Here is a 56987-nt window from a genome sequence, read left to right on the forward strand (position 1 = left end):
AGTCCCTGTACTCCATGGAGGGCGACTTCTCCCCGATCCGGGAGATCGTGGACATCGCCGAGGAGTTCGGCGCCCTGACCTACCTGGACGAGATCCACTCGGTCGGCATCTACGGCGAGGAGGGCTCCGGCTACGCGGAGGAGCAGGGCGTCCGCGACCGGATCACCGTCTTCCAGGGCGGTTTCGGCAAGGGACTCGGCGGGGCCGGCGGTTACATCGCCGGGCCGGCCCCGGTCATCGACAGCGTGCGGACCTTCGCGGCCCCGTTCGTCTTCAGCACGTCCGCCCCGGCGCCGCTGGTGGCCGGCGCGCTGTCCGCGCTGCGTCTGGTCCGCCACGACTCCACCCAGCGGGAGCTGCTGCGGGCGCGTGCGTCGGAGCTGAAGGAGGGACTGGCCGCGCGGGGCATCCCGGTCATCTCGCGGGACAGCCACGTGGTCCCGGTGTTCGTCGGCGACCCGCACCGCAACAAGGAGGTCAGCGCGCTGCTCCTGGGCGACCACGACATCTACGTCCAGCCGGTGAACGCGCCGACCGTGCCCGAGGGCACCGAGCGGCTGCGCGTCACGCCCACCTCCCGCCACACGGCCGAGGACGTCCAGGCGTTCGTCGAGGCGCTCGACACCGTGTGGTCGGCGGCCGGTCTTCCCCGCAGCCGCTGATCGCACCGGCCGACAGCCGTCGCCCCGGCACGAGCACCGTTCCGGAACCCGTGCCGGGGCCGCGGCCGAACCTGAACACACGATTTCGAGGATTCCCGTGAAAGACGCCACCCCACCCGTGCTCTGGCTGCTCGCGGTGGGCGCCTTCGCCATCGGAACGGACGCGTTCGTGATCGCCGGTGTGCTGCCGGAGATCGCGGACGACCTCCGTGTCTCCCCTGGTGCCGCCGGTCAGCTGATCACCGTGTTCTCCCTCACGTACGCGCTGTTCGCCCCGGTCAGCGCCACGATCACCGGCTCGCTGTCACGCCGGACCGTACTGGCCTGCGGGCTGGGGATGTTCGTCGCCGGCAACGTGATCTCCACGCTGGGCGACTCCTACGGATGGGTCGCTGCGGGCCGGTTCGTCGCCGCGCTCGGCGCCGCCTCGTACACGCCACAGGCTTCCGCCGCCGCCGCGTCCCTGGTCCCCGAGGAGCGCAGGGGCCGGGCACTGGGCATCGTCATCGGCGGCCTGACCATGGCCACCGCGCTGGGGGTGCCGATCGGCACCTGGATCGGCGGCCTGACGGGCTGGCGGGCCACGCTGTGGGCGGTCGCCGCGCTGGGCACGGTCGCGCTGCTGGGCGTCCTGGTGCTGCCGAAGCTGGCGCCCGCGGGCAGGCACCCGCTGGCCGAACGGCTCTCGGGCCTGCGCAACCCGGCCGTCCTGATCACCCTGTCGGTCACCCTGCTCGCCGTCACCTCCGAGCACGTGGTCTACACGTACATCGGCCCGGTGCTCCAGGACGCCACCCACGGCGGGCGGGCGCTGTCGGTGCTGCTGTTCGTCTTCGGTGTCGGCGCCGTCGCGGGCAACGCCGTCGCCGGGATCGCCACCGACCGGCTGGGCAACCGGGCGGTGCTCCTGCTCGCCGTCGGCGGCATGGCGGTGGACCTGGCCCTGCTGCCGCTGTGGTCCGGGTCCCTGATCGGGGCGGGCGTCGCGCTCTTCGTCTGGGGCGCCACGGGGTGGATGTACCTCGTGCCCCAGCAGCACCGGCTGCTTTCGCTCAGCGAGGCGAGCGGCCCCTTCACCGTGGCGCTCAACAGCTCCGCCCTGTACCTGGGCATCGCCATCGGCGGCGCGGTCGGCGGCCTCCTCGTCGACACCTGGGGCCCCGAGTCGACCGCCGTGCCCGCCTTCGTCCTCGCGGCCGTCGCCGTCGCCGTCGCGGCCCTCACCTACGGACGTCCCACCCCCACCGGTCCGGCGCGGGAGACACGCCGTGATCCCGCGCGGCAAGGAGTTTCCGACGATGACTGACCGACCTGCTGACGACCCCGTCGTCATCACCGGGATAGGCACCCTGCTGCCCGGTACCGGATCGGCCGCGCAATTCTGGCAGCACGTCTCGGGCGGGCGGTCCCAGATCGGGACCCTCACCCGGTTCGACGGCCCCGCCGAGGGGCTGCCCGTGTACGCGGCGGCCGAGATACGCGACTTCGACCACACCGCCCACCTGCCCGGCCTCCACCCCTCCCACGCCCGCAAGTACAGCCGGGAGATCTTGATCGCGATGTCCGCGCTCGTCCAGGCCCGCGACGACGCGGGCCTGGGCCAGGGGGACGTCGATCCCCGGCGGCTCAGCGTGGTCTTCTCCTCGTCGCGCGGCCCGCTCTCCTGGTGGCAGCCGGTGCTGCGCGGCGAGGACCCGACGGCGTACGACGACAAGGGCGCCATGTTCCGCGGGCTGCCCGGCACCCCGGCCAGCCTGGCCGCCATCCACATCGGGGCGCAGGGCCTCGTCACGACCGTCAGCAACGCCTGCGTCGGCGGCCACCAGGCGATCGGCCTGGCCCTGCGGGAGCTGCGGGCGGGCAGCAGCGACGCCGTCCTGGTCGGCGGCCACGAGTTCCCCATCCTGCCCGAGGTGGCGCGCTGCTACCGGGCGCTGGGCAACGGTGTGCTCTCCGCGGAGTCCGAGGACCCGTCCCGCGCGGTGCGCCCCTACAGCGCCGACCGCGAGGGGTTCGCCCTCGGCGAGGGTTCCGTGGTGCTGTGCCTGGAGCGGGAGTCGACCGCTCTGCGGCGCGGGGCCCGGGTGTACGCCCGTGTCCTCGCCCACGCCTCGATGAACGAGGCCGACCACCCCACCACCATGGACCTGACCGGCAAGGTCACCGCCGGTCTGGTGGTGGAGGCCCTGGAGGAGGCCGGGCGCCGCCCGGACGAGGTGGGCTACTTCTGCGCCCACGGGACCGCGACCCGCTACAACGACCTCGCCGAGAGCCGGGCCCTGCGGGCGCTGTATCCCGGCCGCGGGCTCGGGGCGCTGCCCCCGATCAGCTCCAACAAGCCGATCTACGGGCACACCTTCGGCCTGGCCGGGATCATCAACGCGGCCTCCACCGCTTTGATGCTGCACCACCAGCGGCTGGCGCCGACCATCAATCTGACGACGCCCGACCCGGAGTGCGACCACGACCACGTTGCGGAGGGCGCCCGCGACACCTCGTTCGATCTCGCGGTGTCCATGTCGTTCGCCTTCGGGAGCCAGACGTCGGTGTTGGCGATGGGGGCGGCGGCCTGAGGTCGCACCCGGCCACCCCGGTGCGACACGCTAGGCCCTGTCGTCGAATGATCCTGGCTGGTAGATCATGGGTCGGGTGATACGTCGCCATGAACTGACCGATGGCGAGCGGGAGTCCGTTCGGCTGCTGCCGCCGGTCTCGTCGGCGGGGCCGGAAGCGGTTGGACGACCGAACGGTCCTGAACGGGATCGTGTGGAAGTTCCGTACCGGGGTGGGCCTGGCGGGACAGTGGCTGGTGTCACGGTCCCCGAGCGGGCCGCCCCAGTGCGCAACCGCCTCCGCCGCGGCGGCCGGCCCCCGTCCTTCGGCCCGCAGCCCGGCAAGCCGCGCGACGCGGACGGCCGAGCCCTGCCGGGCGGCCGCCGCCCCGCATCCCTGCTGATGCGGGCGCGGCATCGGACGTCACCCCCTAGCCGTCGGCCGACTTAAGTCCCCGTACCAGCAGGTCCACCACCGCGGTGAAGTCCTCGTCGATGCCGGGGCCGGTCCATTCCCGGGCGTAGCAGGGGTCGTGGAAGCGGCCGGTGGCCTGGAAGACGGCGCGGGCGGCGGCGGCCGGGGCGGAGACGCGGAAGGCGCCCTCCTCGGCGCCCGCGGCGATGATCCGGGTCAGCTGGCCGGTGAGGTCGGCCAGGTGCTCGGCGACGACGCCCCCGAGTTCGCCGGTCAGCACCGTGTACGTGGCGAACAGCTCGGGGTCGTCGCCCGCCTTGTGCCGCTTGGCCTCGAACAGGGCGGCCAGCCAGGCCCGGAGCCGGTCCTCGGCGGCGCCGTCCCCGGCGACGATCCCGGCGAGCCGCTCCGAGGTGCGGTCCAGCCACCGCTTGGTCACCGCCTCGCGCAGCGCCGCCTTGGTCCGGAAGTGCCGGTAGACGCTGCCGTGGCTGACGCCGAGCGCGCGGGCCACGTCGACCACGGTGGCCTTGGCCGGGCCGTGGCGGCGCAGCACCTCCTCGGTGGCTTCGAGGATGCGCTCGGCGGTCAGGGTCTCGGTCGTCGGTGCCATGCCTAGACGGTACCCGGCGGTGTGTTCATCGTTCGCTGTCGAGCATGGCCATCTGGGCGGGGGCGTACCGCTCGCCGGCCACCGCGTCCGCGGGGACGGCGGCCTCGACGGCGGCGAGGTCGGCCGCGTCCAGGGTCACCTCGAGGGCGCCCAGCGCCTCGCCGAGCCGTTCCCGGGTGCGCGCGCCGATCAGCGGGACGATGTCCTCCCCGCGGGAGAGCACCCAGGCGATGGCGATCTGGGCGACCGTGACGCCCTTGTCCGCGGCGATCGCGCGGAGGGACTCGACCAGGGCCAGGTTGCGCCGGTAGTTGTCGCCCTGGAAGCGGGGCGAGTGGGCGCGGAAGTCGTTCGCCGCGAACTGCCGGTCGTGCGTGAAGTGTCCGGAGATCAGGCCGCGGGAGAGCACGCCGTACGCGGTGACGGCGATGCCGAGCTCGCGGAGGGTGGGCAGGATCTCCCGCTCGGGCCCGCGGGAGACGAGCGCGTACTCGATCTGCAGGTCGGCGATCGGGGCGGTGGCGGCGGCGCGGCGGATGGTGTCGGCGCCGACCTCGCTGAGCCCGATGTGCCGGACCCAGCCCTTCTCGACCAGTTCGGCGATGGCGCCGACGGTCTCCTCGATCGGCACGTCCGGGTCGAGCCGGGAGGGGCGGTAGACGTCGATGTGGTCGACGCCGAGGCGCTGCAGGGAGTACGCGGCGAAGTTCTTCACGGCGGCGGGGCGGCCGTCGAAGCCGGACCAGCCGCCGTCCGGGTCGCGCAGGGCGCCGAACTTCACGCTGACCAGCGCGTTCTCGCGCAGCGAGGCCGGCGCCGCGCGCAGGGCCTCGCCTATCAGCATCTCGTTGTGGCCCATGCCGTAGAAGTCGCCGGTGTCGAGGAGGGTGACCCCCGCCTCGAGGGCGGCGTGGAGGGTGGCGATCGATTCGGCGCGGTCCGCGGCGCCGTACATGCCGGACATGCCCATGCAGCCGAGGCCGAGGGCGGAGACCTGGGGGCCGGTGGAACCGAGCTTTCGGGTGTGCATCGTCATGCCCTCACCCTGCCACTACAGATGACAGATTTCAATATCTGTCATTCCAAAGATGTCAGTCACGCCGCGGCCCGCACCGGGAACCGAAAAAAGCCCGCCCACCCGGCCGGCGTCGCGGCGGGTGGGCGGGCGTGGGGCGGCTCGGGCGCCGCGGGCGTCAGCAGCCCAGCAGGCGGCCGGCCAGGTACCCCTCGATCTGGTCGAGGGAGACGCGCTCCTGCTTCATGGAGTCGCGCTCCCGGACGGTCACCGCGTTGTCCTCGAGCGTGTCGAAGTCCACGGTCACGCAGTACGGCGTGCCGATCTCGTCCTGGCGGCGGTAGCGGCGGCCGATGGCGCCCGCGTCGTCGAACTCGATGTTCCAGTGCCGGCGCAGCGCCTGCGCGAGGCCCTTGGCCTTCGGGGACAGCTCCGGGTTGCGGGACAGCGGCAGCACGGCGACCTTCACCGGGGCCAGGCGGTGGTCGAGGCGCAGGACGGTCCGCTTCTCCATCTTGCCCTTGGCGTTCGGCGCCTCGTCCTCGACGTAGGCGTCGAGCAGGAAGGCCAGCATGGTGCGGCCGACACCGGCCGCCGGCTCGATGACGTACGGGGTCCAGCGCTCGCCGGCCTCCTGGTCGAAGTAGGAGAGGTCCTGGCCGGAGGCCTTGGCGTGCGCGCTGAGGTCGTAGTCCGTGCGGTTGGCGACGCCCTCCAGCTCGCCCCACTCGCTGCCGCCGAACTGGAAGCGGTACTCGATGTCCGCGGTGCGCTTGGAGTAGTGGGAGAGCTTCTCCTTCGGGTGCTCGTACCAGCGCATGTTCTCCTCACGGAGACCCAGGCCGGTGTACCAGTTCCAGCGCTGCTCCATCCAGTACTCCTGCCACTGCTCGTCCTCGCCCGGCTTGACGAAGAACTCCATCTCCATCTGCTCGAACTCGCGGGTGCGGAAGATGAAGTTGCCCGGCGTGATCTCGTTGCGGAAGGACTTGCCCATCTGGGCGATGCCGAACGGCGGCTTGCGGCGCGAAGTGGTCTGCACCTGGGCGAAGTTGGTGAAGATGCCCTGGGCGGTCTCGGGGCGCAGGTAGGCGACGGAGCCGGAGTCCTGGGTGGGGCCGAGGTGGGTGGACAGCAGGCCCGAGAACTGCTTGGGCTCGGTGAACTGGCCCTTGTTGCCGCAGTTCGGGCAGTTGACGTCCGCGAGGCCGTTCGCCGGGGCGTGGCCCTTCTTCTCCTCGTACGCCTCCTCCAGGTGGTCGGCGCGGAACCGCTTGTGGCACGAGGTGCACTCGGTCAGCGGGTCGGTGAAGGTGGCGACGTGACCGGAGGCGACCCAGACCTCGGGGGCCAGGATGACGGACGAGTCGATACCGACGACGTCCTCGCGCGACGTCACCATGTAGCGCCACCACTGGCGCTTGATGTTCTCCTTGAGCTCGACACCCAGCGGTCCGTAGTCCCAGGCGGCACGCTGACCGCCGTAGATCTCACTGCAGGGGAAAACGAAGCCACGGCGCTTGCTCAGGCTGACGATGGTGTCGATCTTGTCGGCGGCCACGGTGCTCTCTTCATTACGACGACGGGCGTTGAAGCGAGATGCTTCCAGCGAATGATTCAGGTTACCGGCGCGGACTCCCCCACGACCAAATCGGCCCCCGTCCAGATCGTATGACGAGCGTTGTTGACAACGGTTTCCATTCTTGTTGAAAATGACTGTCATGAACGTACGACGACGCGCCCGGTCCGGCGCGCACCGCCTCATACCCGCCGCGGTCGCCGCGGTCACCGCCCTCGGGATCGGCACGCTGTCCGCCTGCTCCGGCGGCAAGGCGGTCGCCGCCAACACGGACAAGCTCGATGTCGTCGCGTCGTTCTACCCGATGGCGTTCCTCGCCGAGCGCATCGGCGGCAGCCACGTCCACGTCGTCACCCTCACCACCCCCGGCCAGGAGCCGCACGACCTGGAGATCAGCCCGCGGCAGATCGCCCAGCTCGAGGAGTTCGACGCCGTCCTGTACCTGAAGCACCTCCAGCCGTCCGTCGACGAGGCCGTGGCCCAGTCGCCGGTCGGGACGAAGATCGACGCGGCCGCCCTCACCACGCTGGAGCACCACGGCGACGAGGTCGGGGGCCACGCGCCCGGACACGACGCCCACGAGCACGACGGCGACGCGCACGAGGGCGACGCGCACGACGGCCACGAGCACGGGGACGAGGCGGGCGAGGACCCGCACATCTGGCTCGACCCGGTGCGCTACGCGCAGGTCGCCGAGGGCGTCGGCAAGGCCTTCGCGAAGGCCGACCCCGAGCACGCGGCCGACTACCGGAAGAACACCGCGGCCCTGGTGAAGCGGCTGAACGACCTGGACACGCGGTTCCGGGACGGCCTCGCGCACAGCAGGGGCAAGGTGTTCATCACCACGCACGCCGCCTTCGGCTACCTCGCCGAGCGCTACGGCCTCACCGAGGAGGCCGTCAGCGGCCTCGACCCCGAGTCCGAGCCGAGCGCCGCCCGGGTCCGGGACCTGGAGCGGATGGCCAGGGCCGACGGCGTCACCACCGTCTTCTACGAGACGCTGGTCAGCGACCGGACCGCCAAGACCATCGCGAAGGACACGGGCCTGAAGACCGACGTCCTGGACCCGATCGAGGGCATCACCGACCGCTCCCGCGGCCGGGACTACTTCGCGGTCCAGGAGGCCAACCTCGAGGCGCTGCAGAAGGCACTGGGCGCCAGGTGACGGGAGACGAGATGACCAGCGAGCCTGTCATATCCCTGCGCGGGGTGACCGCCCGACTCGGCGCGCGTCCCGTGCTCCGGGGCGTCGATCTCACCGTCGGCCGGGGCGAGGTCGTCGCGCTGCTCGGCGCGAACGGCTCCGGCAAGTCGACGGCGATCCGCGCGATCATCGGCCAGGTGCCCGTGGCCTCGGGCACGATCGAGCTGTTCGGCACCCCGCGCCGGTCCTTCCGGGACTGGGCGCGGGTGGGCTACGTACCGCAGCGCACCACGGCCGCGGGCGGCGTCCCGGCGACCGTCACCGAGATCGTCTCCTCGGGCCGGCTCTCGCGCAGCCGCTTCGGCGTCTTCCGCAGGGCCGACCGGGAGGCCGTGCGGCGGGCCCTGGAGCTGGTCGGCATGGCGGACCGCGCCAAGGACCCCGTCGACGCCCTCTCCGGCGGCCAGCACCAGCGGGTGCTGATCGCCCGGGCGCTGGCCGCCGAGCCGGAACTGCTGATCATGGACGAGCCGATGGCGGGCGTCGACCTGGCCAGCCAGGAGGTGCTCGCGCGGACGCTGCGCCGGCAGGTCGAGGCCGGTGCGACGGTGCTGCTCGTGCTGCACGAACTGGGCCCGCTGGAGCCCCTGATCGACCGGGCGGTCGTCCTGCGCGACGGCTGCGTGCTGCACGACGGCCCGCCGCCGCGCGCGGTCGGCCAGCACGCCCTGCCCGGCCACGACCACGTACACCCGCACGCGCCGGCGGGCGCCGAACCGATCCGCACGGGACTGCTGAGCTGATGGACTTCCTGAACTACGCCTTCATGCAGCGGGCGCTGCTGGCCGCCGTGCTGGTCGGCGTCACGGCGCCCGCGGTCGGCATCTACCTGGTCCAGCGCCGCCAGGCGCTGATGGGCGACGGCATCGGGCACGTGGCCATGACGGGCGTCGGCCTCGGCTTCCTGCTGTCCACCTCGCCGGTGTGGATGGCCACGGCCGTCTCCGTGCTCGGCGCGGTGCTGATGGAGCTGATCCGCTGGTACGGCCGGACCCGCGGCGACATCGCCCTCGCCATGCTCTTCTACGGCGGCATGGCCGGCGGGGTGATGCTGATCAACCTCGCGCCGGGCGGCTCCAACGCCAACCTCACGTCGTACCTGTTCGGCTCGCTGTCGACGGTGTCGCCGTCCGACGTGACCGCGATCTGCCTGCTCGCGGCGTTCGTGCTGCTGGTCACGCTGGGCCTGCGCCGCCAGTTGTTCGCGGTCAGCCAGGACGAGGAGTTCGCGCGGGTCACCGGGCTGCCGGTGCGCGCCCTGAACCTGCTGACGGCGGTCACCGCGGCGGTCACCGTGACGGTGGCCATGCGCGTGGTGGGCCTGCTGCTGGTGTCCGCGCTGATGGTGGTGCCGGTGGCCGCGGCGCAGCAGCTCAGCCGCAGCTTCACCGTGACGTTCGCGGTCGCGGTGGCGATCGGGGTGGCCGTCACCGTCAGCGGCACGGTCACCTCGTACTACCAGGACGTGCCGCCCGGCGCCACGATCGTCCTGCTGACCATCGCCGCGTTCGTCGCGCTGACCGCGCTGGCCGCTCCGCTCGCCCGGCGGCGCGCCCGCGCGGCGGCCGCCGCGCACCCCGCGGGCGACCCGGCGGAGTGCTCCATCCCCGCCACGCGGGAAGCCGGGGACGAGGTCGGCGTCTGACCGCCGGGTGCCCGGGCTGGCACAATGGCCCGGGCATACGGCAGATGTGACAGGAGGAACCGGTGACGACCGCTGGACCGCCCGTGAAGGGCCGCGCCACACGCCAGCGTGCAGCCGTGGCGGCGGCGCTGGACGAGGTCGACGAGTTCCGCAGCGCGCAGGAACTGCACGACATGCTCAAGCACAAGGGCGATTCGGTCGGGCTCACCACCGTCTACCGCACGCTGCAGTCCCTCGCCGAGGCCGGCGAGGTGGACGTCCTGCGCACCTCCGACGGCGAGTCCGTCTACCGCCGCTGCTCCACCGGCGAGCACCACCACCACCTGGTCTGCCGCGCCTGCGGCAGGGCGGTGGAGGTCGAGGGTCCGGCCGTGGAGACCTGGGCGGAGGCGATCGCCGCCGAGCACGGGTACGTCAACGTCGCCCACACCGTGGAGATCTTCGGCACCTGCGCCGACTGCGCGCAGCGCCCGGCGGGCTGAACCGGCGCCCGGCGCCGGCGGGCGCCCGCCGGGCGGCCCCTCAGCCGTCCTGCCCGCCCTCCGCCGCGAGCAGCTGCTCGTTCGGGACGGCGCCGCCGAAGCGGCGGTCGCGGGAGGCGAACTCGACGCAGGCCCGCCACAGGTCGCGGCGGTCGAAGTCGGGCCACAGCACGTCCTGGAAGACCAGCTCGGCGTAGGCGCTCTGCCAGAGCAGGTAGTTGGAGGTGCGCTGCTCGCCGCTCGGACGCAGGAACAGGTCGACGTCCGGCATGTCCGGGTAGTACAGGTACTTCTGGATCGTCTTCTCGCTGACCTTGGACGGATCGAGGCGGCCCGCCCTCACGTCCTCCGCCATGGCCTTCGCCGCGTCCGCGAGTTCGGCGCGGCCGCCGTAGTTCATGCAGAAGTACAGGGTGAGCAGGTCGTTGTCCTTGGTCTGCTCCTGGGCGACCTGCAGCTCCTTGGCGACCGACTTCCACAGCCGGGGCATACGGCCCACCCAGCGCACCCGGATGCCGAGTTCGTCGAGCTGGTCGCGGGTCCTGCGGATGAAGTCGCGGTTGAAGTTCATCAGGAAGCGGACCTCCTCGGGCGACCGCTTCCAGTTCTCGGTGGAGAAGGCGTACAGGGAGATGTTGCGCACGCCGATCTCGATGGAGCCCTGCAGGACGTCCAGCACCCGCTCCGCGCCGACCTTGTGGCCCTCGGTACGCGGCAGCCCCCGCTCCTTGGCCCACCGCCCGTTGCCGTCCATGACGATCGCCACGTGGTTCGGGACCAGCTCGCCCGGGAGCTTGGGCGGGCGGGCGCCGGACGGGTGCGGCTCCGGCGCCTTGTACTCGCGCCGCTGGCGCCCCAGGAACCCGCGTACGACCATGTGCTTCTCGTCTCCTCGACCGTGGACTACTTCTCTACGTACCGGAGGGAGCGCAGCCCGCGCTCCAAGTGCCAGTGCAGGTAGGCCGACACCAGCCCGCTGCCCTCGCGGACGTACCGCGCCTCGCAGGCGTCCGCCGTCTCCCAGTCTCCCGTAAGCAGCGCACCGAGCAGTACCAGGGTCTGCGGGGACGGCACGACGCTGCCGGGCACCCGGCAGTCGGCGCAGACGGAGCCGCCGGAGGCGACGGAGAAGAACCGGTTCGGGCCGGGCATCCCGCACCGCGCGCAGTCGCCGAAGCTGGGGGCGTACCCGTTGACGGCGAGGGAGCGCAGCAGGAAGGCGTCCAGGACGAGGTGCGGCGCGTGCTCCCCCCGGGCGAGCGTCCGCAGCGCGCCGACCAGCAGCAGGTACTGCTGCACGGCCGGCTCGCCCTCGTGGTCCGTGAACCGCTCGGCCGTCTCCAGCATGGCGGTGCCGGCGGTGTAGCGCGCGTAGTCGGTGACGATCGCGCCGCCGTAGGGAGCGATCGTCTCGCTCTGCGTGCACAACGGCAGCCCGCGCCCGACCAGTTCGCTCCCCCGCGCGAAGAACTGCACGTCCACGTGGGAGAACGGCTCCAGCCGGGCCCCGAACCTGGACTTGGTGCGCCGCACTCCGCGTGCCACCGCCCGAACCCGCCCGTGCCCGCGCGTGAGCAGGGTGATGATCCGGTCCGCCTCACCCAGCTTCTGGGTGCGCAGCACGATGCCGTCGTCGCGGAACAGACTCATGCCGCCATTCTCGCCCATGCCGGCGGGGCCGGGAGAGCCCCGCTCACGGGTCCGTCCGTGCGGGCCGTCTTGACCGCCTCCACGGGCCCTCCTATGGTCGCGCTACCGGACGTAGGACGTAGGACGTCGTATCTCCCGCCCCTCCCCACCACCCGCTGGAGGACCCGTGCGCGACGACGTGACCCCCGACGTGCCGGCGCCGCGCCGCCGGTCGCTGCTGCAGGGCGCCGGAGCGCTGGGGGCGGGGACGGTGCTGGTCGGCTGTTCCGCCGGGCCGGAGTCCACCGACGGCACCGGAGGCGGCGGCGGCCGGGAGCGGACGCTGACCGCGGTGATCGGGTACGGCAACGACGGCAGCTGGGACCCGACCCAGACGGCCTCGGCGTTCGCGATGGCCGCCAACAACCACGTGTACGAGGGGCTGCTGGACACCGACCCGATCACCCGTGTGCCGTATCCGGCGCTCGCCACCGAGGTGCCGCGGGACCCCCGCGCCACCCGCTGGCGGTTCACCCTGCGGTCCGGGGCGGTCTTCCACGACGGCAGGCCCGTCACCGCCGACGACGTGGTGTTCGTCTTCGACCGCATCCTGGACCCGGGCACCCAGACCCTCGCCAAGGGCTTCTTCGCCGGCTGGCTGGACGGCGTCCGGAAGACCGGCGCCCGGACCGTCGAACTGGTGCTGAAGTTCCCCTTCCCGGACGGGCTCGCGCGGCTCACCCTCGCCAAGATCATGCCGAAGCACGTGTTCGGGCGGCCCGGCGCCTGGGACGACGCGGTCAGGGGGCTGGCCGTCGGCTCGGGGCCGTACCGGCAGACCGCGCACCACCCGAAGTCGAACACCGTCTTCGAGGCGTTCGACGGGTACGACGGGCCCCGCAGGCCGGCCTTCCGGCGGATGAACTGGCTGACGATCGTGGACGCCGCGCCGCGCGTCGCGAAGATCTCCGGAGCGGGTGCGGAGGCGCAGATCGCGGACAACATCCCCTACGCCAACATCGCCCGCCTGCGGCAGGGCGGCCTGAAGGTCGCGGGCGGCGCCGGCATGAACAACCTGTTCCTGATGTTCAACACCCGGCACCCGCCGTTCGACGACGTCCGGGTCCGCCAGGCGCTGCACTACGCCGTCGACCGCGAGAAGATCGTGCGGGTCGCGTTGCGGGGCCACGGCAGGCCCGCGTCCTCGTTCCTCGACGAGGGCAACCCCTGCTACCGGCGGGCCGCGACCGTCTACGACCACGACCCCGGCCGGGCGAAGGCGCTGCTGCGGGCCGCCGGGGTGAAGCGCCTGCACGTCCGTCTCCTGGCCGTCAACGTCAGCTGGATCGCCGACTGCCTGCCGACCCTCAAGTCCTCCTGGGACGCGATCGGCGTGGAGACCACGCTGGCCCCGCAGGAGACCACGGCCGTCTTCACCAAGCTGGACCAGCGGCAGGACTACCAGGTGGTGGCCGCGGCCTCCAACCCCAACCAGTTCGGCCTCGACGCCGACCTGATCATGCGCTACAACCACGGCCCCGGGAACCTGTGGATGCGGTACACCCGGTGGGCCGGCCACCCCGTGGCCGAGCGGCTCTTCGCCGACATGGACCGGGCGACCCGGGAACCCGACCCCGCGCGGAAGAAGGCCATGATCCAGGACTGCATCGACGTCGTCGCGGAACAGGCCGTGCTGTACCCGGTGGTGCACAACGAGCTGATGACCGCGTGGGACCCGCGCCGGCTCACCGGGATACGGGCGCAGCCCTACCCGGGCGTGAACCTGCTCCGCGCCCGGTGGGCGTGACGGCATGACGGCCGTCTGGCGGATCCTGCTCCGCCGTGTCGCCCTGCTCGTCCCGCTGCTCCTCGGGATCGTGCTGTTCGTCTTCGTGGTGATGCGGTTCTCGGACGCCGACCCGGCATCGGCCTTCTTCCAGGGCGCCAATCCGACCCCGCGGCAGCTGCACGACTTCCGGGAGCGCAACGGCCTGCTGGACCCGCTGCCCGTGCGGTACGTCCACTTCGTCGGCGACCTGCTCCACGGCGACCTCGGCACCAGCGCCCTCACCCGCGCCCCCGTGGCCGAGCAGGTCGCCACCGCCCTGCCGCTCACGATGCAGCTGACCTTCCTCGGTCTGGCGATCGCGGTCGTGCTGGCGCTGGCGGGCGGGGTCACGGCGGCCGTGCACCGGGACCGGCTGCCGGACCAGGCCGTCCGGGTCCTGTCGCTGGTCGGGGTCGCCGCGCCGGGGTTCTGGCTGGCGCTGCTGATGATCCAGTACCTGGCCGTGGACCGGGGCTGGTTCCCGACCGGCGGCTACGTCAACCCCGCCGACTCCGTCACCGGCTGGCTGAGGACCCTGGCCCTGCCCGCCTTCGCGCTGTCGCTGCCGGTGGCGGCGCAGCTCACGCGGATCGTGCGGACGTCCGTGGTGGAGGAGCTGGACAAGGACTACGTGCGGACCGCGATCGGCAACGGGCTGCCGCCGCGGGTGGTCGTCGGACGGAACGTCCTCAGGAACGCCCTGGTCAACCCGCTGACCGTGCTGGGCCTGCGGGTCGGTTACCTCCTCGGCGGCGCGGTCGTCATCGAGACGATCTTCTCGCTGCCCGGCATGGGCAAGCTGATGATCGACGCCGTGCAGAACGGCGACCCGGCGGTGGTGCAGGGGGTCGTCCTCACCACCGCCACCGGGTTCGTCGTCGTCAACCTCGTCATCGACATCCTGTATCTGCTGGTCAATCCGCGTCTGAGGGCCGGCTGATGGGCACGCGCGCGTCACTCGCCGAGCGACTCGCCCGGCCCGGCGTCCGGCTGCGCGCCTGGCGCCGGCTGCCGCTGCCGTCCAGGGTCGCCGTCTGCTTCCTGACCGCGGTCGTCCTGGCCGCCGTGCTCGCCCCGGTGCTCGCCCCGGACGACCCGCTGGAGCAGCACGACCCCGTCGGCGGCACCGGGCGGCCGTCCGCCGCGCACTGGATGGGGCAGGACAGCCTGGGCCGGGACGTGCTGAGCCGGCTGATGCACGGCGCCCGGTTCTCGCTCGCCATCGGGCTGGGCGCCACCGCGCTCGCGCTGGTCGCCGGCGCGGTCGTCGGGGCGCTCGCCGCCACCTCCCGCAAGGCCGTCGACGAGACGCTGATGCGCTGCCTGGACGTGGTGATGGCGTTCCCGGGCATCGCGCTCGCGGCCGTGCTGGTCGCCGTGTTCGGCGGCGGGATCGGCGTGCTGATCTGCGCGATCGCCTTCCTGTTCACCCCACCGGTCGCGCGGGTGGTGCGGGCCAACGTCCTCGACCAGTACGGCGAGGACTACGTCACCGCCGAGCGGGTCGTCGGCGCCCGCACCCCGCACATCCTGCTGCGGCACGTGGCCGTCAACTGCGCGGCCCCGGTGCTGGTGTTCTGCACGGTGCAGGTCGCCGAGGCCATCGTGTTCGAGGCGTCGCTGTCCTTCATCGGCGCGGGCGTACGGCCCCCGAACCCGTCCTGGGGCAGCGTCATCGCCGACGGCAAGAACATGGTGCTGACCGGCGGCTGGTGGGCGACCGTCTTCCCCGGGCTGCTGATCCTGCTGACCGTGCTGTCGCTGAACATCCTCTCCGAGGGGGTCTCCGACGCCTGGGCGGCGCCCGCCCCGCGGGAGGCCGCGCCGCCCCCGGACCGGCGCGGGACGCCGGAGCCCGGCGGCGGCGAGGTGCTGCCGCTCCCCGGTCTGGCCGAGGCCGCGCGGCGGCTGCGCTCCCGGGCCCGGCCGCTGCCCGGCCGCGGCGGGCAGCCGGTGCTCGCCGTGGAGGACCTCGCCATCGGCTTCCCGGGCCGGCACCGGGGCGTGGACATCGTGGACGGGGTCTCCTTCGAGGTGTATCCGGGCGAAGTGCTCGGCCTGGTGGGCGAGTCGGGCTGCGGCAAGTCGCTGACCGCCCTCACCGTCATGGGACTGCAGCCGAAGGACGCCCGGGTCAGCGGCCGGGTGCGGTTCCGGCGGCAGGACCTGCTCGCCGAGCCGGCGCGGGCGCGGCGGCGGCTGCTCGGCCACGAGATGGCGATGGTCCACCAGGACGCCCTGTCCTCGCTGAACCCGGCCATGACCGTCCGCGCCCAGCTGGGGCAGCTCGTGCGGCGCGGGGGCCGCCGCGGCCCGCGGGAGCTGCTGTCGCTGGTCGGTCTCGACCCGGAGCGCACCCTGCGCAGCTACCCGCACGAACTCTCCGGCGGCCAGCGGCAGCGCGTGCTCATCGCCATGGCCCTCTCCCGCGACCCCGGTCTGATCGTCGCCGACGAGCCCACCACCGCCCTGGACGTCACCGTGCAGGCCCAGGTGATGGAGCTGCTGCTGCGGCTGCGCGGGGAGCTGGGCTTCGCGCTGCTCCTGGTCTCGCACGATCTGGCGCTGGTCGCCGACGTCACCGACCGGGTGGCGGTGATGTACGGCGGGCGGATCGTGGAGACGGGGGTGACCGCCGGCCTGGTGGGCGCGCCGGCCCACCACTACACGCGCGGGCTGCTCGGCAGCGTGCTCTCGCTGGAGTCGGCCGAGGAACGGCTGACGCAGATCAAGGGGGTCGTGCCGGCGCCCGCCGACTTCCCCGCGGGGTGCCGGTTCGCCGACCGCTGCCCGCTCGCCACCGCGGTGTGCCACACGAGTGCACCGGTCCTCGCCGGCACCGCGACGCACGCGGCGGCGTGCCACCACCCCGCGGTGCGGCCGGCGTCCGCCGAGAGCGAGGAGGCCCCGCAGTGACCGCTGTCGTGGAGGTGCGGGACGCGCACGTCGTGCACCGGGCGCGCAGCGGCGGCCTGTTCCGCCGCGACCGGGTGTACGCCCTGACCGGCGCCGACCTGGCCGTCGCGCCCGGCGAGACCGTCGGCGTGGTCGGCGAGTCGGGATGCGGGAAGTCGACGCTGGCGAAGGTGCTGGTGGGCATCGAGCGGCCGGTCCTCGGGACGGTGTCCTTCCGGGGGCGGGACCTGTGGGCGATGACGCCCGCGGAACGCCGGGCCGCGGTCGGCGCGGGCGTCGGCATGATCTTCCAGGACCCGTCGACGGCCCTGAACCGCCGGCTGACCGTCCGCCGGGTGCTGCGCGATCCGCTGGACGTCCACCGGCGCGGCGGCAGGGCGGAGCGGGAGGACCGGGTCCGGGAGCTGATGGCCCTGGTGGGCCTCCCCCGGGCGCTGGCCGACGCCCTGCCCGGGCAGCTCTCCGGCGGCCAGCGGCAGCGCGTCGCCATCGCCCGCGCGCTCGCCCTGGACCCGGCCCTGGTGGTCGCCGACGAGCCGACCAGCGCCCTGGACGTCTCGGTCCGCGCGCAGATCCTCAACCTGCTGCTCGACCTGAGGGAACGCCTGGGGCTGGCGCTGGTGTTCGTCTCGCACGACATCCAGACGGTGCGGCGGATGAGCGACCGGGTGATCACCATGTACCTCGGCCGGATCGTGGAGGAGACCCCGGCCGGCCGGGTCGCCGGCGGCGCCCGGCACCCGTACACCCGCGCCCTGTTCTCGGCCGCGCCCGGCCTGCTGCACCCCCTCGAACCGATCCCGCTGACCGGGCCGGTGCCCTCGGCGATCCGCCCGCCGAGCGGCTGCCCGTTCCGCACCCGCTGCTGGCGGGCGGACGCGGTGTGCGCCGAGGCGATGCCGGGCTTCTCGGCCGCGTCGCGGGGCGGGCACCGCTACCGGTGCCACCATCCTGTGGAGGAGGACCAGCCGACCGGAGACCCAGCCCGCCAGGAGCCCGCATGACCTTCCCCGCCCCGCTGACGGGTGTCGTCCCGCCCGTCTGCACGCCCCTGACGCCGGACCGCGAGGTGGACGTGCCCTCGCTGCGGCGCCTGGTCGACCATCTGGTGGAGGCCGGGGTGCACGGGCTGTTCCTGCTCGGCTCGACCTCGGAGGCGGCCTTCCTGACCGACCGGCAGCGCCGGCAGGTGGTGGAGGCCGTGACCGCGCACCTGGGCGGCCGGCTGCCGGTCCTCGCGGGCGCCATCGACATGACCACCCCGCGCGTGCTCGACCACGTCTCGGCGGTCACCGCGGCCGGCGCGCAGGCCGTCGTCGTCACCGCGCCCTTCTACACCCGCACCCATCCCTCGGAGATCGTCCACCACTACCGCCGGGTCGCCGCCGCGAGCCCGGTCCCGGTGATCGCCTACGACATCCCCCCGGCCGTGCACAGCAAGCTCCCCGCCGACCTGCTGCTGGGGCTCGCCGGGGACGGTGTGCTGGCCGGCGTGAAGGACTCCAGCGGGGATCTGGCGGCCTTCCGGGAGCTGGTCACCGGCGCCCGCGCCCACTCCGGGTTCAGCGTGCTGACCGGCTCGGAGGTCGTGACGGACCTCGCACTGGCACTGGGCGCCGACGGGGCCGTGCCGGGGCTGGCCAACGTGGACCCGCACGGCTACGTCCGCCTGTACCGGCAGTGCCGGGCGGGAGACCGGGAGGCGGCGCGGGCCGAGCAGGAGCGGCTGTGCGCGCTGTTCCGGCTGACCGGCGCCGGCGACCCGGCCAGGATGGGCGCCGGCTCGTCGGCGCTGGGCGCGTTCAAGGCGGCGCTGCACCTGCGCGGCATCATCGCCTGCCCGGCGACGGCCGAGCCCCAGGTGCCCCTGTCCGGGGAGGAGACGGAACGGGTCGCCCGGATCCTGGCCGCGGCCGGCCTGCTCTAGACCCGGCCGCTCGACCGCCCCGGCGCCGCGGGGCCTGGCCGGGGCGAGCAGCGTCCGGCCGGTGCGGGGGCGCCGCTGAGCGGGGGACTCACTGGCCTTCCCCTGGTCCGGGCTCCGGCCCCGCCGGCCGCCGCCCGTCGCTCCGGGGAGTGCCGGGCGGGGCGCGGCAGGCTCAGGACGGCGTGCGGGCCGCGGCGAGCAGGCGGGTGACGTCGTCGGCGCAGATGGTGAGGGCCGCGCCGACCGTGGTGAGGGCATCGCGTTCGGCGGGCGTGTAGGGGCCGTCGGCGAGGGCGATGCGCGCGGCCTGCAGGAGGAGCGACTCGCGGCCCGCGGGAGCCAGGTGCGGGGCGAGCGGGTCGAGGGACTCGTGCAGCTCTATGGTCAGGCCGGCGCTGCTCGGCCGGTCGAGGAACCGGCCGGTGTCGGCGGCGAGGGCCTCGACCAGGGCGGCGAGCCGGTCCTCCGTGCAGTCGGCGAACCCGGCCGCGCGGACGGTGGCGGCGGCCGTCTCCAGGGCCGTGCGGGAGCAGGCGCCGCCCGCGGCGAGCACCGCGAGGGCGACGGTGTGCACGGCGTCGCGGAGCATCGCGGAGAAGCGGCGGGTGGTGGGGTGGTCGAGGACGTCGGTGCCGTAGTGCTCGCGGCAGGCCGCGCACTCCACGACGGGCCCGGTGGCCCCGCGCGGCAGCACGGGCACGCCGAGCACGGTGAGCCGGCGGCGGCCGGTGAGCCGCTGGTAGTTGCGGTCGCCGCCGCAGCCGGGGCAGAAGAACTCGCCGTCCCCGACGGGCGTCCATGCGGTGCGGGTGCCCAGGATGCGCGCAGCCCTGGCGGCTCGGCCGTCTCGTCCCCGTACTGGCAGCACGTCGCACCTCCGTAACCGCGCGGCAGCATCGCCGCGCTGGCGTGATGTTAGCCACATCCCCGAGGCTGAGTCAGCACCCCGGACGAGACCTTTCCGTGACCTGAGGGGCCCGATGGCCGGTATGCGACGGCGCCCCGACCGCCGCAGCCGGCGGTCAGGGCACCGAAGCGCCAGGTCAGCGCGGTCAGCGGGCCGCGCGGTTCACCGCGGAGACGACCGCCTTCAGCGACGCACGCGTCGTGTTCGCGTCGATGCCGATGCCCCACAGCACCTTGTCGCCGATCGCGCACTCGATGTAGGAGGCGGCCTGCGCGGAGGCGCCCTCGCTCATCGTGTGCTCCTGGTAGTCCAGCAGGCGCACGTCGACGCCGACGGACTGCAGGGCGTCGAAGAAGGCCGAGATGGGACCGTTGCCGGAGCCGGTCAGGACGGTGTCCTCGCCGTCCACGGTGGCCTCGACGGTCAGGGTGTCGGTCCCGTCCGTGTCCGTGGTCGACTGGCCGGTGCGCAGCTGGATGCGGCCCCACGGGTTCTCGGGGTTCGGCAGGTACTCGTCCTGGAAGACCGCCCAGATCTCCTTCGGCGTGATCTCGCCGCCCCGGGCGTCGGTCCTCGCCTGGATGATCTTCGAGAACTCGATCTGCATGCGGCGCGGCAGGTCGAGCTTGTGGTCGTTCTTCAGGACGTAGGAGACGCCGCCCTTGCCGGACTGGGAGTTGACGCGGATGACGGCCTCGTAGGAGCGGCCGACGTCCTTGGGGTCGATCGGCAGGTACGGCACGGCCCACTCGAGGTCGTCGACGGTGACGCCCCGGGCCGCGGCGTCGGCCTCCATGGCGTCGAAGCCCTTCTTGATGGCGTCCTGGTGGGAGCCGGAGAAGGACGTGTAGACCAGGTCGCCCACGTACGGGTGGCGCGGGTGGACCTCCATCTGGTTGCAGTACTCCCAGGTGCGGCGGATCTCGTCGATGTCGGAGAAGTCGATCTGCGGGTCGACGCCCTGGGAGAACAGGTTCATGCCCAGGGTGACCAGGTCGACGTTGCCGGTGCGCTCGCCCTGCCCGAACAGGCAGCCCTCGACGCGGTCGGCGCCGGCCATCAGCGCCAGCTCGGCCGCCGCCACGGCCGTGCCGCGGTCGTTGTGCGGGTGGGCGGACAGGCAGACGTACTCGCGGCGGGAGAGGTTGCGGTGCATCCACTCGAAGCGGTCCGCGTGCGTGGACGGCGTGGAACGCTCCACGGTGGCGGGCAGGTTGAGGATGATCTCGCGGTCCGGGCCGGGCTGCCACACGTCCATGACGGCCTCGCAGACCTCCAGGGCGAAGTCCAGCTCGGTGTCGGTGAAGATCTCCGGCGAGTACTGGTAGCCGAACTCGGTCTCGGGGCCCAGCAGTTTCTCGGCGTACTCCATCACCCGGCGGGTGCCGTCGACGGCGATCCGCTTGATGTCGTCCCGGGAGCCGCGGAAGACGACCCGGCGGAAGACCGGGGCGGTGGCGTTGTACAGGTGGACGGTGGCGCGCCTGGCGCCCTGCAGGGACTCCACGGTCCGCTCGATCAGGTCCTCGCGGGCCTGGGTGAGCACGGAGATCGTCACGTCGTCCGGGATCGCGCCCTCTTCCTCGATGATCGAGCGCACGAAGTCGAAGTCGGTCTGGCCGGAGGCGGGGAAGCCCACCTCGATCTCCTTGTAGCCCATCTTCACGAGCTGGTCGAACATCCGGCGCTTGCGCTCGGGCGACATCGGGTCGATCAGGGCCTGGTTGCCGTCGCGCAGATCGGTGGAGAGCCAGCGGGGGGCGACGGTGATCCGCTGGTCGGGCCAGGTGCGGTCGGGGATGTCCACCTGGTCGTACCGGCCGTACTTGTGGATCGGCATGGGGCTGGGCTGCTGGCGGTTGGCCATGACGCGTAGGGCTCCTCGAGGTGTCCGGAAGGACGGCCGACGACGCGACGCCGAGCTCCGCGGGGAGGGGGTCGGCCTCGACTACAGGCCCTCGCCGCGGCAGCTAAGGAGAAGCAGCCAGGAACGCATGGTGCTCCGCAGCCTAGCCGAGCCGCTCCGGGCGCGCGGGTCCGTCCCAGTATGCGGGACCGACGGAACAAAAGGGATGAAAAAGTGCGAAGTACCACACCTTCCCGTCGTCGGCGACACTCTTCCCTACCACGGCGTCACCCAGCGTCGCCGCCGGTGTCCCGGTATTTCACCAATCATGGTGGCAGGTGGTGACAGGGGCGTCACCCAGTGCGATGGTGCGGTCATGACGACCAACGGGGGCTCCCAGCCCGTCTTCTGCACGATCGTGCCGCCGCACGTCCTCGACAGGCTCGCCCGCAACGAGGACCCCGCGCTCTCCGGACCCGCCCGCCGCTCCCTGGAGCACGACGCCTACCAGCGCACCAGGCGCCGCCTGACCACGGTCATCGGCGCGCCCGCCGCCGCCCCGCCCGCCGGCCCCGCCGACCGGCCGCGCCGCACCGTCTACGACGCGCGGCACACCCAGGACCTGCCCGGCGCCAAGGTCCGCGAGGAAGGCTCCGACCCGGGCTCCGACGCGTCCGTCAACCGCGCCTACGCGGGCCTCGGCGCCACCTTCGAGCTGTACCTGAAGGCGTACGGCCGCCGCTCCATCGACGGCGCCGGACTCCCGCTCGACGCGACCGTGCACTTCGGCGAGGACTACGACAACGCCTTCTGGAACGGCGAGCAGATGGTGTTCGGCGACGGCGACGGCGAGATCTTCCTCGACTTCACCATCCCGGTCGACGTCATCGGGCACGAGCTGACCCACGGCGTCACCCAGCACACCGCGAACCTGGAGTACTACGGCCAGTCGGGCGCGCTGAACGAGTCCCTCTCCGACGTCTTCGGCTCGCTGATCAAGCAGTACACCCTCGGGCAGACCGCCGCGGAGGCCGACTGGCTGATCGGGGCGGGCCTCCTCGCCCCGCGCGTCGAGGGGACCGCCCTGCGCTCGATGAAGGCGCCGGGCACGGCGTACGACGACGACGTCCTCGGCAAGGACCCGCAGCCGGCGACGATGGAGGACTACGTCCGCACCGGCCGCGACAACGGCGGTGTGCACATCAACTCCGGCATCCCCAACCACGCCTTCTACCTGGCCGCCACCGCCCTCGGCGGATACGCCTGGGAGACGGCCGGGCAGATCTGGTACGACGTGCTCACCGGCGGTGACCTGAAGGAGGACGCCCGCTTCGCCGACTTCGCCGCGCTGACGGCGAGGGCGACGCGCGAGCGGTACGGCGCCGGGGACGAACTGCGGGCCGTGCAGAAGGCGTGGGAGCGGGTAGGGGTGCGGGCGCGGTGAATCCGTACTAGACACGGACCCATGCGTATTCGAGTACGGCGCACGGGCGGCTTCGCGGGCATCGAACGCCGGGCCGAGATCGACACCTCGGACCGGCCCGACGCCGGGGAGCTGCGGACTCTGGCCGAACGCGTCCTCGCGTCCGGCCGGGCCGCCCCGCCGGCGGGCGTTCCGGACGGCTTCCGCTACGAGATCACGGTGGACGGCCGCACGGTGTACGCGGCCGACCCCCGGCTCACGGACGAGGAACGGCAGCTGGTGTCCCGGGTGCTGAAGGAGGGCGCCTAGCGGCGCACCCCGCAGGCCCGCCGCGCCCCGTCGGGGTGCGTGGACGCGGGCGTTGACGGGGGCCGCCCGGCGCAGGACGATCCGGGCATGGCGACCGAGGCGGACCGCGCGCTCCCCCGATTCCCGGACGGCTTCCTGTGGGGCGTCGCGACCTCCGCCCACCAGATCGAGGGGGCGGCCGAGGAGCGCGAGGCGTCCGTGTGGGACGTGTTCACGGCCCGGCCCGGGCGGGTGAAGGACGGCTCGACGGCGGCGGTGGCCTGCGACCACTACCACCGGTACCGCGAGGACGTGGCCCTCCTCGCCGGCCTCGGCGTGGACGCGTACCGCTTCTCCGTCTCCTGGCCCCGGGTCAACTCCCCCGGCGGCCTGGACTTCTACGACCGTCTGGTGGACGAGCTGTGCGCGGCCGGGGTACGGCCCGTCCCCACCCTCTTCCACTGGGACCTGCCCGCCTCGCTGGACTGGCTTCAGCGGGACACGGCCGCCCGGTTCGCGGACCACGCGGCCGTCGTCGCCGCCCGGCTCGGGGACCGCGTCACCACCTGGATCACCCTCAACGAACCCGCGGAGCACACCCTGCTCGGGCACGCGATCGGCGTGCACGCCCCCGGCGAGCGGCTGCTGTTCGACGCCCTCCCCGTCGCCCACCACCAGCTCCTCGCGCACGGCCTCGCCGTACGGGCCCTGCGCGCGGCCGGGGCGGCGGACATCGGCATCGCCAACTCCCACAGCCCGGTCCGGCCCGCCTCCGGCGACCCGGCCGACGTCGAGGCGGCCGGGTTCTACGACGTCCTGCTCAACCGGCTGTTCGCCGAGCCGGTCCTCCTCGGGCGGTACCCGGACCCGATGGTCGAGCTGATGCCCGCCGACGCGCAGGCCGATCTGGAGGCCGTCGCCGAGCCCGTCGACTGGTACGGCGTCAACTACTACGCGCCGGCCCGGGTGGGGGCTCCCGGAAGCGGTGGCGCCCCGTCCGGCGGGCCGCCCCTGCCGGACGGACTGCCCTTCCGGCTGCGGGAGATCGAGGGGCGGCCGGTGACCGACTCCGGCTGGCCGGTCGTGCCCGAGGGGCTGACGGACCTGCTGACGGGATTCCACGAGCGGTACGGCGACCGCCTCCCGCCCGTCGTCGTCACCGAGAACGGCTGCTCCTGCGAGGGGATCGACGACCAGGAGCGCATCGCCTACCTGGACGCCCATGTGCGGGCCCTGCACGACGCGCTGGAGGCGGGGGTGGACGTGCGCGGCTACTTCGTGTGGTCCCTGCTGGACAACTTCGAGTGGGCGGAGGGCTACGCCCGCCGGTTCGGGCTCGTGCACGTCGACCGCGACACGCTGGAGCGCACGCCCAAGTCCTCCTACCACTGGTTCCGGAACCAGCTGCGGGCCCGGCGCTGACCCGCCCCGCGTCCGGGGGCGGCGGCTCAGAGGGCTCCGGCGTCGCGGGCGCTCCACAGGGTCGGGAACAGCGGCCGGTAGCCGAGTTCGCGGCGGATGCGGTCGGTGGAGGCGATCCCGTACCAGGGGTCCGGGTCGGGGCCGTCCGCCGGCGGCTCCGCGCCGAGCAGCCGGTGGATCTCCAGCGTGGTGACGGGGGCGTCGTCGGCGATGTTGTAGACCCGGCCGTCGGCGCCCGGGGCGTACAGCAGGCGCATCAGGCCCTGGGCGGCGTCGGCGACGTGCACCAGGTGGTGCCGCTTGCCGGCCGGCTGGGTCGCGGTCCAGCGGGTGATGCCGGGCAGGTGCGGGTCGCCGTCGCCGTAGACGAACGCGAGGCGGCCCACCCGCAGGTCCAGCCCGTCCAGCGCCAGCAGTCCGAGCTCGGCCTCCCGCTTGGACTCCGGGTACGTCATCCACATCGGACCGCCCGGCACGGTGGGGTCGTCCTCCACGAGCGGCCGTCCGCGCCCGGTGCCGTACACCAGGATGGTGCTCGCCTGCACGAACCGCCGCACCCCGGAGGCGACGGCCGCCCGGCCCAGCTCCAGCGCCGCGTCCCGGTTGACCGCCCACACCTCCTCGTCCGGAACGCCCCGGAAGGAGGCCGCGATGTTGACGACGGCGTCCACTCCGGTGAGCGCCTTGCCGAGGACGCCGGTGTCGCGCAGGTCGCCGACGACGACCTCGGCGCCGAGGTCGGCGAGGCCGGCGGCACGGGTCTCGTCGCGGACGACCACCCGGACCCGTTCGTCCGGGCGGGCCTGGGCGAGCAGGCGGGGGACGAACCCGCGCCCCACCTGTCCGGTGGCTCCGGTGATCAGGGTCAGCATGGCGGTGCTCCTCTCGTCGGGAGCTCCAGCCTCCGCCGCCCGCCGCGGCGGCGGGAGAGACCTTCCGATCGGGGGACCGGCGGTCCCTGGATAAGCCCGCCGGGACGGCGCAGGCTGGAAGGGTGAACCGACCCGAGCTCGCCGACTTCCTGCGCCGCGGCCGGGCCCGCCTGGGCCCCTCCGACGTGGGCCTCGCCCCCGGCGCCCGCCGCCGCACCCCCGGACTGCGCCGGGAGGAGGTGGCCTCGCTGGCCGGGATGTCCGTGGACTACTACACGCGGCTGGAACAGGGCCGCGGCCCGCGCCCGTCGCGCCAGATGCTCACGGCGCTGGCGCGGGCGCTGCGGCTGAGCGAGGACGAACGCGACCACCTGTTCCACCTGGTGGGCGAGGAGCCGCCGCGCCGGGACACGCCCTCGGCGCACGTGCGGCCGGGACTGCTGCTGGTCCTGGACCGGCTGTACGACTCGCCGGCGCAGGTGGTCACGGACTGCGGCGAGGTGCTGGCGCAGAACGCGCTCGCCAAGGCCCTGGTCGGGGACGCGTCCGCGCGCCCACCGCGCGAGCGGAACCTGACGCGCCGGTTCTTCCTGGACCCCACGGCACGCGCCCTCTTCCCGCCCGAGGACTGGCCGGCCCACGCCCGCGACCACGTGGCCAACCTCCGCGCGGTGGCGGCGGCCCGGCCCGACGACCCGCAGCCGGCGGCCCTGGCGACCGAACTCCGTTCAGCCAGCGAGGAGTTCGCCCGGCTGTGGGACACGCACGAGGTGTCCCTGCGCCGCCTGTCCGGAAAACGCTTCCTGCACCCGGTGGTGGGCCTGCTGGAACTGGACTGCGAGGTCCTGCTGTGTCACGGCAGCCACCACCACCTCGTCCTCCACACGGCCCGCCCCGGCACGGACGCGCACGAGAAGCTCCAGCTGCTGCGGGTGGTGGGCCTGCAGGACATGGCCCCCCACACCGCCGGCTGACCGGTCGGGCCGCACCGCCACCCGGGGCCGGGCTCCTAGAACCCCAGCTTCCGCAGCTGCTTCGGGTCCCGCTGCCAGTCCTTGGCGACCTTGACGTGCAGGTCCAGGAAGACCGGGGTGCCGAGCAGCGCCTCGATCTGCTTGCGGGACTTGATGCCGACCTCCTTCAGGCGCTTGCCCTTGGGGCCGATGATGATGCCCTTCTGGCTGGGGCGCTCGATGTAGACGTTGGCGTGGATGTCCAGCAGCGGGCGGTCGGCGGGGCGGTCCTCGCGCGGGAGCATCTCCTCCACGACCACCGCGATGGAGTGCGGCAGCTCGTCGCGGACGCCCTCCAGCGCGGCCTCCCGGATCAGCTCGGCCACCATGACCTGCTCCGGCTCGTCCGTGAGGTCGCCCTCCGGGTACAGGGCGGGGCCCTCGGGCAGCAGGGGGATGAGCAGGTCGGCCAGCAGGTCGACCTGCTTGGACCCGACCGCCGACACCGGGACGATCTCCGCCCACTCGATGCCCAGCTCCTTGCCGAGCTGGTCGACGGCGATCAGCTGCTCGGCGAGGGCCTTGGGCTCGACCAGGTCGGTCTTGGTGACGACCGCGATCTTCGGGGTCTTCCTGATCCCCGCCAGCTCCTTGGCGATGAAGCGGTCACCGGGACCGATCTTCTGGTCGGCGGGCAGGCAGAAGCCGATCACGTCGACCTCGGCCCAGGTGGTGCGGACCACGTCGTTGAGCCGCTCGCCGAGCAGCGTGCGCGGCTTGTGCAGGCCGGGGGTGTCCACCAGGATCAGCTGGGCGTCCGGGCGGTGCACGATGCCCCGCACGGTGTGCCGGGTCGTCTGGGGGCGGTTGGAGGTGATCGCCACCTTCTGCCCGACCAGAGCGTTCGTGAGGGTGGACTTGCCCGCGTTGGGCCGGCCCACGAAGCAGGCGAAGCCGGCGCGGTGGACGGTCTTCGCCGGCTGCTCGGATGACTGGGTACGAACACTCATGCCGCCCATTCTCCCTGATCCGCGGAGCCCCGCCGTACCAGCCGCCGCACCAGCCGCCGGCACCGCCCCGGACCGTGAGCTTCCGGAAACCCGCGCGCAACGAAACGCCGTCGAAACACACCCGTAGGCGACCCGAAACGCACACCGGTGACCCTCTGACGAGCCCGCACACCGTTGGAGGCGCCCGTGACCCTCGCCGCACCCCACGCGAACACCGGCGACACCGCCTGGCTGCTCGCCGCGACCGCCCTCGTCCTGCTGATGACCCCGGGCCTGGCCCTGTTCTACGGCGGGATGGTCCGCACGAAGAGCGTCCTCAACATGCTGATGATGAGCTTCGTGTCGATCGCCCTGGTCACAGTGGTGTGGCTGGCGGCCGGCTACTCCCTGGCCTTCGGGGACGACGCCGGCGGCGGTCTCATCGGCGGCCTGCGGCACGCCGGCATGCGCGGCCTCGGCCCCGACAGCGTCCACGGCACGGTGCCGTCCCTCCTCTTCGCCGCCTTCCAGCTCACCTTCGCCGTCATCACGGCCGCGCTGATCAGCGGCGCGGTCGCCGACCGGACCGATTTCTCGGCGTGGTTGGTGTTCGTACCGGTGTGGACGCTGCTCGTATACGTTCCGGTCACCCACTGGGTGTGGGGCCCGGGCGGCTGGATCCTCGACCGGCTCGGCGCGCTCGACTTCGCCGGCGGCCTGCCCGTCGAGATCACCTCCGGCGCCTCCGGATTCGCCCTGTGCCTGGTCCTCGGGCCGCGGCTGGGCTTCCGGAAGGAGGCCATGCGCCCGCACAACCTGCCGATGGTGGTGCTCGGCGCCGGTCTGCTCTGGTTCGGCTGGTTCGGCTTCAACGCGGGCTCCGCGCTCGGCGCGAACGGCCTCGCCGCCGCCGCGTTCCTCAACACCCTCGCCGCCGGCTGCACCGGCCTGCTCGGCTGGCTCTTCGTCGAGCAGCGGCGCGACGGTCACCCCACCACCCTGGGCGCCGCTTCCGGCGCGGTGGCGGGCCTGGTCGCGATCACCCCGTCCTGCGGCGTGGTCTCCCTGCTCGGCGCGCTGGTCGTGGGCCTCGCCGCCGGGGTCGTGTGCTCGTACGCGGTGAGCTGGAAGTTCAAGCTGAACTACGACGACTCCCTCGACGTCGTCGGCGTCCACCTGGTCGGCGGCGTCGTCGGCACCCTGCTCATCGGGCTGTTCGCCGACAGGGCGATGACCGGCGGCCCGCAGGGGCTGCTGCACGGCGGCGGGCCCGCGCTGCTGGGCCGGCAGCTGCTGGCCGTGGTCGTCGTGGCGGGGTACGCCTTCGCGGTGACGTACGGCCTCGGCAAGCTGATCGACAAGGCGCTGGGCTTCCGGGCCGGCGAGGAGCAGGAGATCACCGGCCTGGACCTTACGGTGCACGCCGAGACGGCATACGATCACGGCGTCCTGGGCCACGGCGCCCCGGTCGCCTCGTCCGTCCCCGCCCCCGCCCCCGCCCCCGCCCCCGCCCAGAAGGTCACGCCCCCGGCATGAAGCTCATCACCGCGATCGTCAAGCCCCACCGTCTGGACGAGGTGAAGACCGCCCTGCAGGAGCGGGGGGTGCACGGCCTGACCGTGACCGAGGCGAGCGGCTACGGCCGCCAGCGCGGCCACACCGAGGTGTACCGGGGAGCCGAGTACCGGGTCGACCTGGTGCCGAAGGTCCGCATCGAGGTCGTCGTGGAGGACGCGGACGCCGACGGCGTGATCGACGCGATCGTCGGGGCCGCGCACACCGGCAGGATCGGGGACGGGAAGGTGTGGGCCGTCCCCGTCGAGACGGTCGTCCGCGTGCGGACCGGCGAGCGCGGACCCGACGCGCTCTGACCGGCGGACGGTCCCCCGCCCCGGTCGGCGCGCGCGGCGGGAACGGGCGGGCGGAACGGGCGGGCGGAACGGGCGGGCGCGCCGGAGCACGCGGGTCCGGGAGGCGCGGTCCCGCGGTGCGTCAGCCGGCGGAGACGGTGAGCCGGACGGCCCCGTCGGTCCCGGCGAGCAGCACCGGCGTCCCCGCGCCCCCGAGGTCGGCGACGGCGGCCAGGTCCTCGGCCGGCAGGGCCTCCGCCTCGCTCACCACCGCGGCCGCCTCCAGGGACCGGGCGCCCGAGGCCACGGCCATCGCCACCGCAGTGCGCAACGCGCTCAGCTTCAGCGAGGCGAGCTCCACGGACCCGGCGGCGTACGTGCGGCCGGTCTCGTCCCGTACCGCCGCCCCCTCGGGCACGCCGTTGCGGGCCCGCGCCGAACGGGCGAGGGTGACGATCTTGCGGTCCTCGGGGTCAAGCGCGCTGCTCTCGGTCATGTCCAGAGCATACGAAGCCCGGTCCGGCTCACCCCGCCACGGGGTACATCGCGCCCCGCCGCCCCTCCGGCGAGGCCGGCCACTCCGGCTTCGCCGCGGTGTCCGCCTCGCCAGCGGCGTGTGCAGCGCCCCTGGTCCTGCTGAACGCGCGCACCTGGCCGGTGTGGCCCGCCGCGGCCGCCGTGGGTGGGTCTCACGGTCGGCGTCCCGCTGCTCGGCGTCCTGGCCACCACCCACCACCTCCGGCGACCTGCGCGCCGTCCACCGCCGCCGTCCACCGCCGCCGTGCGGCGGGCGGCGGGCGGCGGGCGGCGGGCCGATCAGGGCCGGTCGAGGCGCAGGCGCTGCGCCCTCGGCAGACCGGCGACGACGAGGTCGTAGGAGTCCTCGACCAGCTCCTTCACGAGCCGGTCGGGCAGAGCGCCGTCGGCCGTCACCGTGTTCCAGTGCCGCTTGTTCATGTGGTAGCCGGGGACGATCAGCCCCTGGTGCTCGCCGCGGAGCCGGACCGCGTCCTCCGGGTCGCACTTGAGGTTGACCGTCAGGGGCCGCGCGTCGAGGTCCGTCAGCGCGAACATCCGCCCCAGCACCTTGAAGACCGAGATCTGCGGACCGAAGGGGAAGTCCTCCACCGCCGCCTCGAACGACAGGCAGAAGGCGCGCAGCTCCCGCGGGGTCACTCGGGCCTCTCCTCGCCGGCGACGGCCACGGGGACCGGCTCCACCAGCACCGTGACGATCTTGTTCCGGCGTCCGGCCGCGGCCTCCGCCGTCAGCTGGAGCCGGCGCCCGTCGGGCAGGTCGACCGCGGCGGACGCCCCGGCGATGGGCACCCGGCCGAGCGCCTTGGCGAGCAGCCCGCCGACGGTCTCCACGTCCTCGTCGTCGTACTCCTCCAGGCCGTACAGCTCGCCGAGGTCGGTGATGTCCAGGCGGGCCGTGACCCGGAACCGGTCGTCGCCGAGGTCCTCCACCGGCGGCAGCTCCCGGTCGTACTCGTCGGTGATCTCACCGACGATCTCCTCGAGGATGTCCTCGATGGTGACGATGCCGGCGGTGCCGCCGTACTCGTCGATGACGACGGCGACGTGGTTGCGTTCCTTCTGCATCTCGCGCAGCAGGTCCCCGGCGTTCTTGGTGTCCGGCACGAAGACGGCCGGCCGCATGGCCGTGGACACCAGGTCGCCCTCGGCGTCCCGGCTGATGTGCGTCCTGCGGACCAGGTCCTTCAGGTACACGATCCCGACGATGTCGTCCTCGCTCTCGCCGGTGACCGGAATCCGGGAGAACCCCGAACGCAGGGCGAGGGTGAGGGCCTGCCGGATGGTCTTGTAGCGCTCGATCACCACCAGGTCGGTGCGCGGCACCATCACCTCGCGCACGAGGGTGTCGCCCAGCTCGAAGACCGAGTGCACCATCCGCCGCTCGTCGTCCTCGATGAGCGACTCCTTCTCCGCGAGGTCGACCAGGGCGCGCAGCTCCGCCTCGGAGGCGAAGGGACCGCGCCGGAAGCCCTTGCCGGGCGTCAGCGCGTTGCCGATGAGGATCAGCAGCGACGGGATCGGCCCCATGACCCGGGCGAGCGGCAGCAGCACGTACGCCGCCGCGGTCGCCGTGTTGACGGGGTGCTGGCGGCCGATGGTGCGCGGGGAGACGCCGACGGCGACGTACGACACGAGCACCATCACGCCGATCGCGACGAGCAGCGCCTGCCAGGTGGCGGAGAACTCCTGCAGGCAGGCGTACGTCACCAGGGCCGCGGCGGCCATCTCGCAGGCGACGCGGACCAGCAGGGCCAGGTTGAGGTAGCGGGTGGGGTCGGCGGCGATCTGGGCGAGCCTGGCGCTGCCCCGGCGACCGGACTTCACGGCCTCCTCGGCGCGGAAGCTGGAGACCCGCGCCATGCCCGCCTCCGCGCAGGCGGCGAGCCAGGCGACGACGACCAGCGCGATCGCGCCGACCACGATCTGCGGACTCATCGAGGCGCTTACGAGACGGTCGGCGCCGGGGACGGCCCGGTCAGGCCGCGCTCGGCCCGCCACCCGTCCACGATGGCGGCCTGCAGGCCGAACATCTCCGCCTTCTCGTCCGGCTCCTCGTGGTCGTAGCCCAGCAGGTGCAGCACGCCGTGGACGGTGAGCAGCTGCAGCTCCTCGTCCATGGAGTGCTGCGTCGGCGCCTCCGCGCCCTGCTTGGCGGCGACCTCCGGGCACAGCACGATGTCGCCGAGCAGCCCCTGCGGCGGCTCGTCGTCGTCCTTCGACGGCGGCCGCAGCTCGTCCATCGGGAAGGACATGACATCGGTCGGACCCGGCAGGTCCATCCACTGCATGTGCAGCTGCTCCATGGCGTCGGCGTCCACGACGATCACCGAGAGCTCGGAGAGCGGGTGGATGCGCATCCGCGCGAGCGCGTAGCGGGCGATGTCGAGGATCGCCTGCTCGTCTACCTCGGTGCCGGACTCGTTGTTGACGTCGATCGACATGGGCGTGCTGGTCTACTTCCCCTTGGTGCGCTTGGCGCCGGACGTGCCACGGCCGCCCTTGGGGGCGCCGTTCGCGGTGCCGTACTTGCTGTCGTACTTCTCGTACGCGTCGACGATACGGCCCACCAGCTTGTGCCGGACCACGTCCTGGGACGACAGCCGGGAGAAGTGGACGTCCTCGACCCCTTCGAGGATCTCCTGCACCTGCCGCAGACCCGACTTCTGCCCGTCGGGCAGGTCGACCTGCGTCACGTCGCCCGTGATCACGATCTTCGAGTCGAAACCGAGGCGGGTGAGGAACATCTTCATCTGCTCGGGGCTCGTGTTCTGGGCCTCGTCCAGGATGATGAAGGCGTCGTTGAGCGTACGGCCGCGCATGTACGCCAGCGGCGCGACCTCGATGGTCCCGGCGGCCATCAGCCGCGGGATCGAGTCCGGGTCGAGCATGTCGTGCAGCGCGTCGTACAGCGGGCGCAGATACGGGTCGATCTTCTCGTAGAGCGTGCCGGGCAGGAATCCGAGCCGCTCGCCCGCCTCCACGGCCGGCCGGGTCAGGATGATCCGGTTCACCTGCTTGGACTGCAGGGCCTGCACGGCCTTGGCCATGGCCAGATAGGTCTTGCCGGTGCCCGCGGGGCCGATGCCGAAGACGACCGTGTGCTGGTCGATCGCGTCGACGTACCGCTTCTGGTTGAGGGTCTTCGGGCGGATCGTGCGCCCGCGCGAGGACAGGATGTTCTGCGTGAGCACCTGGGCCGGGGTCTCCGGGCCGTCGCTCGTCCCGTTCTCGCTCGCCTTGAGCATGGCGATCGAGCGTTCCACTGCGTCCTCCGTCATCGGCTGCCCGGTGCGGAGCACCAGCATCATCTCGTCGAACACGCGGGAGATCAGGGCGACGTCCACCGGGTCGCCCACCGCGCTGATCTCATTGCCCCGGACGTGGATGTCGGCCGCCGGGAAGGCCCTCTCGATCACGCGGAGGAGAGCGTCGCCGGAGCCCAGCACCGTCACCATGGGGTGCTGCGCGGGGACGGTGAACTGCGCTCTCGCCTGCTCCTGCGCGGGTGTGTGAGCTGTGGGTGTCTCTGTCATGGGCCGGCGCTTAAGGCCTGCGCTTCCTCCTCGTCACGGCCGCGCTGCTGGAGCGGCCTCGCGCTACCAAGAGTACGACGGGGGACCGACAACGCCGAAGGGCTTTTCCCACCGCGGCCTGTCACAGGGAGCGGCGGAAGCCGATGGTGGGAACCGCGCGCCGCAGCGGCCAGGGGCGGTCCAGTTCCGCGGGGACCAGGTCCTCCAGGAAGGCGTACCGCCGCAGCGCCGCCGGATCCTGCCCCTCGACCGACTGGACGCGCCGCCACCACGCCCCGATCTCCGACCACCCCGGCGCCGACAGCGACCCGCCGAACTCCTGCACCGACAGCGCCGCGGTGAGCCCCGCGAAGGCCAGCCGGTCCGCCAGCGGCCACCCGGCCAGGGTCCCCGTCACGAACCCGGCGACGAACACGTCCCCGGCGCCCGTCGGATCCAGCGCCTCCACGGCGATCGCCGGGACCTCCGCCGTCTCGCCGGTGCGCCGGTCCACCGCGTACGCCCCCTCCGCCCCCAGGGTCACCACCGCCACCGGCACATGCGCGGTCAGCGCACGCGCGGCGGCCCGCGGGCAGTCCGCCCCCGTGTACCGCATCGCCTCCTCCGCGTTGGGCAGGAACGCCTCGCAGTGCTCCAGGTCGGCAAGGCCGGCCAGGTCCCACGCGCCCGTCTCGTCCCAGCCGACGTCGGCGAAGACGCGGGTGCCCTCGCCGGCGGCCTGGGCGATCCAGGGCGAGCGGGCGCCGGGCGTCAGGGAGGCGACGGCCGCACGCGCGCGGGGCGGGCAGTCCGGCGCCGTCTCCTCCTGCGGCGGCTCGTGCCCGTGGGAGACCATCGTCCGCTCGCCCTCGTAGGCCATGGAGACGGTCACCGGCGAGTGCCAGCCGGGCACGGTGCGCGAGGCGGACAGGTCGATGCCCTCGCCCTGCGCCAGGGCGTCCCAGCAGTACTCGCCGTAGTGGTCGTCGCCGAAGGCCGCGGCGAGGGAGGTCCTCAGGCCGAGCCGGGCCAGGGCGGTGGCCATGTTGGCGACCCCGCCGGGGCTGGAGCCCATGCCCCGGGCCCAGGACTCGGTGCCGCGGACGGGCGCCGAGTCCAGGCCGGTGAAGACGATGTCCAGGAAGACCGTCCCGGTGAGGTAGACGTCCCACGGCGGGTCGCCGGGGGCGCGCAGCGCGGCGAGCGGGTCGATCCGGGCGTCGCGGCGCGCCGCCTGCGTCAGGTGTTCCGGTTCCTCTCCGGTGACGGTGTGCAACGGGGTCACGGTGCGCTCCCTGAGGTGGTGCGGTTCTGGCCAGTGTGCACCAGGCCGCCGCACCGGCACGCCGTGCGGCGCCGGTCACCAGCGGGGCATCACCGGCGCCCGCCGGCCCGGCTCGGCCACCCGCATCGCGGCCGCGTCGTCGCGGTCGCGCAGCGCGCCGTCGTCCTCGGCCCACCGCCGGTGCAGCCTGGCCAGCTCGTCCCGGTCCAGCTCCACGCCGAGGCCGGGCGCGTCGGACACCGCGACCCGGCCGCCTTCGAGGACGAGCCGTTCGGTGAGCACGTCCTCCGCCTGCCAGGGGTAGTGGGTGTCGCACGCGTGGCGCAGGCCGGGGAGCGTGGCCGCCACCTGGGTCATCGCGGCCAGGCTGATCCCGAGGTGCGTGTTGGAGTGCATGGACACCTCGACCCCGAAGGCGGCGCACACCGCGGCGAGGTGCTGGGTGTTGCGCAGCCCGCCCCAGTAGTGGTGGTCGGAGAGGACGACCTGGACGGCGCGGCGCGTGAACGCCTCCTCGATCTCGCCGAAGGACGTCACGCACATGTTGGTCGCGAGGGGGACCGTCGTGCCGGCGGCCACCTCGGCCATGCCGGGCGTGCCGAGCGTCGGGTCCTCCAGGTACTCCAGGACGTCGGCCAGTTCCTCCGCCGCCTTCAGCGAGGTGGCGACCGACCAGGCTCCGTTGGGGTCGAGCCGCAGGGGGCGTCCGGGGAAGGCGTCGGCGAGCGCGCGGACGGCGGCGATCTCCCGGTCGGGCGGGAAGACGCCGCCCTTCAGCTTGAACGAGCCGAAGCCGTGGCGCTCGGCGAGGACGCGTGCCTGCTCCACCACTCCGGCCGGGTCGAGGGCGGCGCCCCACGCGTCGGGTTCGGCCGGGACGCCCGCCGGGTGCCCGGCCCATTTGTAGAAGAGGTAGGCGCTGTACTCGACCGTGTCGCGGACCTTGCCGCCGAGCAGGGCGTGCACGGGCAGCCCGAGCGCCCTGCCCTGGGCGTCGAGACAGGCCACCTCGAAGGCGGAGAGCACGGACAGCCGCACCTTGCCGGCGCTCTGCACCCCGCGCAGGCCGCCGGCGTCCGGCCGTCCCTCGACGCGGGAGGCGTCCACGGGGAGGTCCAGCCCGAACAGCCCGTTCACGTGCGTGACCGACCGTCCGGTGAGCCGTCCGGCCAGCGACCGGGCCGGCTCCAGGTACCGCGTGTCGCCGTAGGTCTCGCCGAGCCCGGTGACGCCGTCGGCGGTCACCACCTCGACGATCAGCCGGGGGGTGTACGGCTGGTGGACGCCCTGGGTGTTGAGCAGCGGCGGGTCGGCGACCAGGATCGGCGTCAGCCGTACCTCGGCGATGGTCAGGTCACGGCGCACAGGGGGCTCCCACGAGGTCGGGTGCGGCGGCAGGGCGGAACCTTCGGACCGGCGGGGCCGGCGGGTGCGGGGCGGCGGCCTCGCGGCGGAAGGGGCGGGAGGGGCGGGAGGGGACGGCCGCCCTGCGGCGGAAGGAGACGCGTGCGGGCCGCGGCGGCAGGCGACCGGCGGGACCCGGGTCCGGCGGTGGGCGTTGGAGCCCCTCCCGCGGCCGCCGGGCCGCGTTCCGCCGAGCCGGATCGCCGCCCACGTGACCGACTCAAGCGTGAATGCCGTCCACATACCGGAACAGAGGCTAGAGGCTCGCGCTCTCCCCCGCCATCCCCGGACACCGGCGTGACCGGATCACGCCGGCCGCGGTTCCCGGCCACCGGCCCTGTCCGGCGCCCGCCTACGGCGCCTCGTCGCCGAACTCGTACGCGTCGACCTCGGCGAGGCAGCGCGCCCTGCGCTCCTCGTCGTCCTCCAGGAAGGAGGCGAGGAAGGAGTTCCGGGCCAGTTCCCGCAGCCGGTCCTCGCCCAGGCCCAGCTCCGAGCGCACCGCCGCGAAGTTGTCGCCCACGTACCCGCCGAAGTACGCCGGGTCGTCGGAGTTCACCGTGCACAGCAGGCCGGCGTCGAGCATGGCCGGCAGCGGGTGCTCGGCCAGGGCGCCGACGGCACGCAGCCGGACGTTGGACAGCGGGCACACGGTGAGCGGCACCCGGTCCCGGACCAGCCGCTCGACCAGCGCCGGGTCCTCCATGCAGCGCAGGCCGTGGTCGACGCGCTCCACCCCGAGGACGTCCAGCGCCTCGGTGATGTACTCCGGCGGTCCCTCCTCGCCGGCGTGCGCGACACGGCGCAGCCCGAGCGCCGCGGCGGCCTCGTACACCTCCCGGAACTTCGCCGGCGGATGCCCGGCCTCGGCGGAGTCCAGGCCGACCCCGGTGATCCGGTGCAGATGGGGCTTCGCCGCCTCCAGGGTGGCCAGCGCCGACTCGGCGGACTCGTCCCGCAGGAAGCACATGATCAGCTTCGTGGAGATCCCGTACCGCTCCACGCTGTCGCCGAGCGCCCGCCACAGCCCCTCGACGACCGTGCCCATGGCCACGCCCCGGGCGAGATGCGCCTGCGGGTCGAAGAAGATCTCGGCGTGCCGCACGCCCTGCGCGGCGGCGCGGGCGAGGTAGGCGTCCGCCAGGTCGGCGAAGTCCTGCTCGGTGCGCAGGACGGCCATCAGCTCGTAGTACAGGTCGAGGAAGGACTGGAGGTCCTCGAACCGGTAGGCGCGGCGGAGGGCGTCCGTGTCGGCGTAGGGCAGTTCGACGCCGTTGCGCGCGGCCAGCTCGAACGCCAGCTCGGGCTCCAGCGTTCCTTCGATGTGAAGGTGCAGTTCTGCTGTGGGGAGGGGCATCGAAGCATCGTACGGGCGCTTCACCGGCGTTTCGGAACCGGTACCCGCAGCAGGTCGCGGGCCACGGTCAGCTCCCCCTCGAAGCCCGCCGCCCGCGCCTGCCGCTCGAAGTCCCCGGGATCGGAGTAGCGCTGGCTGAAGTGGGTGAGGACGAGGTGCCGCACGCCCGCGTCGCGTGCCACCGCGGCGGCCTGACCGGCGGTGAGATGCCCGTGCTCCACGGCGAGGGCGATGTCCTCGTCGAGGAACGTGGACTCGATGACGAGCAGGTCGCAGTCCTCGGCGAGCGCGTGGACGCCGTCGCACAGGCGGGTGTCCATGACGAACGCGAACCGCTGCCCGCGCCGCACCTCGCTGACGTCCTCCAGCGTCACGTCCCCGAGCCGGCCGGCACGCTGGAGCACCCCGACGTCCGGGCCCTTCACGCCGTGCGCGGCGAGCCGGTCGGGCAGCATGCGGCGGCCGTCGGGTTCGACGAGGCGGTAGCCGTAGGACTCGACCGGGTGGGAGAGCCTGCGGGCTTCCAGGGTGTAGGACGGGGTCACCGCGAGGACGCCGTCGGCGGCGACCGGGGCCTCGGTGAGCTCGACCGTCTCCCGGTAGGCGGTCGCGTACCGCAGGCGGTCGAAGAAGCGGCGGCCGGAGCGCGGATAGTGCGCGGTGACCTCGTGCGGCACCCGGTCCAGGTTGATGCGCTGGATGACTCCCGCGAGGCCGAGGGAGTGGTCGCCGTGGAAGTGCGTGACGCAGATCCGGTTCAGGTCGTGGGCGGCGACCCCGGCGCGCAGCATCTGGCGCTGTGTGCCCTCGCCGGGGTCGAACAGGATGCCCTCGCCGTCCCACCTCAGCAGGTAGCCGTTGTGGTTGCGGTGCCGGGTCGGGACCTGGCTGGCGGTGCCGAGGACCACCAGTTCACGGACGGACATGGGGACTAACCGGGGGGCCATTCCAGGCCACGGCCACCGAGGACGTGGGCGTGGGCGTGCCAGACGGTCTGCCCGGCGCCGGAACCGGTGTTGAAGACGAGGCGGTAGCTGTCCAGCTTCTCCTCGTCGGCGACGGCCTTGGTCTCGGCGAGGACGTCGGCGGCCACCTGGGGCGCTTCGGCGGCGAGGGCCGCGGCGTTCTCGTAGTGGGCCTTGGGGATCACCAGGACGTGGGTGGGGGCCTGCGGGTTTATGTCCCGGAACGCCACGGTCGTCTCGGTCTCGCGGACGATCGTCGCCGGGACCTCGCCCGCGACGATCTTGCAGAACAGGCAGTCGTTCCGCGGTTCGCCGGCCATACGCTGCGCTCGCTTTCGCCGTTGATCGGTACGGGGGCATCGTAGTCGGTCGGGCGCGGGTCGTCCGGGTTCGCCCGCGCGGCCGCCCGCCCCCGTCAAGTCGGCAGACCCGGCGGGGACTTCGCGGGCGTCGACGCCAGGGCCTCCAGCGCGAGCGCGATGGCCGCGTCGAGCTGCGCGTCCGTGCCGGAGGCCCAGTCCTGCGGCCGCTGGACGACCTCCACGTCCGGGTCCACCCCGTGGTTCTCCACGTCCCAGCCCACGCCCTCCAGCCACATCGCGTACTTCGGCTGCGTGACCAGGGTGCCGTCGACCAGGTGGTAGCGGCTGTCGATGCCGATGACGCCGCCCCAGGTTCGGGTGCCGACGACCGGGCCGATGCCGAGGGCCTTGACGGCCGCGTTGACGATGTCGCCGTCGGAGCCGGAGAACTCGTTGGCGACGGCGACGACCGGGCCGCGCGGTGCGTCCAGGGGGTAGCTGGTGGGGCGCATGCCGCGCGGCAGGTCCCAGCCGATGATCCGGCGGGCCAGTTTCTCCACCACGAGCTGGGAGGTGTGGCCGCCGCGGTTCTCGCGGACGTCGACCACCAGGCCCTCCCGGGCGACCTCCACGCGCAGGTCCCGGTGGATCTGCGCCCAGCCGGGGGCCTGCATGTCGGGGACGTGGAGGTAGCCGAGCCGGCCGCCGGAGGCCGCGTGGACGTGGGCGCGGCGGTCGGCGACCCAGGCGTGGTAGCGCAGCGGTTCCTCGTCGGCGACGGGCACGACGACCGCGTGCCGGGGTTCGCCGCCCGCGGCCGGGGAGACGGTCAGCTCGACGGGGTGGCCGGCCGTGCCGGCCAGGAGGGGGCCGGGGCCCGTCACCGGGTCGACGGGATGGCCCGCCACGGCGATGATCGCGTCGCCCGGGCGGACGGCGACGCCGGGTGCGGCGAGCGGGGAGCGGGCGTCCGGGTCGGAGGTCTCCGAGGGCAGGATGCGGTCGATGCGCCAGCTGCCGTCCTCGTGGCGGGAGAGGTCGGCGCCGAGCAGCCCGTGCCGGGGCCCGGTGGGGCCGCCGCGCGGGGAGACGTAGGCGTGCGAGGTGCCGAGCTCGCCGTGCACCTCCCACAGCAGGTCGACCAGGTCGCTGTGGGTGGCGAGGCGGCCGAGCAGCGGACGGTAGCGGTCGAGGACGCCGTCCCAGTCGACGCCGCCGAGGTCGGGCCGCCAGTAGTGGTCGCGCATGAGGCGGCCGGTCTCGTCGTACATCTGCCGCCACTCGGCGGCCGGGTCGACGGTCTGGCGGACGCGGGCCAGGTCCACGGTGACGCTGGTGTCGCCGTCGTCGTCGGCGCCGGCGCGGCGGTCGCCGGGCACGACCCGCAGGCGGCCGCCGGTCCACAGCAGGACGCGCCGGCCGTCGCCGCTGACCTCGAAGTGGTCGGCGTCGGAGGCGAGGTGTTCCAGGCGGCGCTGGGCGAGGTCGTAGCGTTCCAGCTCGGTGTGCGGGTCGGGGTCCTCGGGGTGGGCGCGGGAGGCGCCGAGCACCCCCTGCACGGGGTGGCGCAGCCACAGGACGCCGTCCTTGGCGGCGCGCAGCGTCGAGTAGCGGCCGGCCTCGACCGGGAAGGGCACGATCCGGTCGGCCAGCCCCTCGAGGTCGATGCGGGTGGCGGGGGCGCCCTCGCTGTCGGGGGTCTCGTCCTTGTCGGGGGTCTCGAAGGGGCGGCCGTGCCGCTGCGGGCCGAACGGGGACGGGGTGGCGGCGGCGAGCGTGATCAGGTGCGGGCGGGCGCCGACCACGAACGCGAGGTCGAAGACGTGTTCGTCGTAGACCGGGTCGAAGGCGCGGTTGGAGAGGAACGCGAGGTGCTTGCCGTCGAGGGTGAAGGCGGGGGCGTAGTCCTGGAAGCGCAGCGGGGTGGCCTCGGTGACCGACAGGTCGGTGGTGTGGGCGACGCGCAGCTGCGAGAGCGGGCGGGGGCCGGGGTGGGCCCAGGCGAGCCAGGCGGAGTCGGGTGAGAAGGCGAGTCCGCTGACCTCGCCGTCGTCGCTGCGGTCCACCTCGCGGACCTCGCCGGTCTCGCGCTCGACGAGCAGCAGCCGCCCGTCGTGCGCGGCGACGGCGGCCCGGCTGCCGTCCGGCGCCATCACCAGCTCCAGGACCCGGCCGAGCTGCCCGGCGGCGAGCCGGCGGGGCGGGGCGCCGGGCACGGTGCCGGTCGCGGGGGCGAACTCCAGGGCGTCGTCGCCCTCGGCGTCGGTCACCCACACCGCCCACTCCTCGCCCTCGGCGCGGAAGGCGCGCGGCATCCGGGCGCGGACGCCCGGGGCGGCGGCGAGGGCGCGGGCGGGCCCGAAGCGGTGGGTGACCCAGTGGATGCCGCCGCGCACGCAGACGGCGCTGCCGCGCGCGGTGTGGTCGGGGGACGCCTCGCCGAACCAGCGGGAGGCGTTGACCGGGTACGGCCGCAGGTCGACGCGGGGTCCGCCGAGCCGGACGTCCAGGCGGCGCGGCTCGGCGCCCTCCAGGTCGTCCAGCAGCCACAGTTCACCGGCCGAGGCGTACACCAGCCGGCTGCCGTCGCCGGCGGCGTGCCGGGCGTAGAAGCCCCCGAGGGGCGTGTGCCGGCGCAGGTCGGAGCCGTCGGCGAGGGAGGAGTAGACGGCTCCGGTGCCCTCGTGGTCCGAGAGGAACGCGATGCGCTCCCCCACCCACACCGGGCACTCGATGTTCCCGGCGAGGTCCTCGTGCAGCCGTGTGAACTCCCCGCCGCCCTCGCGGTCGATCCACAGCTTGCCCGCCGTGCCGCCCCGGTAGCGCTTCCAGTGGGCGGCCTCCCGGCCCATCGGCGCGGACAGCAGCACGGTGGCCGGCCCCGGCGCCACGTCCCCGACCGGGCCGTACGGCAGGGTCTCGGCCGGTCCGCCGTCCAGCGGGACGGCGTGCGCCCAGGTGTGCCGGAAGCTGTGCCGGCCGTGCGCGCCGAGTGCGAGCACCCGCCCGTCCGCGGTCCAGCCGCGCACCTCGGTGCGGCGGTTGCCCCAGTGCGTCAGCCGACGGGCGGGGCCCCCGTCGACCGGGGCGACGTGCACCTCCGGAGCGCCGTCCCGGGTGGAGGTCCAGGCGAGGTGGCGGCCGTCCGGTGACATCCGGGGCAGCCACACCGGCCTGTTGTCGGCGCTGACCCGCCAGGCCCGGCCGCCGTCGAGCGGTGCCAGCCAGACGTCGTCCTCGGCGACGAACGCCACCAAGTCGCCGTGCAGATGCGGGAATCGGAGATAGGCGGACGTTCCCGTGGTTCCCGCCGAAGCGCCCTGAGTCACCCCGTCACTCTACGCAGCGCCGCCCCGCCTGCGCTCCCGGTTCCCGTCACTTGCCGTGGACGGGTCGGCAGGCGGGGTTGTCCTGGCACCAGATGGTCCGGGTGACGGTGACGGTCACCGTGGGCTCCGCCCCGCCCCCGCCCCCGGCCGGCGGCCGGTACGTCGGCGCGGGGGTGGCGTCGCAGTCGCCGAGTCCGCTGACGTGGAAGACCTGTCTGCCGCCGACCTTCGCGGTCAGGTCGCCGCGCACACAGGCGCCGTCGACGGCCCTGGTCACCCGACCGGTGACCGAGATGTCCCGCCCGTCGCGGGTCTCGCCCCGGCAGTCGACGGAGACGACGGCGGACTCGGCCGGCGAGGGCGAGCCGCTCCTGCCGTCGTCACCGGATCTGCCGGTGCAGGTCAGCCAGTTGACGTCCACGCTGCGCCGTTCCAGCGCGGCGGTCGCGGTCCGGTCGGTGGTGTAGGCGACGGTCGCCGACCCCAGGCCGCCCGGATCGCAGGCCGCCACGGCCCCGGCGGCCACCACGACGAGCCCCGCCGCGGCCAGCGCCCGCGGCCCGCTCCGTAACCCTTCGAATGCCCCCATGCACGGCAGCGTGCCACCGGCCCGGTCGGCGCGGAAGGCCGCATACGGCCAGTCACCCGTTCGGCGGGGACCGGGTACCGCGCCCGGGCGCGGCCACGGGGGCCGGCGAGCGGCGTCACGGGGGCGCCGCTGCTCGCGGTGAGCGGCGTCACGGCGGCGCCGCTGCTCGCGGTCGGCCGCGCGGCCGCAGCCGCTTCTGCCGCTCGACCGGATCGCCCTTCCGGGGCCTCGGGGCGGGCCACGCGCATGCGGTCGGTCATGGGGGCCGGGCCGTGCAGCAGGGCCGCGCCGCGGGTCAGGACCAGCGGCCGGTGCGGCCCAGCAGGAGGGCAGCGGCGGCGGTGCCGGCGGTGGAGGTGCGCAGCACGGTGGGCCCGAGGACGTACGGCCTGGCGCCCGCCTCCTCGAACAGCGCCAGCTCGTCGCGCGAGACGCCGCCCTCGGGGCCGACGACCAGCACGATCTCGCCGTCGGCGGGGAGTTCGGCGGTGGCCAGGGGCTCGCTGCCGCGCTCGAAGTCGGAGTGGAGCACCGCGGCGAGGTCTGCCCGGGCGAGCAGTGCGGCGACCTGCTTGGTCGTCGCCGCGTCCGCGACCTCGGGGAAGCGGACCCGGCGGGACTGCTTGCCTGCCTCGCGGGCGGTGGCCCGCCACTTGCCGAGCGCCTTCAGGCCGCGGTCGCCCTTCCACTGGGTGATGCACCGGGCGGCCTGCCAGGGCACGATGGCGTCGACCCCGACCTCGGTCATGGTCTCCACGGCGAGTTCGCCGCGGTCCCCCTTGGGCAGGGCCTGGACGACGGTGATGCGGGGGCGGGGCGCCGGCTCCTGCATCACCGAGGACATGTGGACGATCAGCCGGTCCTTGCCCTCGGCGCCGATCACCTCGCACACCGCGTACCGGCCGGCGCCGTCGGTCAGGACGACCTCCTCGCCGGGCTGGAGCCGTTTCACGGAGACCGCGTGGCGGCCCTCGGGGCCGTCCAGGACGTAGCGGTGGCCGTCGGAGTCGAAGTGCCCGACGACGAAGACGGGGGCCGTCACGCGAGGTCACCCCCGTCCGCCGACGCCGTGCGCGCCTGGGCCAGTTCGGCCGCCAGCACCTGCACCAGCTCCCCGGCCGGCAGCGCCCGGGCCAGCCGGTGCCCCTGGCCCGCCCACAGCGCCATGCCCTGCGCGTCCCCGGCCTTGGCGGCGGCCTTGCGCAGCGGCGAGGTCATGTGGTGGACGTCGGGGTAGGCGGCCGGGGCGTACCGGCCGTGCTCGCGCAGGAAGCGGTTGACCAGGCCGCGGGCCGGGCGGCCGGTGAAGGCGCGGGTCAGCTCGGTGCGCGCGAACAGCGGGCTGGTGAGCGCCTGTTTGTGCAGGGCGTGGGCGCCGGACTCGGGGGTGGCGAGGAACGCCGTGCCGAGCTGGGCCGCGCTCGCGCCGGCCGCGAGGACGGCGGCGATCTGGCTGCCGCGCATGATGCCGCCGGCGGCCACGATCGGGATGCTCACCGCCTCCCGTATCTGCGCGACCAGCGACAGCAGTCCGATGCCGGAGCCGTCGTTCTCCGCAAGGTCCCGGTGCGTGCCCTGGTGACCGCCGGCCTCCACGCCCTGTGCGATCACCGCGTCCGCGCCGGCCCGCTCGACCGCGAGGGCCTCCTCGGCGGTGGTGGCGGTGACCAGGGTGAAGGTGCCGGCCCGGCGGAACCTGTCGAGCACCTCGCGGGCCGGCACGCCGAAGTGGAAGGAGACCACCGGCACCGGGTTGTCCAGCAGCACCGCGAGCTTCGCGTCGTAGCCGTCGTCGCGGCCGCTGTCCGGGTCGCCCAGTTCCGTCTCGTACCAGGCGGCCTCGCCGGCCAGCTGGTGCGCGTACACCTCCACCGCGCCGGACTCGGCGTACTCGGGCTGCGGCATGAACACGTTCACGCCGAAGGGGCGGGAGGTGAGCCCCCGCAGCTGCTTGATCTCCTGGTACATGCCGTCGGCGGTCTTGTGCCCGGCGGCGAGGAATCCGAGGCCGCCGGCCTCGCAGACGGCGGCGGCGAGCTGCGGGACGGAGACGCCGCCCGCCATGGGGGCCTGCACGATCGGGTGGGGAGCAAGACCGGTCAGCGCGGAGGACATGACGGCATGGTGTCACGTCCCCCGAACAAGTCCGAATCCGGGCTTCCCACGGCATAGGCCCATGGCATACAAGGCGCCGCGGTGCCCGGCACCCCCCGTTCACCCGCCCGCCGGAGGCGTCCCCCGGCCGCGGGAGCGAGCCCCGCGGCCCGGCCGACCCGCCCGGGGAGCGGCACCCGGAACGCCCGGTCGCCGCTCCGGCCGGCGTCAGCGCCCGTTGAACGCGTCCTTCAACCGCGAGAACAGGCCCTGCTGCCCCGGCTGGAACTGCCCCTGGGGGCGCTCCTCGCCGCGCAGCTTGGCCAGCTCGCGCAGCAGGCGCTCCTGCTCGGGGTCGAGCTTGGTCGGGGTGGTGACCTCCACGTGGACGATGAGGTCGCCCCGGCCGCCGCCGCGCAGGTGCGTGACGCCCCGGTTGTGCAGCGGGATCGACTGGCCGGACTGGGTGCCCGGCCGGATGTCGACCTCCTCCAGGCCGTCCAGGGTCTCCAGCGGCACCTTGGTGCCGAGGGCCGCCGCCGTCATCGGGATCGTGACGGTGCAGTGCAGGTCGTCGCCGCGCCGCTGGAACGTGGGGTGCGGCAGCTCGTGGATCTCGACGTACAGGTCGCCGGCCGGGCCGCCGCCGGGGCCGACCTCGCCCTCCCCGGCGAGCTGGATCCGGGTGCCGTTGTCGACACCGGCCGGGATCTTCACGGTCAGCGTCCGCCGGGAGCGGACGCGGCCGTCGCCGGCGCACTCCGGGCACGGGGTCGGCACCACCGTGCCGAAGCCCTGGCACTGCGGGCAGGGCCGGGAGGTCATGACCTGGCCCAGGAAGGACCGGGTCACCTGCGAGACCTCGCCCCGGCCGCGGCACATGTCACAGGTCTGCGCGGACGTGCCGGGGGCCGCGCCCTCGCCGTTGCAGGTGGTGCAGACGACGGCCGTGTCGACCTGGATGTCCTTGGTCGTCCCGAAGGCCGCCTCGTCCAGCTCGACCTCGATCCGGATCATCGCGTCCTGGCCGCGGCGGGTGCGCGAGCGGGGCCCGCGCTGCGACGCCGTGCCGAAGAACGCGTCCATGATGTCGGAGAAGTTGCCGAAGCCGCCGGCGCCGAAGCCGCCCGCCCCGGCCCCGCCCGACTGGGACAGCGGGTCGCCGCCGAGGTCGTAGACCTGCTTCTTCTGCGGGTCCGAGAGCACCTCGTAAGCGGCGTTGATCTCCTTGAACCGCTCCTGGGTCTTCGGATCCGGATTGACGTCCGGGTGCAGCTCGCGCGCGAGCCGGCGGAACGCCTTCTTGATCTCATCCTGCGACGCGTCGCGGCGCACGCCGAGAACGGCGTAGTAGTCCGTGGCCACTTACGACTCCGCCAGGATCTGTCCGACGTACCGTGCCACTGCGCGTACCGCTCCCATCGTTCCCGGGTAGTCCATGCGGGTCGGTCCGACCACGCCGAGCTTGGCAACCGCCTCGCCGCCCGAACCGTAGCCCACCGACACCACGGACGTGGAGTTGAGTCCTTCGTGGGCGTTCTCGTGGCCGATGCGCACGGTCACGCCCGGATCCTTCGCCTCGCCGAGGAGCTTGAGGAGCACGACCTGCTCCTCCAGTGCCTCCAGGACGGGCCGGATCGTGAGGGGGAAGTCGTGTCCGAAGCGGGTCAGATTGGCGGTGCCGCCGATCATCAGCCGCTCCTCGTTCTCCTCGACGAGTGTCTCCAGAAGGGTGGAGAGCACCGTGGAGACCGTACCGCGATCTTCGGGTTCGAACGCCTCCGGCAGGTCCTCGACCAGCTTCGGCACGTCCGTGAAACGCCGTCCGGCGACCCGGCTGTTGAGCCGCGCCCGCAGATCCGCCAGCGAGGCCTCGCCGAATGGCGCCGGACAGTCGACCATCCGCTGCTCGACCCGGCCGGTGTCCGTGATCAGCACGAGCATCACGCGCGCGGGGGCGAGCGAGAGCAGCTCCACGTGCCGGACCGTGGACCGCGTCAGGGACGGGTACTGCACGACGGCGACCTGCCGGGTCAGCTGCGCCAGCAGCCGCACCGTCCGCGCGACGACGTCGTCGAGGTCGACGGCGCCCTCCAGGAAGTTCTGGATCGCCCGCCGCTCCGGCGCGCTCATCGGCTTCACGCCGGCGAGCTTGTCCACGAACAGCCGGTAGCCCTTGTCGGTGGGGATGCGCCCCGCGCTGGTGTGCGGCTGGGCGATGTACCCCTCCTCCTCCAGGGCCGCCATGTCGTTGCGGACGGTGGCCGGGGAGACGCCGAGGTTGTGCCGCTCGGTGAGCGCCTTGGAACCCACCGGCTCCTCGGTGCCGACGTAGTCCTGGACGATCGCGCGCAGCACCTGAAGCCTGCGTTCACTCAGCATCCGCGCGCACCTCCAGCACGTCGTCCCCGATCCGTCGGGGTCCCTCGGGTCTCCGTCCCCCTGGCACTCTTGCCATGCGAGTGCCAGCGTTCCCCGGCCCAGTGTACGGCTGTCCGGTACACCCGGGGCAAGGTCGGGCCCCGCGCACCGGATCGCAGCGCTAGCGTCGCCGTTATGACCGTGACTTGGGAAGAGCTGGGCTGGGAACGGCTGGCCGCCGGGGTGGGGCGGTGCCGGCTGCCCGGCTGGGACTGCACCGCGGGCCTGGTGCTGGGCGCGGGCGCGGCGCTGATGGTGGACGCGGGGTCCGGACTGGCCGAGGGGGCGCGGCTGCGCGCCCAGGCCGAGGAGCTGTCCGGCGGCCGTGTGACCCATCTCGCGCTCACCCACCCGCACTTCGACCACGTCCTGGGCGCCCCGGCGTTCGCCGGCGCCGAGGTGTACGGGGCGGTGGGCCTGGACGCCGCCCTCTCCCGCGGGCGCGAGGAGCTGCGTCTGGACGCGGTCGGCAACGGCCTGCCGGCGGCGGACGCGGACGAGGCGGTGGACGCGCTGGCCCCGCCCGGGCACCTGGTCTCCGGCGAGTGGACGCTGGACCTCGGGGGCGGCCGGCAGGCGCTGCTGGCCGACGTGGGACCGGGCCACACGGCCCACGACCTGGCGGTGCTGGTCGCCGGGTCGCCGAAGGTCGTGTTCTGCGGCGACCTGGTCGAGGAGTCCGGGGAACCGCAGGCGGGCCCGGACGCCGTGCCGTCCCGCTGGCCGGACGCGCTGGACCGGCTGCTGGCGCTCGGCGGCGAGGACGCGCTGTACGTGCCCGGTCACGGCGCGGTCGTGGACGCGGCCTTCGTCCGGCGCCAACGGGACGCCCTGGCAACGCGCTTCGGCGTGTCGTGAGCACCGGCGCACGGCTTCTCCTATCGTCATCCGAATGCGCCAGTACTCCGCCGACCTGACCCCTCCGTGGAAGAAGCCGAAGCCCGTCCCCGAGGTGCCGGCCGAGCCCGGCCTGGTGGTGGAGGAGCCCGGCACCGGGTTCTGCGGCGCGGTGATCGGCTGCGAGGCGGGCACGGTGACGCTGGAGGACCGCTTCGGCAAGCACCGGGTGTTCCCGCTGCGGCCGGGAGGCTTCCTGCTGGAGGGCCGCGCGGTGACGCTGGTCCGGCCGCCGTCGGGTCCGGCGCGGCCCGCCCGCACGGCGTCCGGCTCGGTCGCGGTGCCGAACGCCCGCGCGCGGGTGGCGCGCGCCGGCCGCATCTACGTCGAGGGCCGGCACGACGCCGAACTGGTCGAGAAGGTCTGGGGCGACGACCTGCGCGTCGAGGGTGTGGTGGTGGAGTACCTGGAGGGCGTGGACGACCTCCCGGGCATCGTCGCCGAGTTCGCGCCGGGGCCGGACGCCCGGCTCGGGGTGCTGGTGGACCACCTGCTGCCGGGCACCAAGGAGTGGCGGATCGCGCAGTCGGTGACCAGCGACCACGCCCTCGTCGTCGGCCACCCGTACATCGACGTCTGGCAGGCGGTGAAGCCCTCGTCCCTGGGCATCGGGGCGTGGCCCGCGGTGCCGCGGGGGCAGGACTGGAAGACGGGGGTGTGCCGGGCGCTGGGCTGGCCGGAGAACACGGGGGCGGCCTGGCAGCGGATCCTGTCGCGGGTGCGGTCCTACAAGGACCTGGAGCCGGAGCTGCTGGGGCGGGTGGAGGAGCTGATCGACTTCGTGACAGCGTGACCCCTGCGGGGGGCTGGGGGCTCGTCCCACCGGCTGCGGGTCGCCTGTCCGGCTTGCCGGCCGGTGGGGGCTTCTCGCGCAGTTCCCCGCGCCCCTAGGTCGGCTGCCGGGCCGTCGGCTGCCATGTGTGGGAGGCACAGTGCGCCGCGGGTCGCCGTTCGACTTACCGGCCGGTGGGGGTTGGTCGCGCAGTTCCCCGCGCCCCTGGGTCGGCTGCCGGGCCGTCGGCTGCCATGTTCCGCCGCCTCAGTGGTGGGACGGCCGGGGACGCGGGTCACGGAACCACCGGCAGGCGGGAGACGCGCCGCGCCGCGGGTCGCCGTTCGGGGGCCGGCCGGTGGGGGCCGGTCGCGCAGTTTGCTGCGTTCCTGGGGCGGGTGCGGGGCCGTCGGCTGTCATGTTGCGCCGCCCGGCGGTGGGGCGCGGGGTCTCAGTCGACCAGGTCTCTGACCACCGCGTCCGCCAGCAGCCGTCCGCGGAGGGTCAGCACGGCGCGCCCGTCCTCGTAGGGTCCGTGCTGCAGGAGTCCGTCCGCCAGGGCCCGCCGGGAGGCCGCGCGGCCCTCCTCCCTGAGCAGCGACAGCGGCACGCCGTCCCGCAGCCTGAGCTCCAGCATGATCCGCTCCACCCGCCGGTCCTCGTCGGTCAGCAGCTCCCGGCCCGCCCCCGGGGAGCGGCCCGCGGCGAGGGCCGCCGCGTACGCGCCCGGGTGCTTCACGTTCCACCAGCGGACGCCTCCGACGTGGCTGTGCGCGCCGGGTCCCGCGCCCCACCAGTCGGCGCCCCGCCAGTACAGCTCGTTGTGCAGGCAGCGGGCCGCCTCGGAGGTGGCCCAGTTGGAGACCTCGTACCAGGCGAAGCCCGCCTCGGACAGCCTCTCCTCGGCGATCAGGTAGCGGTCGGCGTGGACGTCGTCGTCGGTCATCGGGACCTCGCCGCGGCGGATGCGGCGGGCCAGCCCGGTGCCCTCCTCGACGATCAGCGCGTAGGCGCTGACGTGGTCCGGTCCGGCGCCGACGGCCGCGTCCAGGGACGCCCGCCAGTCGTCGTCGCTCTCCCCCGGCGTGCCGTAGATCAGATCCAGGTTGACGTGCTCGAAGCCGGCCGCCCGCGCCTGGGCCACGCAGGCCTCGGGGCGGCCGGGGGTGTGGGTGCGGTCCAGGATCTTCAGCACGTGCGGCCTGGCGCTCTGCATGCCGAACGAGATCCGGTTGAAGCCGCCCTCCCGGAGGGCGGTGAGGTACGCCGGGTCGACCGTCTCCGGATTCGCCTCCGTGGTGATCTCCGCGTCCGGCGCGAGGCCGAACTCCTCGCGGATCGCCCGCAGCATCCGCACCAGGTCCCCGGCGGCCAGCAGCGTCGGCGTGCCGCCGCCGACGAAGACCGTGCGGACCTCGCGCGGGTCGTCGCCCAGCACCTTCCGCGCCAGCCGGACCTCGTCCGCCAGGATGTCCGCGTAGGCGTCACGGGAGGCGAGCACACCGCCCGAGCCGCGCAGCTCGGTCGCGGTGTAGGTGTTGAAGTCGCAGTAGCCGCAGCGGGTCGCGCAGTAGGGGACGTGGAGGTAGAAACCGAGCGGGCGGTCGCCGGCCCCGGCGAGCGCGTGCGCGGGCAGCGCGCCGTCGGCGGGGACGGGCTCGCCGTCGGGGAGTGCGGAAGGCATGCCCCCATTGTCCCGTACCGCGCCGGGCCGCCCCGCGCGGGCGCGTCACTCCGCCTGGAGCACCAGCAGCGCCAGGTCGTCCTCGGGCGGGCCGTCGCCGAAGTCGTGGACCAGGCGGCGGATCCGTTCCGCGATCGGCTCGGCGCCGAGTCCGGCGCACCCGGCCAGGGCGCGGGCGAGCCCGTCGCCGTCGTCGAACTGGCGGGAGCCGGAGCGCCGCTCGGTGACCCCGTCGGTGACGCACAGCAGGCTGTCGCCGGGCCGCAGCTCCAGCGTCTCGCTGGTGTAGGTCTCGTCCTCCACGACGCCGAGGAGGGTCTGCGGGCGGGCGGCGGTGCGCACGCCGCCGTCGGGGCCGAGGACCAGCGGCAGCGGGTGGCCGGCGCAGGCCAGGGTGCAGCGGACCCCGCCGTCGTGGGGGGTGAGTTCGCCGTAGAGCAGGGACAGGAAGCGGGTCTGCGGGCCGTCCCCGGAGGCCGGGGGACGGCCGCCGGCGGCGACCAGGGCGCGGGCGGCGGCGTCCGCGGCCTCGGTGGCGTCGCCCAGCAGCAGCTGGTTGAGGCGGTCCAGGACGTCGGCGACGCCGTACCCCTCGCGGGCCAGGAGGCGGAGCCAGGGGCGGGCGAGGCCGATCACCACGGCCGCTTCCGGGCCCTTGCCCTGGACGTCGCCGACGGCGAAGCACCAGCGGCCGTCGCCCGCCGGGAACAGGTCGTAGAAGTCGCCGCTCGGGCCGCCCCGGTCGCAGGGCTCGTGGACGAGCGCGCTGCGCATGCCGGGGATCTCGGCGACCGCGCCGGGCAGCAGGCCGCGCTGCAGGACGGCGCTGATGGTGGCCTGGCGGGCGTACCGGCGGGCCGCGCCGATGGCCAGGGCGACCCGGCGGCCGAGGTCCTCCACCAGCCCGGTGATCTCGTCGGGGAAGCCCATGGGTCCCGACCGGCCGACGACCAGCGTGCCGAGCGGCCGGCCGCCCGCGATCAGCCGGTACGACAGCGCCGTGCCGTGGGCGTCCTGCGGGCCGAGCGCCCGGCCGGGCCAGGGGTAGGGCTCGGGGCCGGAGCGCAGCCCGTGCCGCGGGCACGGCGGCTCCTTCTCCAGGGCGCACCGCAGTTCCTCGGTCCGGGCCTCGCCGGCGTGCCACACCCGGGCGGGTCCGCCCGCGGCGCCGCCGCGCACGGATGCCTCGTCCTCCAGCCACACCGCGCACCAGTCGGCGAGCCGGGGCACGATCAGCTGGCCGGTGAGCGCGGCGACCAGGTTCTCGTCCAGCTGTCCGGCGAGCAGGTCGGAGGCCTCGGCGAGGAAGGACAGCGCACCCCGGCCGAGCCAGTCCCGGTCGCCGTCGGCGCGGGGCGGCTGCGGGGCGAGTTCCTCGGCGACCTCCAGGGCGGGGCCGGGGGCGGGTCCGTCGGGGGCGTCGCTGCCGCCGGGGGGCAGCCGGGCCCACACGGTCTTGGCGCCGGTGCGGTAGGTGACGCCCCAGGACTCGGCGAGCGTGGTGACCAGGCGCAGTCCGCGCCCGTGCTCGGGGACGTCGTACGGCGCCTCGCCGGCGTGCGGGTCGCGGGGGGCGCGGGAGGGGTGCCGGTCGCGGACCTCCACGAGGAACGCGCCGGTCTCCTCCAGCAGCCAGTCGATCTCCACGTCCGTGCCGGCGTGCACGACGGCGTTGGTGACCAGCTCGCTGACCACGGCCAGGGCGTCGTCGGCGAGCCGGGCCGGGACGCCGGGCGCCTCGGCCAGCGCGGCGCGCAGCAGCGCGCGAGCCGAGCCCGGCGCGAGGGGGCTGCCGGGCAGCGTGGCCCGGCCCCGCCGCTCACCGGGCGGGGCGTCCGTGTCCCGCTGCGTCGGGATGGCCGCCATGTCCATGCGGCCAAGGGTGACAGACGGGACAGGGGCGACGACGCATAGTCACCGAAGTGGCCAGTCGTGGCCGAAAAGCGTGCTGTCGCCGCGTCGAAGACGAAACGTTTCGAGCGCGGACGGACATCCGGGCGGTGCGGGAGGGCGGTGCGGGGGGGGCGCCGCCGGGAGGCGGCACGAGGAGGCACGGCGGGGAGGACGGCACGGGGAGGGCGGCGCGGGTACGCCCCGGTCAGCCGCCGCCGCCCGGGGCGTCCGGCCTCCGGCGGGCCCGCGCTACGCCTCCCTCGTCCCGGCGTACATCTCGTCGATCAGGTGCTTGTACTCCCGCTCCACGACGGTCCGCTTCAGCTTCAGGCTCGGCGTGATCTCGCCGTGCTCCACGTCGAGGTCCCGCGGCAGCAGCCGGTACTTCTTGATGGTCTGCCAGCGCTGGAGCCCGGCGTTGAGCTGCCGGACGTACCCGTCGACCATCTCGACCGTCTGCGGAGCGGCCACGATCTCGGCGTACGGCCTGCCCGCCAGGCCGTTGTCCTCGGCCCACTCCCGGATCGCGAGCTCGTCCAGGGCGATGAGGGCGGTGCAGTAGTTCCGGTCGGCGCCGTGCACGAGGATGTTGGAGACGTACGGGCAGACGGCCTTGAACCGGCCCTCGATCTCGGCCGGGGCGACGTACTTGCCGCCGGAGGTCTTGATGAGGTCCTTCTTGCGGTCGGTGATGCGCAGATAGCCGTCGGGCGACAGCTCGCCGATGTCGCCGGTGTGGAACCAGCCGTCGGGCTCCAGCACCTCGGCGGTCTTCTCGGGCAGCCCGTGGTAGCCCTCCATGACGCCGGGGCCGCGCAGCAGGATCTCGCCGTCGTCGGCGATGCGGACCTCGGTGCCGGGCAGCGGCTTGCCGACCGTGCCGGTGCGGTAGGCCTCGCCCGGGTTGACGAAGGAGGCGGCGGAGGTCTCGGTCAGGCCGTAGCCCTCCAGGATGTGGATGCCGGCGCCGGCGAAGAAGTAGCCGATCTCGGGCGACAGCGCGGAGGCGCCGGAGACGCAGGCGCGCAGCCGGCCGCCGAAGGCCGCACGGAGCTTGGCGTAGACGAGGGCGTCGGCGACCTTGTGCCGGGCGGCGAGAGCGAAGGGCGCCGAGGCGGTGCCGGTGCGGCGGAAGTTGTCCTGGGTGACCTTGGCGTACTCGCGGGCGACCTCGGCGGCCCACTGGAAGATCCGGTACTTGGCCGCGCCGCCCTCGCGGGCCTTGGCGGCGACGCCGTTGTAGACCTTCTCGAAGATGCGCGGCACGGCGGCCATGTAGGTCGGCTGCACCACCGGGAGATTTTCGATGATCTTGTCGACGCGGCCGTCGACGGCGGTGACGTGCCCGATCTCGATCTGGCCGGAGGTGAGCACCTTGCCGAAGACGTGCGCGAGCGGCAGCCACAGGTACTGCACGTCCTCGGCGCCGATCAGCCCGGTCGCGGCGATCGCCTTCGCCATGTACGCCCAGTTGCCGTGCGGCAGGCGCACGCCCTTGGGGCGGCCGGTGGTGCCGGAGGTGTAGATGAGGGTGGCGAGCTGGTCCGCGGTGATCGCGCCGACCCGCTCCTTGATCAGCTGCGGGTGCTTCTCCAAGTGGGCGGCGCCGCGCTCCTCCAGCTCGGCGAGGGTGATGACCCAGTCGTCCGTCTCGACGCCGGCCGGGTCGACGACCACCACCTTGACCAGGTCGGGCAGCCCGGCGCGCTTCTCCACGGCCTTGGCGACCTGGGCCGCGTCTTCGGCGATCAGCACCCGGCTCCCGGAGTCGGACAGGATGAACGCGGACTCGTCGGCGTCGGTCTGCGGGTAGACGGTGGTCGTCGCACCGCCGGCGCACAGGATGCCGAGGTCGGCGAGGATCCACTCGACACGGGTGGAGGAGGCGAGCGCCACCCGCTGCTCGGGCTCGAGCCCCAGCTCGATGAGCCCGGCCGCGATCGCGTACACCCGGTCGGCCGCCTGGGACCAGCTCAGCGACTTCCAGTCGTCGGGGCCCTGACCGGAGGCCGCGGGGACCGGGTAGCGGTAGGCCTCGGCGTCCGGGGTGGCCGCCACGCGCTCCAGGAAGAGGGCCGCCACGGAGGGCGGACGGTTCTCGATCAGGGTCTGTGTGTCGCTCACGACATCCTCCGGGGCCCGCGAAGCGCGGCGGTGCTCGGTGCGGCTGGTCAACTCACCGTGGGGTTCGGGACTGTTGTTTAACTCACGAGTAACTATCGGGCAGGCATCAGGGTAAGGCGCGACCGCCCGCCGCGTAAGGGGCTACGGCCTGTCACTTTCCACCGAGAGCGACGTTACGCACGCGTAGGGGCCCGCCGCGGTTTCCCACGGCGGGCCCCTCGTGCCCGATTCGACGGCGTAACCCGCTGTTACCTCTGGTTACTTCTTGCCCTTGGCCGACCCCGCGCCGTCATCGCTGGAGAGCACCGCGATGAAGGCCTCCTGCGGAACCTCCACGGAACCCACCATCTTCATCCGCTTCTTGCCTTCCTTCTGCTTCTCCAGCAGCTTCCGCTTGCGGGAGATGTCACCGCCGTAGCACTTGGCGAGGACGTCCTTGCGGATGGCGCGGATGGTCTCGCGGGCGATCACCCGGGAGCCGATGGCGGCCTGCACCGGCACCTCGAAGTTCTGCCGCGGGATCAGCTCCTTGAGCTTGGCGACGAGCCGTACGCCGTACGCGTACGCCTGGTCCTTGTGGGTGATCGCCGAGAAGGCGTCCACCTTGTCGCCGTGCAGCAGGATGTCGACCTTGACGAGGCTGGAGGACTGCTCGCCCGTGGGCTCGTAGTCCAGGGAGGCGTAACCGCGGGTCTTGGACTTCAGCTGGTCGAAGAAGTCGAAGACGATCTCCGCGAGCGGCAGGGTGTAGCGGATCTCGACCCGGTCCTCGGAGAGGTAGTCCATGCCGAGCAGGGTGCCGCGCCGGGTCTGGCACAGCTCCATGATCGCGCCGATGAACTCCGTGGGCGCCAGGATCGTGGCCCGCACGACCGGCTCGTACACCTCGGCGATCTTGCCTTCGGGGAACTCGCTCGGGTTGGTGACCGTGATCTCGCTGCCGTCCTCCATGATCACGCGGTAGACCACGTTCGGGGCGGTGGCGATCAGGTCGAGGCCGAACTCGCGCTCCAGCCGCTCCCGGATCACGTCCAGGTGCAGCAGGCCCAGGAAGCCGACGCGGAAACCGAAGCCGAGGGCGGCGGAGGTCTCCGGCTCGTAGACGAGGGCCGCGTCGTTGAGCTGCAGCTTGTCCAGGGCCTCGCGCAGCTCCGGGTAGTCCGAGCCGTCCAGCGGGTACAGGCCCGAGAACACCATCGGCTTCGGGTCCTTGTAACCGCCGAGCGCCTCGGTGGCGCCCTTGTGCTGGCTGGTGACGGTGTCGCCGACCTTGGACTGGCGGACGTCCTTCACACCGGTGATGAGGTAGCCCACCTCGCCGACGCCGAGGCCGTCGGCCGGGAGCATCTCGGGCGAGTTGGTGCCGATCTCCAGCAGCTCGTGGGTGGCGCCGGTGGACATCATCCGGATGCGCTCGCGCTTGTTGAGCTGTCCGTCGATGACACGGACGTACGTGACGACACCGCGGTAGGAGTCGTACACCGAGTCGAAGATCATCGCGCGGGCGGGCGCGTCGGCGACCCCGACCGGCGCCGGGATCTCCTTGACCACCTTGTTCAGCAGCGCGTCCACGCCGAGGCCGGTCTTCGCGGAGACCTTGAGCACGTCCTCCGGGTCGCAGCCGACCAGGTTCGCCAGTTCCTCGGCGAACTTCTCCGGCTGCGCGGCCGGCAGGTCGATCTTGTTCAGCACCGGGATGATCGTGAGGTCGTTCTCCATCGCCAGGTAGAGGTTGGCGAGGGTCTGCGCCTCGATGCCCTGGGCGGCGTCGACGAGGAGGATGGTCCCCTCGCAGGCGGCCAGCGACCGCGAGACCTCGTAGGTGAAGTCGACGTGCCCCGGGGTGTCGATCATGTTGAGGATGTGGGTCGTGCCCTGGTCCGGGCCCTCGGTCGGGGCCCAGGGCAGCCGCACCGCCTGGGACTTGATCGTGATGCCGCGCTCGCGCTCGATGTCCATCCGGTCGAGGTACTGAGCACGCATCTGCCGCTGCTCGACCACACCGGTCAGCTGGAGCATCCGGTCGGCGAGAGTGGACTTGCCGTGGTCGATGTGCGCGATGATGCAGAAGTTGCGGATCAGAGCCGGGTCGGTACGGCTCGGCTCGGGCACATGGTTAGGGGTCGCGGGCACGCAGGGTCCTGTCTCTTGAGGCGCCTTATGCCTCGGGTCGGATCGATACGTAGTCTCCATGGTCCCACGGGCAGGGACCGGGGGCCGTTTTGGGCCGTCCGGAGGGCCACTGGTACTGTAGATGGCTGTGCCTCCTGCCCTCTCGGCGCGAGGCACGGCACATCACTCGGATCACCGGTACGGGACCCGTGCGGCCCCGCACCAGAACCTGAAAAGGCTCCTTCGTGGCGAACATCAAGTCCCAGATCAAGCGGATCAAGACCAACGAGAAGGCGCGGCTGCGCAACAAGGCCGTCAAGTCCTCCCTGAAGACCGCGATCCGCAAGGCCCGCGAGGCCGCTGCCGCGGGTGACGTCGAGAAGGCCACCGAGCTGCAGCGCGCTGCCGCGCGTGCGCTCGACAAGGCCGTCTCGAAGGGCGTCATCCACAAGAACCAGGCCGCCAACAAGAAGTCGGCCCTGGCTCAGAAGGTCGCCTCCCTCAAGGGCTGAGTCGGCTGAGCCCCTGCGGGCTCGACCACTGACTTGAACCGCCGGAAGGACCCAGAGCGGGCCCTCTCTCTTCCGCTCCCGACCGGCACCCCGCGCCTTGTCCGCGGCCTGCGTTCGCCACGCGGGGACAAGGCCACCCGCTTCATCCGTGGGCCCCGGCGTCCCGCTCTTCCCCAGAG

General features: G+C 73.5%; 50 protein-coding genes and 1 pseudogene (1 of these 51 running past the window's edge). 21 read left to right on the plus strand and 30 right to left on the minus strand.

Translation table 11 applies throughout. From position 1 onward, the window contains the following. The 3 genes from hemA to ABZ261_RS06710 form a co-directional block, all read left to right on the plus strand. Positions 1-662: the 3' portion of a 5-aminolevulinate synthase gene (gene hemA / locus ABZ261_RS06700; RefSeq protein WP_356855994.1), read on the plus strand. Its footprint begins 550 nt before the window's first position; only the last 662 of its 1212 coding nucleotides appear in the window; its start codon lies off the left edge, out of view; the stop codon is at positions 660-662. 97 nt (positions 663-759) lie between these two features. After that, positions 760-1968 (plus strand): MFS transporter, encoded by a 1209-nt coding sequence (locus ABZ261_RS06705; protein WP_356855996.1) that lies wholly within the window; start codon positions 760-762, stop codon positions 1966-1968. After that, positions 1961-3235 carry a beta-ketoacyl-[acyl-carrier-protein] synthase family protein gene (locus tag ABZ261_RS06710; RefSeq protein ID WP_356855998.1) on the plus strand — a complete coding sequence of 425 codons (1275 nt, stop codon included), beginning with the start codon at positions 1961-1963 and terminating at the stop codon, positions 3233-3235. The genes ABZ261_RS06705 and ABZ261_RS06710 overlap by 8 nt, the downstream gene beginning before the upstream one ends. Positions 3236-3645: 410 nt before the next feature. Here ABZ261_RS06710 and ABZ261_RS06715 read toward each other — a convergent pair whose 3' ends face one another. The 3 genes from ABZ261_RS06715 to ABZ261_RS06725 form a co-directional block, all read right to left on the minus strand. After that, entirely contained in the window at positions 3646-4242 is a 597-nt protein-coding gene (locus ABZ261_RS06715) for a TetR family transcriptional regulator (protein WP_356856000.1), read from the minus strand. Positions 4243-4267: 25 nt separating this feature from the next. Then, positions 4268-5278, minus strand: coding sequence for an aldo/keto reductase (locus ABZ261_RS06720; protein ID WP_356856002.1), 1011 nt, complete (start codon positions 5276-5278; stop codon positions 4268-4270). A 157-nt stretch (positions 5279-5435) separates the two neighbouring features. After that, positions 5436-6818 carry a glycine--tRNA ligase gene (locus ABZ261_RS06725; RefSeq protein ID WP_356856004.1) on the minus strand — a complete coding sequence of 461 codons (1383 nt, stop codon included), beginning with the start codon at positions 6816-6818 and terminating at the stop codon, positions 5436-5438. A gap of 160 nt (positions 6819-6978) precedes the next feature. On the opposite strand from ABZ261_RS06725, the gene ABZ261_RS06730 reads away from it, so the two are divergent. From ABZ261_RS06730 to ABZ261_RS06745, 4 genes are all read left to right on the plus strand, one after another. Further along, the gene (locus tag ABZ261_RS06730) at positions 6979-8001 is read left to right on the plus strand and encodes a metal ABC transporter substrate-binding protein (RefSeq protein WP_356856006.1); all 1023 of its coding nucleotides are present in this window, start codon (positions 6979-6981) and stop codon (positions 7999-8001) included. 11 nt (positions 8002-8012) lie between these two features. Next, positions 8013-8783 carry a metal ABC transporter ATP-binding protein gene (locus ABZ261_RS06735; RefSeq protein ID WP_356856008.1) on the plus strand — a complete coding sequence of 257 codons (771 nt, stop codon included), beginning with the start codon at positions 8013-8015 and terminating at the stop codon, positions 8781-8783. Next, a complete protein-coding gene (locus ABZ261_RS06740) occupies positions 8783-9685 on the plus strand; it encodes a metal ABC transporter permease (protein ID WP_356856010.1) in 903 nt (300 codons plus the stop codon). The genes ABZ261_RS06735 and ABZ261_RS06740 overlap by 1 nt, the downstream gene beginning before the upstream one ends. A gap of 62 nt (positions 9686-9747) precedes the next feature. Continuing rightward, on the plus strand, positions 9748-10167 hold the full coding sequence (locus ABZ261_RS06745; RefSeq protein ID WP_356856012.1) for a transcriptional repressor: 420 nt from the start codon (positions 9748-9750) through the stop codon (positions 10165-10167). A 40-nt stretch (positions 10168-10207) separates the two neighbouring features. Here ABZ261_RS06745 and ABZ261_RS06750 read toward each other — a convergent pair whose 3' ends face one another. Together ABZ261_RS06750 and recO are read right to left on the minus strand one after the other, a co-directional pair. Further along, entirely contained in the window at positions 10208-11044 is an 837-nt protein-coding gene (locus ABZ261_RS06750; RefSeq protein WP_356856014.1) for an isoprenyl transferase, read from the minus strand. A 26-nt stretch (positions 11045-11070) separates the two neighbouring features. Further along, a complete protein-coding gene (gene recO / locus ABZ261_RS06755; protein ID WP_356856016.1) occupies positions 11071-11817 on the minus strand; it encodes a DNA repair protein RecO in 747 nt (248 codons plus the stop codon). A 166-nt stretch (positions 11818-11983) separates the two neighbouring features. Here recO and ABZ261_RS06760 point away from each other — a divergent pair, with 166 nt between their 5' ends. The 5 genes from ABZ261_RS06760 to ABZ261_RS06780 are packed head-to-tail and all read left to right on the plus strand — an operon-like array spanning position 11984 to position 18467. Beyond that, positions 11984-13603 (plus strand): ABC transporter substrate-binding protein, encoded by a 1620-nt coding sequence (locus ABZ261_RS06760; protein WP_356856018.1) that lies wholly within the window; start codon positions 11984-11986, stop codon positions 13601-13603. A gap of 4 nt (positions 13604-13607) precedes the next feature. Then, positions 13608-14564, plus strand: a complete 957-nt coding sequence (locus ABZ261_RS06765) for an ABC transporter permease (RefSeq protein ID WP_356856020.1) — start codon at positions 13608-13610, stop codon at positions 14562-14564. Then, positions 14564-16540, plus strand: coding sequence for a dipeptide/oligopeptide/nickel ABC transporter permease/ATP-binding protein (locus tag ABZ261_RS06770; RefSeq protein WP_356856022.1), 1977 nt, complete (start codon positions 14564-14566; stop codon positions 16538-16540). Before ABZ261_RS06765 ends, ABZ261_RS06770 begins: the two co-directional genes overlap by 1 nt. Continuing rightward, a complete protein-coding gene (locus tag ABZ261_RS06775; RefSeq protein WP_356856024.1) occupies positions 16537-17544 on the plus strand; it encodes an ABC transporter ATP-binding protein in 1008 nt (335 codons plus the stop codon). The genes ABZ261_RS06770 and ABZ261_RS06775 overlap by 4 nt, the downstream gene beginning before the upstream one ends. Further along, the gene (locus ABZ261_RS06780) at positions 17541-18467 is read left to right on the plus strand and encodes a dihydrodipicolinate synthase family protein (protein ID WP_356856026.1); all 927 of its coding nucleotides are present in this window, start codon (positions 17541-17543) and stop codon (positions 18465-18467) included. The genes ABZ261_RS06775 and ABZ261_RS06780 overlap by 4 nt, the downstream gene beginning before the upstream one ends. Before the next feature lie 172 nt (positions 18468-18639). Here ABZ261_RS06780 and ABZ261_RS06785 read toward each other — a convergent pair whose 3' ends face one another. Both ABZ261_RS06785 and leuA read right to left on the minus strand, forming a co-directional pair. Next, positions 18640-19335 (minus strand): TerB family tellurite resistance protein, encoded by a 696-nt coding sequence (locus ABZ261_RS06785; RefSeq protein ID WP_356856028.1) that lies wholly within the window; start codon positions 19333-19335, stop codon positions 18640-18642. A 184-nt stretch (positions 19336-19519) separates the two neighbouring features. Then, a complete protein-coding gene (leuA, locus tag ABZ261_RS06790) occupies positions 19520-21241 on the minus strand; it encodes a 2-isopropylmalate synthase (protein WP_356856030.1) in 1722 nt (573 codons plus the stop codon). A gap of 355 nt (positions 21242-21596) precedes the next feature. Here leuA and ABZ261_RS06795 point away from each other — a divergent pair, with 355 nt between their 5' ends. From ABZ261_RS06795 to ABZ261_RS06805, 3 genes are all read left to right on the plus strand, one after another. After that, positions 21597-22664 (plus strand): M4 family metallopeptidase, encoded by a 1068-nt coding sequence (locus ABZ261_RS06795; protein ID WP_356856032.1) that lies wholly within the window; start codon positions 21597-21599, stop codon positions 22662-22664. 21 nt (positions 22665-22685) lie between these two features. Beyond that, complete coding sequence (locus ABZ261_RS06800) at positions 22686-22952, plus strand: protealysin inhibitor emfourin (RefSeq protein WP_356856034.1); 267 nt, start codon at positions 22686-22688, stop codon at positions 22950-22952. An 87-nt stretch (positions 22953-23039) separates the two neighbouring features. Continuing rightward, positions 23040-24353: a GH1 family beta-glucosidase gene (locus ABZ261_RS06805; protein WP_356856036.1), complete on the plus strand. Its 1314-nt coding sequence runs from the start codon at positions 23040-23042 to the stop codon at positions 24351-24353. A 26-nt stretch (positions 24354-24379) separates the two neighbouring features. Here ABZ261_RS06805 and ABZ261_RS06810 read toward each other — a convergent pair whose 3' ends face one another. Next, a complete protein-coding gene (locus ABZ261_RS06810) occupies positions 24380-25225 on the minus strand; it encodes an NAD(P)-dependent oxidoreductase (RefSeq protein WP_356856038.1) in 846 nt (281 codons plus the stop codon). Between the two features lie 122 nt (positions 25226-25347). On the opposite strand from ABZ261_RS06810, the gene ABZ261_RS06815 reads away from it, so the two are divergent. Then, the gene (locus ABZ261_RS06815) at positions 25348-26199 is read left to right on the plus strand and encodes a helix-turn-helix transcriptional regulator (protein WP_356856040.1); all 852 of its coding nucleotides are present in this window, start codon (positions 25348-25350) and stop codon (positions 26197-26199) included. A gap of 35 nt (positions 26200-26234) precedes the next feature. Here the strand turns inward: ABZ261_RS06815 and era are convergent, their stop codons facing one another. Then, on the minus strand, positions 26235-27188 hold the full coding sequence (gene era, locus ABZ261_RS06820) for a GTPase Era (protein ID WP_356856042.1): 954 nt from the start codon (positions 27186-27188) through the stop codon (positions 26235-26237). Between the two features lie 186 nt (positions 27189-27374). Here era and ABZ261_RS06825 point away from each other — a divergent pair, with 186 nt between their 5' ends. Then, positions 27375-28703 (plus strand): ammonium transporter, encoded by a 1329-nt coding sequence (locus tag ABZ261_RS06825; protein ID WP_356856044.1) that lies wholly within the window; start codon positions 27375-27377, stop codon positions 28701-28703. Then, positions 28700-29038: a P-II family nitrogen regulator gene (locus ABZ261_RS06830; protein WP_356856046.1), complete on the plus strand. Its 339-nt coding sequence runs from the start codon at positions 28700-28702 to the stop codon at positions 29036-29038. Before ABZ261_RS06825 ends, ABZ261_RS06830 begins: the two co-directional genes overlap by 4 nt. A gap of 121 nt (positions 29039-29159) precedes the next feature. Here ABZ261_RS06830 and ABZ261_RS06835 read toward each other — a convergent pair whose 3' ends face one another. The 17 genes and pseudogenes from ABZ261_RS06835 to hrcA all read right to left on the minus strand — a co-directional run bounded on the left by ABZ261_RS06835 (position 29160) and on the right by hrcA (position 46775). Next, entirely contained in the window at positions 29160-29513 is a 354-nt protein-coding gene (locus tag ABZ261_RS06835; protein WP_356856048.1) for a cytidine deaminase, read from the minus strand. Positions 29514-29541: 28 nt separating this feature from the next. Beyond that, positions 29542-29639 (minus strand): annotated as a pseudogene (locus ABZ261_RS06840) (XRE family transcriptional regulator); the annotation flags it as partial. A 194-nt stretch (positions 29640-29833) separates the two neighbouring features. Further along, positions 29834-30193 (minus strand): MmcQ/YjbR family DNA-binding protein, encoded by a 360-nt coding sequence (locus tag ABZ261_RS06845; RefSeq protein ID WP_356856050.1) that lies wholly within the window; start codon positions 30191-30193, stop codon positions 29834-29836. After that, positions 30190-31491: a hemolysin family protein gene (locus tag ABZ261_RS06850; protein ID WP_356856052.1), complete on the minus strand. Its 1302-nt coding sequence runs from the start codon at positions 31489-31491 to the stop codon at positions 30190-30192. Before ABZ261_RS06850 ends, ABZ261_RS06845 begins: the two co-directional genes overlap by 4 nt. 8 nt (positions 31492-31499) lie before the next feature. Next, entirely contained in the window at positions 31500-31997 is a 498-nt protein-coding gene (gene ybeY, locus ABZ261_RS06855; protein WP_356856054.1) for an rRNA maturation RNase YbeY, read from the minus strand. Between the two features lie 12 nt (positions 31998-32009). Next, the gene (locus tag ABZ261_RS06860; RefSeq protein ID WP_356856056.1) at positions 32010-33089 is read right to left on the minus strand and encodes a PhoH family protein; all 1080 of its coding nucleotides are present in this window, start codon (positions 33087-33089) and stop codon (positions 32010-32012) included. 121 nt (positions 33090-33210) lie between these two features. After that, positions 33211-34311 carry a PfkB family carbohydrate kinase gene (locus tag ABZ261_RS06865; RefSeq protein WP_356856160.1) on the minus strand — a complete coding sequence of 367 codons (1101 nt, stop codon included), beginning with the start codon at positions 34309-34311 and terminating at the stop codon, positions 33211-33213. 117 nt (positions 34312-34428) lie between these two features. Beyond that, the gene (locus ABZ261_RS06870; protein WP_356856057.1) at positions 34429-35718 is read right to left on the minus strand and encodes a glucarate dehydratase family protein; all 1290 of its coding nucleotides are present in this window, start codon (positions 35716-35718) and stop codon (positions 34429-34431) included. A gap of 391 nt (positions 35719-36109) precedes the next feature. Further along, on the minus strand, positions 36110-37114 hold the full coding sequence (locus ABZ261_RS06875) for an adenosine deaminase (protein WP_356856059.1): 1005 nt from the start codon (positions 37112-37114) through the stop codon (positions 36110-36112). A gap of 20 nt (positions 37115-37134) precedes the next feature. After that, on the minus strand, positions 37135-38040 hold the full coding sequence (locus tag ABZ261_RS06880; protein WP_356856061.1) for a ribonuclease Z: 906 nt from the start codon (positions 38038-38040) through the stop codon (positions 37135-37137). 5 nt (positions 38041-38045) lie between these two features. Beyond that, positions 38046-38399: a histidine triad nucleotide-binding protein gene (locus ABZ261_RS06885; RefSeq protein ID WP_356856063.1), complete on the minus strand. Its 354-nt coding sequence runs from the start codon at positions 38397-38399 to the stop codon at positions 38046-38048. Between the two features lie 95 nt (positions 38400-38494). Continuing rightward, entirely contained in the window at positions 38495-41710 is a 3216-nt protein-coding gene (locus tag ABZ261_RS06890) for a PDZ domain-containing protein (RefSeq protein WP_356856065.1), read from the minus strand. Between the two features lie 46 nt (positions 41711-41756). Next, positions 41757-42299 (minus strand): hypothetical protein, encoded by a 543-nt coding sequence (locus ABZ261_RS06895; protein WP_356856067.1) that lies wholly within the window; start codon positions 42297-42299, stop codon positions 41757-41759. A gap of 295 nt (positions 42300-42594) precedes the next feature. Further along, positions 42595-43341, minus strand: coding sequence for a 16S rRNA (uracil(1498)-N(3))-methyltransferase (locus ABZ261_RS06900; protein ID WP_356856069.1), 747 nt, complete (start codon positions 43339-43341; stop codon positions 42595-42597). After that, positions 43338-44414 carry a nitronate monooxygenase gene (locus ABZ261_RS06905; RefSeq protein ID WP_356856071.1) on the minus strand — a complete coding sequence of 359 codons (1077 nt, stop codon included), beginning with the start codon at positions 44412-44414 and terminating at the stop codon, positions 43338-43340. The genes ABZ261_RS06900 and ABZ261_RS06905 overlap by 4 nt, the downstream gene beginning before the upstream one ends. A gap of 207 nt (positions 44415-44621) precedes the next feature. After that, positions 44622-45758, minus strand: a complete 1137-nt coding sequence (gene dnaJ / locus ABZ261_RS06910; protein ID WP_356856072.1) for a molecular chaperone DnaJ — start codon at positions 45756-45758, stop codon at positions 44622-44624. After that, positions 45759-46775, minus strand: a complete 1017-nt coding sequence (hrcA, locus tag ABZ261_RS06915) for a heat-inducible transcriptional repressor HrcA (RefSeq protein ID WP_356856074.1) — start codon at positions 46773-46775, stop codon at positions 45759-45761. A 174-nt stretch (positions 46776-46949) separates the two neighbouring features. Here hrcA and ABZ261_RS06920 point away from each other — a divergent pair, with 174 nt between their 5' ends. Both ABZ261_RS06920 and ABZ261_RS06925 read left to right on the plus strand, forming a co-directional pair. Next, complete coding sequence (locus ABZ261_RS06920) at positions 46950-47672, plus strand: MBL fold metallo-hydrolase (protein WP_356856076.1); 723 nt, start codon at positions 46950-46952, stop codon at positions 47670-47672. A gap of 34 nt (positions 47673-47706) precedes the next feature. Further along, a complete protein-coding gene (locus ABZ261_RS06925) occupies positions 47707-48504 on the plus strand; it encodes a DUF3097 domain-containing protein (RefSeq protein WP_356856078.1) in 798 nt (265 codons plus the stop codon). A 430-nt stretch (positions 48505-48934) separates the two neighbouring features. Here the strand turns inward: ABZ261_RS06925 and hemW are convergent, their stop codons facing one another. The 4 genes from hemW to lepA all read right to left on the minus strand — a co-directional run bounded on the left by hemW (position 48935) and on the right by lepA (position 56317). Further along, the gene (gene hemW, locus ABZ261_RS06930) at positions 48935-50167 is read right to left on the minus strand and encodes a radical SAM family heme chaperone HemW (RefSeq protein WP_356856080.1); all 1233 of its coding nucleotides are present in this window, start codon (positions 50165-50167) and stop codon (positions 48935-48937) included. A 45-nt stretch (positions 50168-50212) separates the two neighbouring features. Next, entirely contained in the window at positions 50213-52033 is a 1821-nt protein-coding gene (locus ABZ261_RS06935) for a SpoIIE family protein phosphatase (protein WP_356856162.1), read from the minus strand. 276 nt (positions 52034-52309) lie between these two features. Then, the gene (locus tag ABZ261_RS06940) at positions 52310-54184 is read right to left on the minus strand and encodes an AMP-dependent synthetase/ligase (protein ID WP_356856082.1); all 1875 of its coding nucleotides are present in this window, start codon (positions 54182-54184) and stop codon (positions 52310-52312) included. Between the two features lie 258 nt (positions 54185-54442). Continuing rightward, complete coding sequence (gene lepA, locus ABZ261_RS06945; RefSeq protein WP_356856084.1) at positions 54443-56317, minus strand: translation elongation factor 4; 1875 nt, start codon at positions 56315-56317, stop codon at positions 54443-54445. Between the two features lie 224 nt (positions 56318-56541). Here lepA and rpsT point away from each other — a divergent pair, with 224 nt between their 5' ends. Continuing rightward, positions 56542-56808 carry a 30S ribosomal protein S20 gene (rpsT, locus tag ABZ261_RS06950; protein WP_356856086.1) on the plus strand — a complete coding sequence of 89 codons (267 nt, stop codon included), beginning with the start codon at positions 56542-56544 and terminating at the stop codon, positions 56806-56808. The last annotated feature ends 179 nt before the right edge of the window (positions 56809-56987 follow it).

It is taken from the genome of Streptomyces sp. NPDC006193, assembly GCF_040613915.1.
GTDB lineage: Bacteria > Actinomycetota > Actinomycetes > Streptomycetales > Streptomycetaceae > Streptomyces.

Bases quoted from the DNA above. Each gene is read 5' to 3' on its own strand.
- ABZ261_RS06710 (WP_356855998.1), top strand. From the start codon at position 1,961: ATGACTGACCGACCTGCTGACGACCCCGTCGTCATCACCGGGATAGGC.
- ABZ261_RS06715 (WP_356856000.1), bottom strand. From the start codon at position 4,242: ATGGCACCGACGACCGAGACCCTGACCGCCGAGCGCATCCTCGAAGCC.
- ABZ261_RS06720 (WP_356856002.1), bottom strand. From the start codon at position 5,278: ATGACGATGCACACCCGAAAGCTCGGTTCCACCGGCCCCCAGGTCTCC.
- ABZ261_RS06730 (WP_356856006.1), top strand. From the start codon at position 6,979: ATGAACGTACGACGACGCGCCCGGTCCGGCGCGCACCGCCTCATACCC.
- ABZ261_RS06735 (WP_356856008.1), top strand. From the start codon at position 8,013: ATGACCAGCGAGCCTGTCATATCCCTGCGCGGGGTGACCGCCCGACTC.
- ABZ261_RS06740 (WP_356856010.1), top strand. From the start codon at position 8,783: ATGGACTTCCTGAACTACGCCTTCATGCAGCGGGCGCTGCTGGCCGCC.
- ABZ261_RS06750 (WP_356856014.1), bottom strand. From the start codon at position 11,044: ATGGTCGTACGCGGGTTCCTGGGGCGCCAGCGGCGCGAGTACAAGGCG.
- recO (WP_356856016.1), bottom strand. From the start codon at position 11,817: ATGAGTCTGTTCCGCGACGACGGCATCGTGCTGCGCACCCAGAAGCTG.
- ABZ261_RS06765 (WP_356856020.1), top strand. From the start codon at position 13,608: ATGACGGCCGTCTGGCGGATCCTGCTCCGCCGTGTCGCCCTGCTCGTC.
- ABZ261_RS06770 (WP_356856022.1), top strand. From the start codon at position 14,564: ATGGGCACGCGCGCGTCACTCGCCGAGCGACTCGCCCGGCCCGGCGTC.
- ABZ261_RS06780 (WP_356856026.1), top strand. From the start codon at position 17,541: ATGACCTTCCCCGCCCCGCTGACGGGTGTCGTCCCGCCCGTCTGCACG.
- leuA (WP_356856030.1), bottom strand. From the start codon at position 21,241: ATGGCCAACCGCCAGCAGCCCAGCCCCATGCCGATCCACAAGTACGGC.
- ABZ261_RS06795 (WP_356856032.1), top strand. From the start codon at position 21,597: ATGACGACCAACGGGGGCTCCCAGCCCGTCTTCTGCACGATCGTGCCG.
- ABZ261_RS06800 (WP_356856034.1), top strand. From the start codon at position 22,686: ATGCGTATTCGAGTACGGCGCACGGGCGGCTTCGCGGGCATCGAACGC.
- ABZ261_RS06805 (WP_356856036.1), top strand. From the start codon at position 23,040: ATGGCGACCGAGGCGGACCGCGCGCTCCCCCGATTCCCGGACGGCTTC.
- ABZ261_RS06810 (WP_356856038.1), bottom strand. From the start codon at position 25,225: ATGCTGACCCTGATCACCGGAGCCACCGGACAGGTGGGGCGCGGGTTC.
- era (WP_356856042.1), bottom strand. From the start codon at position 27,188: ATGAGTGTTCGTACCCAGTCATCCGAGCAGCCGGCGAAGACCGTCCAC.
- ABZ261_RS06830 (WP_356856046.1), top strand. From the start codon at position 28,700: ATGAAGCTCATCACCGCGATCGTCAAGCCCCACCGTCTGGACGAGGTG.
- ABZ261_RS06835 (WP_356856048.1), bottom strand. From the start codon at position 29,513: ATGACCGAGAGCAGCGCGCTTGACCCCGAGGACCGCAAGATCGTCACC.
- ABZ261_RS06850 (WP_356856052.1), bottom strand. From the start codon at position 31,491: ATGAGTCCGCAGATCGTGGTCGGCGCGATCGCGCTGGTCGTCGTCGCC.
- ybeY (WP_356856054.1), bottom strand. From the start codon at position 31,997: ATGTCGATCGACGTCAACAACGAGTCCGGCACCGAGGTAGACGAGCAG.
- ABZ261_RS06860 (WP_356856056.1), bottom strand. From the start codon at position 33,089: ATGACAGAGACACCCACAGCTCACACACCCGCGCAGGAGCAGGCGAGA.
- ABZ261_RS06875 (WP_356856059.1), bottom strand. From the start codon at position 37,114: ATGCCCCTCCCCACAGCAGAACTGCACCTTCACATCGAAGGAACGCTG.
- ABZ261_RS06880 (WP_356856061.1), bottom strand. From the start codon at position 38,040: ATGTCCGTCCGTGAACTGGTGGTCCTCGGCACCGCCAGCCAGGTCCCG.
- ABZ261_RS06885 (WP_356856063.1), bottom strand. From the start codon at position 38,399: ATGGCCGGCGAACCGCGGAACGACTGCCTGTTCTGCAAGATCGTCGCG.
- ABZ261_RS06895 (WP_356856067.1), bottom strand. From the start codon at position 42,299: ATGGGGGCATTCGAAGGGTTACGGAGCGGGCCGCGGGCGCTGGCCGCG.
- ABZ261_RS06905 (WP_356856071.1), bottom strand. From the start codon at position 44,414: ATGTCCTCCGCGCTGACCGGTCTTGCTCCCCACCCGATCGTGCAGGCC.
- hrcA (WP_356856074.1), bottom strand. From the start codon at position 46,775: ATGCTGAGTGAACGCAGGCTTCAGGTGCTGCGCGCGATCGTCCAGGAC.
- ABZ261_RS06920 (WP_356856076.1), top strand. From the start codon at position 46,950: ATGACCGTGACTTGGGAAGAGCTGGGCTGGGAACGGCTGGCCGCCGGG.
- ABZ261_RS06925 (WP_356856078.1), top strand. From the start codon at position 47,707: ATGCGCCAGTACTCCGCCGACCTGACCCCTCCGTGGAAGAAGCCGAAG.
- hemW (WP_356856080.1), bottom strand. From the start codon at position 50,167: ATGCCTTCCGCACTCCCCGACGGCGAGCCCGTCCCCGCCGACGGCGCG.
- ABZ261_RS06935 (WP_356856162.1), bottom strand. From the start codon at position 52,033: ATGGCGGCCATCCCGACGCAGCGGGACACGGACGCCCCGCCCGGTGAG.